Source organism: Bifidobacterium hominis, assembly GCF_040095915.1.
In the GTDB taxonomy this organism is placed as follows: Bacteria; Actinomycetota; Actinomycetes; order Actinomycetales; family Bifidobacteriaceae; genus Bifidobacterium; species Bifidobacterium hominis.
In genome coordinates this window covers 1-57,671 of sequence record NZ_JBBMFR010000003.1, presented here as the reverse complement: position 1 = coordinate 57,671, position 57,671 = coordinate 1, and the positions used below count along the sequence as shown (strand labels likewise).

At 55.9% G+C, this 57,671-nt stretch carries 43 protein-coding genes and 4 tRNA genes (1 of these 47 running past the window's edge); 19 read left to right on the top strand and 28 right to left on the bottom strand.

The features are described from left to right. Window positions 1–59, bottom strand: partial view of a DUF3073 domain-containing protein gene (locus WMO36_RS03100; RefSeq protein WP_195938193.1) — the 5' end (the start) only. Its footprint begins 322 nt before the window's first position; only the first 59 of its 381 coding nucleotides appear in the window; it begins with the start codon at window positions 57–59; its stop codon lies beyond the left edge, outside the window. 127 nt (window positions 60–186) lie between these two features. On the opposite strand from WMO36_RS03100, the gene trpS reads away from it, so the two are divergent. Further along, window positions 187–1,287, top strand: a complete 1,101-nt coding sequence (gene trpS, locus WMO36_RS03095) for a tryptophan--tRNA ligase (protein WP_065446534.1) — start codon at window positions 187–189, stop codon at window positions 1,285–1,287. 121 nt (window positions 1,288–1,408) lie between these two features. On the opposite strand, the gene WMO36_RS03090 is transcribed toward trpS, so the two are convergent. Together WMO36_RS03090 and WMO36_RS03085 are read right to left on the bottom strand one after the other, a co-directional pair. Beyond that, on the bottom strand, window positions 1,409–3,037 hold the full coding sequence (locus WMO36_RS03090) for a sodium/proline symporter (protein ID WP_349076739.1): 1,629 nt from the start codon (window positions 3,035–3,037) through the stop codon (window positions 1,409–1,411). 178 nt (window positions 3,038–3,215) lie between these two features. Next, on the bottom strand, window positions 3,216–4,955 hold the full coding sequence (locus WMO36_RS03085) for a threonine/serine exporter family protein (protein WP_259295485.1): 1,740 nt from the start codon (window positions 4,953–4,955) through the stop codon (window positions 3,216–3,218). Window positions 4,956–5,316: 361 nt separating this feature from the next. Here WMO36_RS03085 and WMO36_RS03080 point away from each other — a divergent pair, with 361 nt between their 5' ends. Next, window positions 5,317–8,073, top strand: coding sequence for a phosphoenolpyruvate carboxylase (locus WMO36_RS03080; protein ID WP_349076737.1), 2,757 nt, complete (start codon window positions 5,317–5,319; stop codon window positions 8,071–8,073). 352 nt (window positions 8,074–8,425) lie between these two features. Further along, window positions 8,426–9,121 carry a carbonic anhydrase gene (locus WMO36_RS03075; protein ID WP_349076736.1) on the top strand — a complete coding sequence of 232 codons (696 nt, stop codon included), beginning with the start codon at window positions 8,426–8,428 and terminating at the stop codon, window positions 9,119–9,121. 13 nt (window positions 9,122–9,134) lie between these two features. Here WMO36_RS03075 and WMO36_RS03070 read toward each other — a convergent pair whose 3' ends face one another. Further along, a complete protein-coding gene (locus tag WMO36_RS03070; protein WP_099595718.1) occupies window positions 9,135–10,469 on the bottom strand; it encodes an ATP-binding protein in 1,335 nt (444 codons plus the stop codon). Window positions 10,470–10,842: 373 nt separating this feature from the next. Between WMO36_RS03070 and WMO36_RS03065 the strand changes: the two genes are divergently transcribed. After that, window positions 10,843–12,174 (top strand): hemolysin family protein, encoded by a 1,332-nt coding sequence (locus tag WMO36_RS03065; protein ID WP_099595719.1) that lies wholly within the window; start codon window positions 10,843–10,845, stop codon window positions 12,172–12,174. 181 nt (window positions 12,175–12,355) lie between these two features. Here the strand turns inward: WMO36_RS03065 and WMO36_RS03060 are convergent, their stop codons facing one another. Then, window positions 12,356–13,339: an L-lactate dehydrogenase gene (locus tag WMO36_RS03060; protein ID WP_099595720.1), complete on the bottom strand. Its 984-nt coding sequence runs from the start codon at window positions 13,337–13,339 to the stop codon at window positions 12,356–12,358. 319 nt (window positions 13,340–13,658) lie between these two features. Next, window positions 13,659–14,435, bottom strand: coding sequence for a YgjP family zinc-dependent metalloprotease (locus WMO36_RS03055; RefSeq protein WP_435374485.1), 777 nt, complete (start codon window positions 14,433–14,435; stop codon window positions 13,659–13,661). A 102-nt stretch (window positions 14,436–14,537) separates the two neighbouring features. Between WMO36_RS03055 and WMO36_RS03050 the strand changes: the two genes are divergently transcribed. From WMO36_RS03050 to WMO36_RS03040, 3 genes are all read left to right on the top strand, one after another. Then, window positions 14,538–14,611: transfer RNA gene (locus WMO36_RS03050), tRNA-Ile, on the top strand. Window positions 14,612–14,650: 39 nt separating this feature from the next. Further along, a tRNA-Ala gene (locus WMO36_RS03045) sits at window positions 14,651–14,723 on the top strand. A gap of 1 nt (window position 14,724) precedes the next feature. Then, window positions 14,725–14,797, top strand: a tRNA-Ala gene (locus tag WMO36_RS03040). Between the two features lie 328 nt (window positions 14,798–15,125). On the opposite strand, the gene WMO36_RS03035 is transcribed toward WMO36_RS03040, so the two are convergent. Next, the gene (locus WMO36_RS03035; protein ID WP_349076733.1) at window positions 15,126–15,629 is read right to left on the bottom strand and encodes an MscL family protein; all 504 of its coding nucleotides are present in this window, start codon (window positions 15,627–15,629) and stop codon (window positions 15,126–15,128) included. A gap of 240 nt (window positions 15,630–15,869) precedes the next feature. On the opposite strand from WMO36_RS03035, the gene gdhA reads away from it, so the two are divergent. Next, window positions 15,870–17,216: an NADP-specific glutamate dehydrogenase gene (gene gdhA, locus WMO36_RS03030; protein WP_349076731.1), complete on the top strand. Its 1,347-nt coding sequence runs from the start codon at window positions 15,870–15,872 to the stop codon at window positions 17,214–17,216. Between the two features lie 522 nt (window positions 17,217–17,738). On the opposite strand, the gene WMO36_RS03025 is transcribed toward gdhA, so the two are convergent. The 7 genes from WMO36_RS03025 to dnaA form a co-directional block, all read right to left on the bottom strand. Continuing rightward, entirely contained in the window at window positions 17,739–18,278 is a 540-nt protein-coding gene (locus WMO36_RS03025) for a DUF3566 domain-containing protein (RefSeq protein ID WP_099571589.1), read from the bottom strand. A gap of 75 nt (window positions 18,279–18,353) precedes the next feature. Next, window positions 18,354–21,059 carry a DNA gyrase subunit A gene (gyrA, locus tag WMO36_RS03020; protein WP_099595725.1) on the bottom strand — a complete coding sequence of 902 codons (2,706 nt, stop codon included), beginning with the start codon at window positions 21,057–21,059 and terminating at the stop codon, window positions 18,354–18,356. A gap of 53 nt (window positions 21,060–21,112) precedes the next feature. Further along, window positions 21,113–23,227: a DNA topoisomerase (ATP-hydrolyzing) subunit B gene (gene gyrB, locus WMO36_RS03015; RefSeq protein ID WP_410050771.1), complete on the bottom strand. Its 2,115-nt coding sequence runs from the start codon at window positions 23,225–23,227 to the stop codon at window positions 21,113–21,115. Between the two features lie 282 nt (window positions 23,228–23,509). Beyond that, window positions 23,510–23,995 (bottom strand): DciA family protein, encoded by a 486-nt coding sequence (locus WMO36_RS03010; protein ID WP_099571586.1) that lies wholly within the window; start codon window positions 23,993–23,995, stop codon window positions 23,510–23,512. Beyond that, window positions 23,995–25,197 carry a DNA replication/repair protein RecF gene (gene recF, locus WMO36_RS03005; RefSeq protein WP_099571585.1) on the bottom strand — a complete coding sequence of 401 codons (1,203 nt, stop codon included), beginning with the start codon at window positions 25,195–25,197 and terminating at the stop codon, window positions 23,995–23,997. The genes WMO36_RS03010 and recF overlap by 1 nt, the downstream gene beginning before the upstream one ends. A gap of 164 nt (window positions 25,198–25,361) precedes the next feature. Next, window positions 25,362–26,486, bottom strand: coding sequence for a DNA polymerase III subunit beta (gene dnaN / locus WMO36_RS03000; protein ID WP_144090113.1), 1,125 nt, complete (start codon window positions 26,484–26,486; stop codon window positions 25,362–25,364). 556 nt (window positions 26,487–27,042) lie between these two features. Then, window positions 27,043–28,518 carry a chromosomal replication initiator protein DnaA gene (gene dnaA / locus WMO36_RS02995; protein ID WP_099571583.1) on the bottom strand — a complete coding sequence of 492 codons (1,476 nt, stop codon included), beginning with the start codon at window positions 28,516–28,518 and terminating at the stop codon, window positions 27,043–27,045. 318 nt (window positions 28,519–28,836) lie between these two features. Here dnaA and rpmH point away from each other — a divergent pair, with 318 nt between their 5' ends. The 8 genes from rpmH (at window position 28,837) to WMO36_RS02955 (ending at window position 34,994) form a co-directional block, all read left to right on the top strand. After that, complete coding sequence (gene rpmH / locus WMO36_RS02990) at window positions 28,837–28,971, top strand: 50S ribosomal protein L34 (protein ID WP_003807168.1); 135 nt, start codon at window positions 28,837–28,839, stop codon at window positions 28,969–28,971. 17 nt (window positions 28,972–28,988) lie between these two features. Next, complete coding sequence (gene rnpA, locus WMO36_RS02985) at window positions 28,989–29,351, top strand: ribonuclease P protein component (RefSeq protein WP_099595729.1); 363 nt, start codon at window positions 28,989–28,991, stop codon at window positions 29,349–29,351. Window positions 29,352–29,377: 26 nt separating this feature from the next. Beyond that, the gene (gene yidD / locus WMO36_RS02980; RefSeq protein WP_004222749.1) at window positions 29,378–29,683 is read left to right on the top strand and encodes a membrane protein insertion efficiency factor YidD; all 306 of its coding nucleotides are present in this window, start codon (window positions 29,378–29,380) and stop codon (window positions 29,681–29,683) included. After that, window positions 29,683–30,717 carry a membrane protein insertase YidC gene (yidC, locus tag WMO36_RS02975; protein ID WP_302695021.1) on the top strand — a complete coding sequence of 345 codons (1,035 nt, stop codon included), beginning with the start codon at window positions 29,683–29,685 and terminating at the stop codon, window positions 30,715–30,717. The genes yidD and yidC overlap by 1 nt, the downstream gene beginning before the upstream one ends. Before the next feature lie 143 nt (window positions 30,718–30,860). Beyond that, window positions 30,861–31,388: a Jag family protein gene (locus WMO36_RS02970; RefSeq protein WP_099571581.1), complete on the top strand. Its 528-nt coding sequence runs from the start codon at window positions 30,861–30,863 to the stop codon at window positions 31,386–31,388. A gap of 221 nt (window positions 31,389–31,609) precedes the next feature. After that, window positions 31,610–32,413 (top strand): 16S rRNA (guanine(527)-N(7))-methyltransferase RsmG, encoded by an 804-nt coding sequence (locus WMO36_RS02965; protein WP_349076727.1) that lies wholly within the window; start codon window positions 31,610–31,612, stop codon window positions 32,411–32,413. A gap of 278 nt (window positions 32,414–32,691) precedes the next feature. Continuing rightward, window positions 32,692–33,636: a ParA family protein gene (locus WMO36_RS02960; RefSeq protein ID WP_099571671.1), complete on the top strand. Its 945-nt coding sequence runs from the start codon at window positions 32,692–32,694 to the stop codon at window positions 33,634–33,636. 2 nt (window positions 33,637–33,638) lie between these two features. Then, window positions 33,639–34,994 carry a ParB/RepB/Spo0J family partition protein gene (locus tag WMO36_RS02955; RefSeq protein WP_349076724.1) on the top strand — a complete coding sequence of 452 codons (1,356 nt, stop codon included), beginning with the start codon at window positions 33,639–33,641 and terminating at the stop codon, window positions 34,992–34,994. Window positions 34,995–35,227: 233 nt separating this feature from the next. Here the strand turns inward: WMO36_RS02955 and trxB are convergent, their stop codons facing one another. Together trxB and WMO36_RS02945 are read right to left on the bottom strand one after the other, a co-directional pair. Beyond that, a complete protein-coding gene (gene trxB / locus WMO36_RS02950; RefSeq protein WP_099571670.1) occupies window positions 35,228–36,163 on the bottom strand; it encodes a thioredoxin-disulfide reductase in 936 nt (311 codons plus the stop codon). Window positions 36,164–36,454: 291 nt separating this feature from the next. Beyond that, complete coding sequence (locus WMO36_RS02945) at window positions 36,455–36,577, bottom strand: hypothetical protein (RefSeq protein ID WP_260805169.1); 123 nt, start codon at window positions 36,575–36,577, stop codon at window positions 36,455–36,457. 552 nt (window positions 36,578–37,129) lie between these two features. Between WMO36_RS02945 and WMO36_RS02940 the strand changes: the two genes are divergently transcribed. Continuing rightward, entirely contained in the window at window positions 37,130–37,765 is a 636-nt protein-coding gene (locus WMO36_RS02940; protein ID WP_099571577.1) for a 5' nucleotidase, NT5C type, read from the top strand. 205 nt (window positions 37,766–37,970) lie between these two features. On the opposite strand, the gene WMO36_RS02935 is transcribed toward WMO36_RS02940, so the two are convergent. From WMO36_RS02935 to WMO36_RS02920, 4 genes are read right to left on the bottom strand one after another with little or no spacing between them, the layout of a single operon-like run. Then, entirely contained in the window at window positions 37,971–40,010 is a 2,040-nt protein-coding gene (locus WMO36_RS02935) for a hypothetical protein (protein WP_180753728.1), read from the bottom strand. Between the two features lie 41 nt (window positions 40,011–40,051). Then, complete coding sequence (gene murJ, locus WMO36_RS02930; protein ID WP_349076720.1) at window positions 40,052–41,767, bottom strand: murein biosynthesis integral membrane protein MurJ; 1,716 nt, start codon at window positions 41,765–41,767, stop codon at window positions 40,052–40,054. Further along, the gene (locus tag WMO36_RS02925; protein ID WP_349076718.1) at window positions 41,764–43,926 is read right to left on the bottom strand and encodes a DUF6049 family protein; all 2,163 of its coding nucleotides are present in this window, start codon (window positions 43,924–43,926) and stop codon (window positions 41,764–41,766) included. Before WMO36_RS02925 ends, murJ begins: the two co-directional genes overlap by 4 nt. Then, window positions 43,890–44,552: an NUDIX hydrolase gene (locus WMO36_RS02920; protein ID WP_180753446.1), complete on the bottom strand. Its 663-nt coding sequence runs from the start codon at window positions 44,550–44,552 to the stop codon at window positions 43,890–43,892. The genes WMO36_RS02925 and WMO36_RS02920 overlap by 37 nt, the downstream gene beginning before the upstream one ends. 73 nt (window positions 44,553–44,625) lie before the next feature. On the opposite strand from WMO36_RS02920, the gene WMO36_RS02915 reads away from it, so the two are divergent. Continuing rightward, on the top strand, window positions 44,626–46,047 hold the full coding sequence (locus WMO36_RS02915) for a CCA tRNA nucleotidyltransferase (protein WP_099571665.1): 1,422 nt from the start codon (window positions 44,626–44,628) through the stop codon (window positions 46,045–46,047). 133 nt (window positions 46,048–46,180) lie between these two features. Here WMO36_RS02915 and WMO36_RS02910 read toward each other — a convergent pair whose 3' ends face one another. The 7 genes from WMO36_RS02910 to WMO36_RS02880 all read right to left on the bottom strand — a co-directional run bounded on the left by WMO36_RS02910 (window position 46,181) and on the right by WMO36_RS02880 (window position 53,869). Beyond that, window positions 46,181–46,804, bottom strand: coding sequence for a LytR C-terminal domain-containing protein (locus tag WMO36_RS02910; protein WP_099571574.1), 624 nt, complete (start codon window positions 46,802–46,804; stop codon window positions 46,181–46,183). 44 nt (window positions 46,805–46,848) lie between these two features. Beyond that, entirely contained in the window at window positions 46,849–47,757 is a 909-nt protein-coding gene (locus WMO36_RS02905) for a 4-(cytidine 5'-diphospho)-2-C-methyl-D-erythritol kinase (RefSeq protein WP_302695015.1), read from the bottom strand. After that, window positions 47,754–48,683: a 16S rRNA (adenine(1518)-N(6)/adenine(1519)-N(6))-dimethyltransferase RsmA gene (gene rsmA, locus WMO36_RS02900; RefSeq protein ID WP_099571572.1), complete on the bottom strand. Its 930-nt coding sequence runs from the start codon at window positions 48,681–48,683 to the stop codon at window positions 47,754–47,756. The genes WMO36_RS02905 and rsmA overlap by 4 nt, the downstream gene beginning before the upstream one ends. 74 nt (window positions 48,684–48,757) lie before the next feature. Then, complete coding sequence (locus WMO36_RS02895; protein WP_302146849.1) at window positions 48,758–50,263, bottom strand: aggregation-promoting factor C-terminal-like domain-containing protein; 1,506 nt, start codon at window positions 50,261–50,263, stop codon at window positions 48,758–48,760. A 275-nt stretch (window positions 50,264–50,538) separates the two neighbouring features. Continuing rightward, window positions 50,539–50,612, bottom strand: a tRNA-Thr gene (locus WMO36_RS02890). A gap of 156 nt (window positions 50,613–50,768) precedes the next feature. Beyond that, window positions 50,769–51,752 (bottom strand): DsbA family protein, encoded by a 984-nt coding sequence (locus WMO36_RS02885; protein ID WP_099571570.1) that lies wholly within the window; start codon window positions 51,750–51,752, stop codon window positions 50,769–50,771. A 167-nt stretch (window positions 51,753–51,919) separates the two neighbouring features. Beyond that, entirely contained in the window at window positions 51,920–53,869 is a 1,950-nt protein-coding gene (locus tag WMO36_RS02880) for a serine/threonine-protein kinase (RefSeq protein WP_349076714.1), read from the bottom strand. A gap of 450 nt (window positions 53,870–54,319) precedes the next feature. Between WMO36_RS02880 and WMO36_RS02875 the strand changes: the two genes are divergently transcribed. Beyond that, on the top strand, window positions 54,320–57,256 hold the full coding sequence (locus WMO36_RS02875; RefSeq protein WP_302146852.1) for a glycoside hydrolase family 3 N-terminal domain-containing protein: 2,937 nt from the start codon (window positions 54,320–54,322) through the stop codon (window positions 57,254–57,256). 26 nt (window positions 57,257–57,282) lie between these two features. Here WMO36_RS02875 and WMO36_RS02870 read toward each other — a convergent pair. Continuing rightward, window positions 57,283–57,671 (bottom strand): hypothetical protein (locus WMO36_RS02870; protein WP_349076711.1); only part of this gene is annotated, 389 nt, incomplete at its 5' end.

Genomic DNA, 57,671 nt, shown 5'->3' with positions numbered 1-57,671 from the left:
AGGTACTTGAGCTTTCGGGCTATTTTCTGCTGTTTGGCTTTCTGACGTCCGCGGCCCATCTGACCCCCTGAGGATTACTGTGCTATCAATTCATCAAACAAGAGAGTACCACTTGTTATGCCATATTTCGTTGTCGGCTCAGACTTTTACGATAAAATCGCTGATTTTCTTAAGAAAAGGACACGTATGACGGACGAAACCCAGGAGCAGCAGATCACCGCTGTCGGCAATGAAATGAGCGCGAGCTTCCTCGCAGCGAAGAAGCGTTCCGACGCAACGCTCGCCGCAATCGAACAGAATCCGGGCAAGTTCACCATGCTTACCGGCGACCGTCCGACCGGACGTCTGCATCTCGGCCATTATTTTGGTTCGATTCGCGAGCGCGTCGCCATGCAGAATCGTGGCGTGAATTCGAATATCATCATCGCCGATTATCAGGTGATCACCGATCGTGACACGACCGAGCATATCGAAGACAATGTGCTCAATTTGGTGCTTGATTACATGGCTGCCGGCATCGATCCGGAAAAGACCATGATTTTTACGCATTCCGCCGTTCCTGCGGAGAACCAGCTGATGCTGCCGTTCCTGTCGTTGGTGACTGAGGCCGAGCTGCATCGCAATCCTACGGTGAAGTCGGAAATGGAAGCTTCCGGCCATGCGCTGACCGGCCTGCTGCTGACTTATCCGGTGCATCAGGCATGCGACATTCTGTTCTGCAAGGCCAATGTGGTGCCGATCGGCAAGGATAACCTGCCGCATGTCGAGATCACGCGCACCATCGCGCGTCGTTTCAACGAACGTTACGCCAAGAAGCATCCGGTGTTCCCCGAGCCGGCTGCGATTCTGTCTGAAGCGCCGGAGATTCCAGGCTTGGATGGCCGCAAGATGAGCAAGTCGTACGGCAATTCCATCATGTTGGGTGCCACCGCGCAGGAGACCGCCAAGCTCATCAAGAAGAGTCCGACCGATTCCGAGCGTCGCATCACGTTCGATCCGATCGCACGTCCGCAGGTTTCCGCACTGCTGACGACCGCCGGTTTGGTCACCGGTCGTGACCCGAAGGAGATCGCCGAGGAGATCGGCGATTCCGGTGCGGGCGCGCTGAAGGCGTATGTGATCGAATCGGTGAACAGCTTCCTCGAGCCGCATCGCGCCCGTCGCGAGGAACTCGCCAAGGATATGGATTACGTGCGCGACGTGCTCGCCGAAGGCAACAAGAAAGCCAACGCCATCGCCAACGAAACCTTGGAGCAAGTCCGCGACGCCATGGGCATGCGCTACTAAAGCTCCAGAAACGCCATAATCACGCTTTAAACAGCGTTTCAGCATCGGCAAAGGCCGGAATTGCGTATTGTGCAATCCGGCCTTCCTGTACTTGAATCAGCTCATTGTCGATCGCATGCGATCAGATTTGCGCGCGCTTTTCGCCGGAAGCGATTTCCGCTGCAACCAAATCGTCATCCACCTTGCGATCATCGGGATCATCAAGATAATGATCGAACTCGTGCAACACTTCAGCATCGGGAGCCGGAGTCAACAACGACACCACCACAATGAACAACAGTGAGATGATGAACGCCGGAAGCAGCTCGTAAATAGCGAAGACACCACCAAGCGGCTTGATGAAATTATGCCAAATCAGCACGGTCGCAGTACCGGAAAGCATGCCTGCAATCGCACCGAATTTATTGGTACGACGCCAATACAGCGAACACAGCATCAGCGGACCGAATGAAGCGCCCAAACCAGCCCACGCATACGAAACAACTTGGAAAATCGACGAATTCTGATCGAATGCAACCACAATGCCGAAAACGAACATAACCAGCAGTGTGATGCGGGCAACCATCATCACCTGACGATCAGTAGCCTTGCGGTAGAGCAATCCGCGGAAAATATTCTCACCAACCGCGGAAGCACCGATAATCAGATACGATGAAGACGAACTCATGGACGCGGCGAAAATGCCCGATACCACGATGCCGCACATGAAGCTTGGCAGCAGCGCCTGCGAAACCACAATGAAAATGTTCTCCGCAGCGGACTGCGTGACGAACTGCGTCGGCATCATCGCACGGCCAACCAAACCGATGCACACGCCGCACGCCAGCGACACCACACACCATGTAGTGGCGATGATGCGAGACTTCTTGATCTCTTCGGAACTGCGGATCGACAGGAATCGCACGAGCACCTGCGGCATGCCGAAATAGCCAAGACCCCACGCAAGCATGGAAATCATGGTGATCACGCCGTATTCGGTAGGCGCGCCGAACATGGCCTGGCCAGCCTTGACAATCTGCTCGCCGGCATCGTTCAGAATCGGCGTGGCCATTTGCGTGCCGTCAAGGAAGCCTGGAATGCCTTTGAGGAAGGCGACGGTGTTGTCGACGCCGCCGACGGATGCGACGGAACCGATGAACACCACTGCCAGCGCGAAGAACATGAGCAAACCTTGGATGAAGTCGGTCACGACCACGGAAAGATAGCCTCCGATCACGGTGTAGGCGAACACGATGGCAGCGCCGATCACCATGGTCAGGTGGTAGTCCCAGCCGAACAGGGTCGAGAAAAGTTTGCCGACCGTCACGAAGCAGCTACCGACATACACACAGAAAAATACGAGGATGATCAGCGCCGCGATGGTGGAGACGATATTGCGTTTGTCATGGAATCGTTTGGAGAAGAAGTCCGGAATGGTGATCGCGTCACCTGCCACCACGGAGTAGCGGCGCAAACGGCGTGCGACGAGCTTCCAGTTGAGGTAGGTGCCGAGAGCCAGGCCGAGGGCCGTCCACAGCGGGTCGGCGGCACCGGTGAAGTAGGCGACGCCCGGCAGTCCCATGAGCAGCCAGCCGCTCATATCGGAGGCTTCGGCGCTCAATGCCGTCAGCCATGGACCAACGCCTCGACCACCCGCGAAATACTGACGAGTGGAGGAATTGGACCGCTTGGAGTAGATGAAGCCGATGGTGAGCATGGCCACAAAATAGATGACCATCGCCAGCAGCACCCAAAAATCTTTGGTAACCATGAATTCTCTCTTCTTAGATTGCTAGCCGAATTTCTTTCGAATCTCTTTCTTCAAATCTCTGTCGAAACGAATTTCTTTCGAATCTCTTCTGAAAAAAATATGCGATTGTCCCAATGTACCGGTCGAACATTGCGACAATCGCATTTATCTCATTTACGCGCCCAAATGCCGAAACGGATCAAATATCGTATCTCCAAGACTTATCAGTGATAACGCGAGCCATGGCTAGGCCGATCGGCAGACAGATAATCACCATGAACGCGCGGAAAGCCCAGTCGAGGGCGTTCAAGGTGTCGAATTGGCCGAGGTGGAACATGGCTTGATACATGTACAAACCGGGAACCATGATCACGATGGACGGCACGGTCAGGCAGATGCGCGGGTAGCCGAGATGCGGGGCGAGCCAGCTGCGATGAACCGCAGAACGCCATGCGGAGGCAAGCAGGCCTGCGAGCAGTGCGCCGATGAATGCGCCGGCTTCGGCGGGAACGCCCATGTCAACGATTTCCAAACGCAAGGTGTCAGTAATGGCGCCAATGGTGGCGGCGACAAGGCACATGCGCTGCGGCGAGTTGAACATGGTGGAGAAGCCCCAGACGCCGATGAATGCGAACACGAAACGCAACAGGCAATTGACAACCGGATTGAGTCCCAACGGCTCGAATCCTTCCGGATTCAAATGCACGATCGAAGCGACCATCCAGCCTGCGAGCGTCGCCATCAAAATAATGCACAACACGTACGCAACGCGCTGAATACCTGACGGAAAATCAATTTTCGCCATATCAAGTCCACCCGTAATCAGCGGGAATCCAGGAATCACAAACAGCATGGCACCGATGTAAGCCGTATCATGCTGCAATGCGACGGGCTCGAAAATACCAATCAATCGCAGGGTGCCCGTGCAGGCGAGTGCCGCGACGGCCACGCATACGAACGTCACGAAGAACTGGTTGAGATGGTGGGCGAACAGGCGGCGGCGCAGCCAGTGACCAAGTCCCGCGCCAATGAACGCGCCGATCATGTCGAAGGGACCGCCACCAAGCAGGAACACGAAGGATGCGCAGGCGCAGGCCGAGGCGAATCCCGCGAACACCGGCGAATACAGGGGTTTGCGTCGTTCGATCATGTCGAGTCGTTCGTGGGCTTGGCGAACGGTGATGCCTTGCGATTGGTCCGCTTCTTTTCCGACGTGGTCGAAATGTTCGGCGTATTGACCTTTTGGCGGCTTGTGATTGCGATTTTTGCGCGCTTTTTTCGTGGTCGATTCGCTTGACGTAACGTTGGCCGTACCGGCAGTTTCACGCTTGGTTTCACGTTCGGCTTCACGTTCACCGCGATTATGCTGCTCGCTTGCCGCTTCGATATCACGCAAGTGCAACGGCTGCGCGGTGGTATCGGTCACTTCGGCGCGTTCCGTCACCATTTCAAGCGCGTCGAGCACGGGATCGTCAGATCCCTCCTGATTCTGTTCGGCTTTCTGACGTTCGCGAAGACGCTTCGACAGGTCAGCCGACACCTGCGACGCATCACGCTTGTCGAGATGCTGCATAAGCCCTTCGGACACGTCGGATTGGCTGTGGTACATCGATCCTTTGCCGAGGTTCACGTTGAACCAGTCAGCGAAGTGTTCGAGCAGCCAAATGCGTTCCGTGTTGACGCCGGTGGTTGGCAGGTCGACGACTTCGGTGATACGGTCTTTGCCGTCGGTGCAGGAGGCTTCGATGTCGGTGAGGTTCACGTCGGCGCGCACGTGCACGCCCAGCGGATAGGCGATGCGGTGCATCATTTCGCGTACGCGGAAGCTTCCGGTGCCCGCGCCGAGATCGAGCATGCCGACGCGTACGATCACGCTGGCTTTTGCTGCGATTCCCGCTTCAGCGACCGGCTTGTCCCAATCCCGTTCGATATCTTCCATATCGAGCGGAATGGAGTGTGTATGGAATTTGCTGACGGCCGAAGCGCTTTTTTCCGCGCTATCGAAATTCGTCTCATGTTCATGTTCGTATTGTGCGCTCACAAGTTCAGGTCTAACGTGTGGGCTGGTCGGAGGATTTTCGAAATTTCCATCGATTTCACTTTGTGGACACCGTCGGACCACGATGCGGACATTTCCGGTGTTTCCGTAACCAAACTGTCGATTTGCCGAGCATACAATGGGCGTGCATTACCGACCGAACTTAGGGCTGTGGGCTCGCAACAGACGGCCAAAACAATCGCGGAGGTGCCGCGAAGGACCGACAGACCGGGCAACCCGATGGTTTGGAGAAGGAGGTCTGATGACAATAGAAAACGAACAGATCACGCCTGCCGACGCAGCTATCGTCTCGTCCGGCACCGGCACCAAAGGCCCCGAGGAGCGCGATCTTCCCGCTTCCCTCAAAGAGGAAATGGATCTGTGTTTGCAGATTCTTCGCGAGGTGCTCGGCGAATTCGACGAAAAGCTGCTGGCCAAGTTCGATGAAGTGCGCGAACACGCACTGAACGCTAGCGCCGAACGCTTCTCCGGTATTCTGACGGATACGAATCCGAATCAGGATGACCTGCAGAAGGTCGTCGACATCATCGATAAAACGGATGTGCATGAGGCACAACTGCTGGCCCGCGCCTTCACCACCTACTTCCATCTGGCCAACCTATGCGAGGAGAACTACCGTGTCTCCGTGCTGCACAGCCGTGAGGCCGCCGTAGATGACACCCAAGCCGTCGACCCAGTGAACGAAATGACCTGCGCCTACCACCAGCTCATTAACGAAATGGGTCCGGCCAAAGCCAAGGAACTGCTCGACCAGCTCGAGTTCCATCCGGTGTTCACCGCGCATCCGACTGAAGCCCGCCGCAAAGCCGTGGAAGGCAAAATCCGTCGCATCTCCCAGCTGCTCGCAACGCACAAGCTGCTTGGCGGTTCAGACAAGAAGGAAAACTCCCGTCGACTCTTCAACGAGATTGACGCGCTGTTCCGCACCTCTCCGATCGCACTGAAGAAGCCGACTCCGGTTGAGGAATCTGAAACCATTCTCGATATTTTCGACAATACGTTGTTCTATACCATTCCACAGGTGTACCGTCGTTTCGACGATTGGATCCTCGGAGATAAGGCTGGCCTCGTGCCGCCGGTATGCCCGGCGTTCTTCCACCCGGGAAGCTGGATCGGCTCCGACCGTGACGGCAACCCGAATGTCACCGCCAAGGTGAGCCGTCAGGTGGCCCGCAAGTTCAGCGACCACGTGCTGGGCGCGTTGCAAATCGAGACCCGCCGCGTTGGCAAGAACCTGACGATGGAAGCTGAGACCACTCCGCCGAGTGCCGAGCTCAAGAGCCTGTGGAACCATCAGAAGGAAATGAGCGAGCGCCTGACCGACAAGGCCGCACTGATCTCCACCAAGGAGCTGCACCGTGCCGTCATGCTGGTCATGGCCGATCGTCTGAAGGCCACCATCGACCGCGATGCTGATCTCATGTACCACTCCTGCGAGGATTACATCGCCGACCTGAAGGTCGTGCAGCGCTCCCTCGCCGAAGCCAACGCCAAACGTTCCGCCTACGGCCCGCTGCAGGACCTCATCTGGCAGGCAGAGACCTTTGGCTTCCATATGGTCGAGATGGAGTTCCGCCAGCACTCCGTCGTGCATTCCCGAGCGCTGGAGGATATCCGCGAACATGGTCTGCACGGTGAGCGTGGCGAACTGCAGCCGATGACCCACGAGGTGCTCGACACCTTCCGCGCCCTTGGTTCCATCCAGAAGCGCAACGGCATCAAGGCCGCCCGTCGTTACATCATCTCCTTCACCAAGAGCGCCCAAAACATCAGGGACGTGTACGAGCTGAACCGTCTGGCGTTCTCCCATCCCAAGGATGTTCCAACCATCGACGTGATCCCGCTGTTCGAACAGCTTGAGGATCTGCAGAACTCGGTAGACGTACTCGAGGAAATGATCAAGATTCCGGAGGTCCAGGCTCGTCTGAAGGCCACCTGCGGCAAGATGGAAGTCATGCTCGGCTACTCCGACTCCTCGAAGGACGCTGGCCCGACCTCCGCAACCCTGGCCCTACATTCCGCACAGGAACGCATCGCCAAGTGGGCGGAATCGCATGACATCGATCTGACCCTGTTCCATGGCCGCGGTGGTGCCGTCGGCCGCGGCGGCGGCCCAGCTAACCGTGCCGTACTCGCACAGCCGGTCGGCTCCGTAAAGTGCCGCTTCAAGCTCACTGAGCAGGGCGAGGTCATCTTCGCACGCTACGGCAACCCGGCACTGGCCATCCGCCACGTCGAGTCCGTTGCGGCTGCAACGCTGCTGCAGTCCGCTCCAAGCGTGGAGAAGCGCAATACGGACATGACCGCCAAGTACGCCGACATGGCCAACAAGCTCGACGAGGCCGCGCATAACCGCTTCCTCGACCTGCTGAACACCGACGGCTTCGCACCGTGGTTCTCCACCGTCACGCCGCTGACCGAAATCGGCCTGCTGCCGATCGGCTCCCGTCCGGCCAAACGTGGCCTTGGAGCCAAGTCCCTCGACGATCTGCGTACCATTCCGTGGATCTTCTCCTGGGCGCAGGCACGCATCAATCTGGCCGCATGGTACGGCCTGGGCACCGCGTGCGAACAGTTCGGCGATTTGAACACCTTGCGTCAAGCGTATGAGGAATGGCCTCTGTTCTCCACGTTCATCGACAACATCGAAATGTCGCTGGCCAAGACTGACGAGCGCATCGCCAAGATGTACCTTGCCCTCGGAGACCGTGAGGACCTCAACAAGAAGGTCCTCGACGAGATGGAGCTCACCCGCAAGTGGGTGCTCGAGATCGTAGGCGACAAGTGGCCTCTGCAGCACCGCCACGTGCTCGGCCAGGCCATCCGCATCCGCTCGCCGTACGTGGATGCGCTGTCCGCCACCCAGGTGCTCGCCCTCGGCTCGCTACGCAAGCGCGTGGACAAGGAAGAGCTCACGCACGGACAGAAGGAGAACTACACCTACCTGATCCTGTGCACCGTGTCGGGTGTCGCAGCAGGCCTGCAGAACACCGGCTGATTTTCGGCTGACCGCCTGACAAAAGCGAGCGGGGAGGTTCCGTGCCAATAAACGGCGCGGGCCTCCCCGCTCGCGTTCCCGGATTCAACTTGTAAGCGCAACGCCTTCTTAAATTAGAAACTGAACACTTCCAAACCTAGACAAGGCGTTGCACGTCTATTTAGAATCCGGGGCAGTCGCTCGGTTGGATGAGTCCGGCACGATACCGTCAGAGCCAAGGAATAGCTGCGTGATTATCCCCAAGAAAACGTCCTCAGCCCCTGCCTTAGATGGCGATTCAATCGAAACAACTTCAGAAACACCGTTTATGATGAACCATAGCCTGTGATGAAATGACAAAGAGGTGGAATCAATGACGGACGAAACATTTGTGAACCAGAACGACGTGGAGGGCACGGCGAACGGCGTGTGGAGCCGCATGTTGGCGGGCAACCGTAGATTCACGGAAGGCAAGCTGGAACATCCGAACCGCAGTGCGGAAGCACGCAAGGCGGTTATCGACACGCATGAGCCGGATGCGGCGGTATTGAGCTGCTCTGATGCACGTGTCAGCCCCGATATTATTTTCGACGCAGGCATCGGCGATCTGTTCACCGCGCGCACGGCAGGGCAGGTCATAGACGATGCCGTGATCGCCTCTTTGGAATACGCGGTGGATGTGCTCGGCGTGCGCCTTTTGGTGGTGCTCGGCCATCAGAATTGCGGCGCGATCAAGCAGGCATGCAAGGAATACGAGGCGTTGTTGCACGAGTTGACCGCCGACGCGGAGGATTCGCTGATGGCCGCTGACAGCGTTGCCGACCTTGACGAACGTATTCTGAACGCGAAATCGCTGATGCTGCGCACCGTCGGTTTTTCGATTTGGCAGGCGCACGAGTCGGAGCTGGAATCGACGGAGGATTTCGAGCGCGTGCACATCGCACGCACCATCGAGCAACTGGTGGAGCAGTCCGAGGTGATTCAGCGCGCGCTGGCGGAGGATCGGCTGATGATCACCGGAGCACGCTACCAGCTCGACACCGGAAAAGTCGAAGTATTGAGCTTCTGATTTTCTATACGATTCATGACAGACGTCGATCTGCCGTTGTACGTGCAAGCACAGCCACCGCATACAACGGTAGATCCTGTATGTCACCATCCTTGCGTGGAGGCAACGGCGAGAACCGCACAGCATGCTCAAAGCCGAATCGTTTGATGGCGGCCTTCAGACTTTTCGCGTGAAGATTGATGCCGGCCTTCACTTCAATCGGTATAACATACCGATCGTTCTGCGCAAGAAAATCAAGTTCGTTCGTCGAATTGGCATTCGTCCAATAGCGGGGCTCAAATCCATACGAAACAAGTTCCTGACATACCAATTGCTCGGCAAAAGCGCCTTTCGCTGAACCAAATACCGAATCGCCATCCAAAATACTCTCCGGACTCGCGCCATTCATGGTACGCAACAAACCGACATCGGACGTATAAAGCTTGAACGCATCGACATCATCGAATGATTTGAGCGGATATTCCGGAGCGGTGACCCGCGCGACCTTCAATGCGATCGATGAATCAAGCAACCGCTGAATCGCTAATTCAAAATCTTTGCCACGTCCACCGGAACGCACCGCACCATAAAGAAACTTCTTATTCTCACGCGCAAGCTGGGAGGGAATTGAATCCCAAACCTGTGCAAGGCGCAAGGAAAATCCCCTCGGCATCGCATCGGCATACTTCGAAAAATCACCGCGATAGCCCTGCAGGATGTCTTCCTGCACCTGCATTATCCGATTGAAATCAGCACCAGGATATGTATCGGCGAAAATCTCGACGGCTTCCGGCATGCCACCTACCACCATGTAGTATTTCAGCCATTCCATGAGCTGCTCGTGGAATACCGACATCATGTCCAGATCCGCGTTTTCGATGATTTCCGTAAGATTATGGCAGCCAACGGCGTCCAGAAATTCCAGAAAATTCATCGGATATAGACGGTAGCGATCCACCTTCCCCACGGGATAGGAAGTGCCTGGATGCACGGTGATGCCCAACGATGATCCGGTTGCGATCAGCGCGTATTCGCAAGCTTCCTCTGCGAAATATTTCAACGCCTCGACGGCTCTGGGAATCGCCTGCACCTCATCAAGCACAATCAAAGTCTTCCCGGGTTCAATGCGCGTTCGCGAAGCCAAAGCGATACCTGCAATCAACCGTTCAGGACGCAGAGAACCGGAAAAAAGTTGATCCATAGCCTCATTGTTCTCCAGTGAGACATACGCCATCGATTCAAACTGAGTGCGTCCGAGCTCTTTAACCAACCAGCTCTTACCGGTCTGTCGGGCACCGTCCAGAATCAAAGGCTTGCGATGCGCATCGTTCTTCCATGCGATAAGCCGTTTCATCATCCAACGTTTCATAGATGCACCTCGCTCGATCAACTTTCCCAATACACCATTTGCTGTCGGAATGGCGAATTGACAGGAATAGTCGTTTTAAACAAAAATACCATTTTCTAGGGGATAATCACCAGCTTAAGCTACATTTTCTAGGGGAAATTAAAAGTTTACACATACATAATCTCCATATCAACATCATATCGACGTCATGTTGCCCCACTGGACTAGGAGCAACCGAATACCGACAAGGACCGGCTGATGATCACCGGAGCACGCTACCAGCTCGACACCGGAAAAGTCGGAGTATTGAGCTTCTGACGTTTTTCCGGAAAAGACAGCTTCCAAGTCCGTTGCGTCGCGCTGTTTTGACATGCCGTTGCTTTAGATTGGAACCATGTCACTCGGTTTGAATATCCTCCTGATCTTCATCTTCCTGCTGCTCGGTTCCGTGTTCGCCGGCACCGAACTGGCGTTGGTCAGTCTGCGCGGATCGCAGATCGACCAAATGGAACAGGAGGATGCCCGCGGCAAGCGCGTCGCACAAATCGCACGCGATCCGAACACGTTTCTGTCGACCGTGCAGATCGGCGTGACGTTGAGCGGTTTTCTTTCCGCATCGTTCGGCGAATCGTCGATTTCGCCATACATTGTGCCGATCGTCGAAAGTTGGGGCGTGCCGACGAGCGTGGCCGCTCCCCTAACAACCATTGTGCTGACGTTGATCATTTCATACTGTTCGATTGTGATTTCGGAGTTGGTGCCGAAGCGTATCGCCATGCAGCGCAACGAGCAGATCGCGCGTGCCGTGGTGCCCGCGATTCACGTGTTTGCGAAGGTGTGCAAGCCGATTATTTGGCTGATCGGCAAGAATACGAACATTATTGTGCGCATGCTTGGTTTTGATCCGAACGAGACCGACAGCGAAGTGTCCGACGAGGAGCTGCGCGTACTCGTCAACACCAATACGAACTTGAGCAAAGACGAACGCACGATCCTCGACGACGTGTTCGACGCGTCCGAAACGATTGTGGCGGAAGTGATGCGCCCGCGCGCCGACGTGGTGTTTCTGGATGGTGCCATGCCAATCGAGGAGGCGGCCGCGTACGTACGCGGAATGCCATACTCTCGTTATCCGGTGACCGGCAAGGATTTCGACGATGTGCTCGGCTTTGTGCACGTGCGCGATCTGCTTGACATCCGCGACCCCAAAGCACGGACGGTTGCCGACGTGACGCGCGAGGGCATTTCGCTGCCGGGCACGTCGAAGCTGCTGCCAAGCCTTGAATTGCTACGAAAGCGCGGCATTCATCTGGCGGTGGTCATCGACGAATATGGCGGTACCGACGGCATCGTCACGTTGGAGGATATGACGGAGGAGCTGGTCGGCGATATTCGCGACGAATACGATCTGCCGGAGGAGAAAGGCGGCGAACGCACGGAACGTACTGCGTTCGTCAATGGCGTCGCCACTATCGAAGGTGGTATGACGATTGAGGATTTCGCTGATTTGACCGGTATCGAGCTTGAGGACGGCCCGTACGAGACGGTTGCCGGCTATTTTCTGGCGCACACTGGCAAGATGGGCGAAGTCGGCGATGTGCTGTCTTCCGACGACGGTTACGACATGACTGTCACGCAAGTGGACGGCCGTCGTATCGAAATGCTGGAAATTCGCAAGCATACGGTTGATGACGATACTGCGAAATCCGCAAAGACTGCAAAATAATCTGAAATTAATCGAAATAAATTGAGATAAATCGAAATAAAAACAGGCTTGCGATTATGTGAATGCTGATTTTTCATATGTTCAATATCAACATCAGTAATCGCAAGTCTGTCTATTACGTTTGTCACGTTATTAAATCTGTCGATTTACTACAGATTCAGCCGCAGATTTAATCACAGATTCAGCTACGCAGTGTGGAATGACATTCGTCGTCCCACCATGCAAGTTGCGCGATATTGGCGCGGATATGCTCGCAGGACGCGTGGAATTTGGCCTGTTCGCTTTCGGTGAGTGTGGGATTGAGTACTTCTTCGACGCCGTTCGCGCCGATGATGCACGGCAGGCTGGCATAATTGCCGCTTTCGCCTTGTTCGCCGGTAAGCAGCGTGGAGCAGGCGGTCGCATAGTGTTCGTCGCAGAGCACGGCTTGCGTAAGGCGTGCCGCGGTGGCTGCAATGGCGTATTCCGTGCACTCTTTGCCGGCATACACGCGGTATCCGCCTCGGCAGGCGTCCTGCTCAGTTTCCTCCTCGTCAAGAGTGAATCGTTGCGGATTGTCTTGCGCGAGTTGAGTGAGCGGCTTGCCTGCGATGTTCACGTTCGACCAGTAGGCGAACTGCGAATTGCCATGCTCCCCCAGCATGTATGCGCAGATTGATTTCTGGTCCACGTTGACGCGTTTCGCAATGGCGTTGCGCAGTCGTGCGGAATCCAACGCGGTTCCGGTGCCGATGATTTTGCGCGGATCATAGCCGGTGATGTGCCAGATTGCGGTTGCGACCACATCGCACGGATTTGAGATGGTGATGATCACACCGTGGAAGCCTGCGTTGAACAGTCGGGAGATCCAGGTGCGTGCAATGTCGGTGGTGACGAACAGTTCGCCGTCACGATTTTTGGCACTGGTTTTCACGTCGCCGGCAGCGTTGATTACCACGTCGCAGTCGGCTAGCTGCTCGTATTGCGTGCCGTAGTTGCCGATCACGCAATTATGCGGGTAGAAACTCAACGCATCGCTTAAATCCTGACATTCGCTGACTACCTTTTGATCGTTGATGTCGCACAGTTTCAGTTCTTCGGCCAGTCCTGCGGAAAGCACGGCATTTGCAACATGCGCACCCACGTGTCCGATTCCGATAATGCCGACTTTTCTCAATACAGCCATGGCCGGTCCCTTCCTCACTTGTTCGATCTTTCTGCATGACTGTTCGCATGCAAACGTTTCAGCTGACATGATTGTAGGCTTGCAAATCGCGGATGTTCAGCATTTTGAACATCTTATGGACACAAAAAGCTATACGAATCACCTATACGTCGTTATCAAACATTCGCAAGCCGTGGCAAGTCATGGCAATCTGCGCAATGTGACGGCAACGGCGCGATATCGCAAGTATTTCAACATCACAGGCAACGCAACAACATCGCCCTACGCAAGCTCATCGCAGCATGGCAGCGTGACGGCAAACGCAACAGCATCGCAAGCGTCACAACACAACATGACGGTTCAGCTCCCGCCGCAATTGCCTCCATTGCGGCAAATATGCGCTCATACGCCGCTGAAAGCCCTCTCCGTGCCCGTTTTCCCACAGGTGCGTCATTTCATGCACAAGCACGTATTCCAGGAATCTGGGGTCCATAAGACCGAGTTGCAGGTTGAGTCGGATGCGGCCGGTTTTCGGCGTGCACGATCCCCACCTCGACGTCATGATGCGCAGTGTGACATGCGTTGGCTCGCGACCGATAATCGGCGACCATTTCGCAAGCAGAGCCGGCAGTTGCGCATTGATGGCCTGTACGGCCCGTTCCTTCGCCGCGTCGCTCCACACGAAAGCGCGCGGATTATTCAAGCTATTGGGATCGCCTGGATTGTTTCGATCGCCCACGTCGCCCGAATTTTCCAGGCCATTCAGATTTTCCGGACCATTCGAACCATTCACACCGTCCAAACCATTGAAATCGCTTTGACGGATCTGTTCATCCTTGGCTTGCAGCATGGTGCGTCGCGCACGTTCGATCCACGGTTTGCGTTCCGTCACGAATCGTGCGATTGCCGCTTGTGACATGCAAGAAGGTGCGGAGATGACGATTTGCGCGTTCGGCGGTTTGATGCGCAAATACATGTTTTTGATGAACTTGCGCATGATGATCACCGTCATTCCAGCGATTTGCGTGGTTTCTTCGGATAGCGTGCGATTACGATTGCGCGCTCCCCTACTGGCTCTCCCACTGTTGTTACGCTGGCTACGATGATTGTTCGGCATGTCTGCATTATGTCACGACACGCCGAAGACGCACCGGATTTTGACTTTCGCTGATTATCACGTATTATTTCAATTCGTTGTGCTTAACAGTGCAGCAGAAACGGGCCCGTAGCTCAGGTGGTTAGAGCGCATCCCTGATAAGGATGAGGTCGGAGGTTCAAGTCCTCCCGGGCCCACAGTGATTAAGAGCGGCGCGGCCGCTTTTTTTCAACTATGGGGCTATAGCGCAGCTGGTAGCGCATCTGCTTTGCAAGCAGAGGGTCGCCGGTTCGAACCCGGCTAGCTCCACGGGGCTATGGCGCAGCTGGTAGCGCATCTCCATGGCATGGAGAGGGTCAGGGGTTCGAATCCCCTTAGCTCCACAGGCAGGGTTTCCGGTGATTTCCGGAAACCCTTTTTTCATACCCAAATCCAAAATCCAAAATCCAAACCCGCATCCCAATTCCTCCAGTCACTGGAGAAAACTAGACGCAACCAGACATCCCACAGTCCAGATTCCCCCAGTCACTGGAACAAATGACCCGTTGAGGCACCTTCCAGAGTCCGTATTATTCCAGCGCATGGAAGAATTACCCCGCTGAAAGACCATTGCAAAAAGCCGTCTCAGACGGGACTTGCGTCACCGCTTGAAACGGCCTCGGATTATTGATTATTACGATTGCTGACGATACTTACGATTGCTGACGATGACTACCGCACTACGTCCGCGCCGGCAACCGTGCCAGAATCGTTCGGCACGTTCTGTGCATCCTGTGCATTCTGCTTGGCAAGTTCGTCGCGGATTTGCTGCAACAGCAGGATCGTTTGCTCTTCGGTGGAGATTTCCGGCTCTTTGGCGGCTTCCTCCTCGGCTTTGCTCCGTTCTTCCGAAAGCTTGGTTTTGGCGAGCAACGCCTCGGTCACATCACGGAATTTGTTGATCGGCACGAGAATGCAGAAATACACGGCCGCCGCGATAATCAGGAAATTCAATATCGCGCCAAGTACCGCGCCAAACGAAACCGTCGCATTATTGAATGTAATTGCCAGCAGACCACCCATATTCGGTTTGCCGAAAATCATGGCGATGAACGGATTAATCACGTTGTTGACGATCGAATTAACCACCGTGGTGACGGCACCGCCCATGACGACACCGACCGCCATGTCGATCATGTTGCCGCGTGCAATGAATTTCTTGAATCCTTCAATCATGATGATTCTCCCAGTATGTGAGATTACGAGATGCTGTTACGGACGTACTCTCTCCCACGTTTTCCGCATTTCCATCCTATAGTCAACACAAGGCATGGCAATCCGTAAAAAGAGGCAAGTCCGGAACCAACGCTCGCCAAAAGCGTCTCCAAATCCTGAACAAGGTCTTGTGCTGCCCATATTCGTGCACATAGAATGAGGCCGTCTATTGATAACCTAACTATCCCGAAGGGGAAGAATATGCTCACTGATGAGTACGTCAAGCGCGTGTACGCGCAGGTGGAAAAGCGCGACGGCGACCAGCCGGAATTCCTGCAGGCCGTTCGCGAGGTTTTCGAAAGCCTCGAACCGGTGGTCGCGAAGCATCCGGAATATGAGAAGGCGGGCGTGCTCGAACGCATCGTCGAGCCGGAACGTGTGGTGAAGTTCCGCGTCGCATGGACCGACGATGAGGGTAAGGTGCAGGTCAACCGCGGTTACCGCATCCAGTTCAACTCCGCAATCGGCCCGTACAAGGGCGGCCTGCGCTTCCACCCGAGCGTGAACGAGGGCGTCATCAAGTTCCTCGGCTTCGAGCAGATTCTGAAGAACTCCCTGACCAGCCTGCCGATGGGCGGCGGCAAGGGCGGCTCCGACTTCGACCCGAAGGGCAAGTCCGACGCCGAAGTCATGCGTTTCTGTCAGGCCTTCATGACGGAACTGTGCCGTCATATCGGCCAGTTCACCGACGTTCCGGCCGGCGACATCAACGTGGGCGGCCGCGAGATCGGCTACCTGTTCGGCCAGTACAAGCGCATTCGTGACGAGTATTCCGGCGTGCTCACCGGCAAGGGCCTCGAATTTGGCGGTTCTCTGGCTCGCACTGAGGCCACCGGTTACGGCCTGTGCTACTACACCGCCGAGGCAATGCGCGTGCTGCGCAGTGACTCCTTCGAAGGCAAGACCGTGGTCATTTCCGGCTCCGGCAACGTGGCCATCTTCGCCACCGAGAAGGCTCAGGCCCTCGGCGCGAAGGTTGTGACCGCCTCCGATTCCAACGGCTACATCTACGATCCGAACGGCATTCAGCTTGACGTGGTCAAGGACATCAAGCTGGGCCATCGCGGCCGCATCAAGGAATATGCAGAGCGTGTGCCGGGCTCCGAGTACCACGAGGGCTGCAAGGGCGTGTGGACCGTTCCGTGCGACATCGCCCTGCCGTGCGCCACCCAGAACGAGATCGACGAGGAGTCCGCCAAGGCCCTTATCGCCAACGGCTGCACCGTGGTGTGCGAAGGCGCCAACATGCCGTCCACTCCGGAGGCAATCGCCGTCTACCAGTCCAACAACGTGCTCTACGGCCCCGCTAAGGCCGCGAACGCGGGCGGCGTGGCAGTTTCCGGCCTTGAGATGAGCCAGAACTCCTACCGCCTTTCCTGGACCTTCGAAGAGGTTGACGGCAAGCTCAAGTCCATCATGGAGAACATTGTTGCCAACTCCCTGGAAGCCGCCAAGGAATACGGCCACGAGGGTGATCTGATGCTCGGCGCCAACGCGGCCGGCTTCGTCAAGGTCGCCAACGCGATGGTCGCCCAGGGCGTGCTGTGATCTAGTCGATTTAGCCAATACGGCTGATTATCGGGAAGAAATTGAGGGTCTGTCTGGTTTATTCCAGGCAGACCCTCTTTTAGTATTTCAACACGTATTTCAGCGCACCCAATCTAGTTTCAATCATATCTGAAACAACCACTCAAAAAACATGATAGTTTTAGCTATCACCGCAACTTCCTCTCATACAGCTCCGCTATCTCGCTTATATATGGCAGATTTGAGAGTTCGTACGGTGATATTTCGCCTATATATGGCAGCCTTGGTAGGCAAAACGACCCAAAACATACCCCCGAACTGGCTTTTTCGCAAGTTGATCTGCCATATATAAGCGAGATGTCACCGGTCAGAGGACGAAATCTGCCATAGATAGGGCAGATATGGGCAGGGGAGAGACGCAAGAGAGACTGTTTTGGCAAATACGAAGGCGGTCTGTGCCGTGATTGGAATCACGATACAGACCGCCTTGTTGCGCTTGAACTCACTATCGCCGCTCGCTGCTGTTAACAGCCCGCAGAGCTATTAATCGTCGCCAAGCGTGACGTGGATGCCGCCGACGAGGGTGCTCACCACGTTGTACAGCAGCGTGAGAATCACCACGAGCACGGTGATCAGCACCACTTCCACAATGGAGAAGATGGTGACGGCACTCAGAACGGTGCTCAGCGAGAACACGTTCGTCAAATCAAATCCGCCGGCATCCAAGCCCGTGGAGGACACGATCTGCGTAACCTGGTCGAACACGCCAACCACGTTCAGCATGCCCCACAGAATAGCTGCCGCAACGATCTGAATAATTCCTCCCGCGATGGAAAGCATGAACGCCACCTTAGCGGCCGACCATGCGTCGATACGCGTCAGAGACAGGCTCATACGGCGTGCGCGCGGAGTACCGCCACGACGCTTCTCACGAACCTTCACGCCGCCGGAAGCGGGGGAGGAGACACCCTCATGTGCCTGAACCTGATCCTCACCAATCAGCGGCTGGCTGGAAGCGGAACGTGCCACGCGCGGTGCATGCCCATCCTCCGGCATTTGCTGTCCTTCGTTGTTCTCGCTCATCGTTGCTCCTTGCAAGATTGTGCCCAGTTCTTAGCTGAGGCTACCAGTTTTCACAGACGATTGTCCGTGCTTCGATCAGGCCTCTACATTCTCGCCATCGCCGGATTCGGCGTTGGTTTCAGCAGGGGCTTCAACTGCAGATTCAGACGATTGTGCAGTACCCTCGTTCACAGTTGCGTCCACGGTTGCATTTTTAGCGTTTTCCGCGGATTCATCATCGTCCTTTTCCTCGTTACGCGCGATGGAGATGATCTCGTCGTTCTTGTCAGGCTTGGCGAACGTCACGCCCTGGGTGGTACGTCCAGTGCGCTTGACCTCGTCGACGTTGGAACGGATGACCTTGCCGGACTTCATGATGGCCATGATCTGGTCATCTTCCTCAACGATCACCGCGCCCACGAGGGAACCACGGCCTTCGGCGAGCTGCACGGCCTTGACACCAAAGCCATTACGGCCCTGCAGGCGGTATTCGCTGATGGCGGTACGCTTGGCGAAGCCTTCGTTGGTGACCACGAACAGATCCTTGTCGGAATCGCCCCAGACCACGTCCATGGCCAGCAGTTCGTCGCCTTCGCGGAACTTCATACCCTGCACGCCGGCAGTCTGGCGTCCCATCGGGCGTAGTTGCTCGTCGTTGGCCTGGAACTTCAGGCTCATGCCCAGCTTCGACACGAGAATGATGTCATCCTCAGCATTGCACAGTGCGGCACCGATCAGCTCGTCGGCGTTCTCGCCGTTTTCGTCGGCCATGAGACGCACTGCGATCAGGCCGCCCTGACGCGGAGAATCGTATTCGGCGAGCGCGGTCTTCTTGACCTTGCCGGAACGAGTGGCGAGCACCAAGTACTTGGCCACTTCGTAGTTCGGAATCGACAGCACGGTCTGGATCGTCTCGTCAGGGCCGAACTGCAGCAGGTTGGCCACATGCTGTCCCTTGGAATCGCGCGATCCCTCCGGCAGCTCGTAAGCCTTCAAACGGTACACGCGTCCCTTGTTGGTGAAGAACAGCAGCCAGTTGTGAGTGCTTGTCAGGAAGAAGTGGTCGACCACGTCGTCCTCACGCAGCTTGGCTCCCTTGATGCCCTTGCCACCACGGTGCTGCGCACGGTATTCGTCGGCCTTGGTGCGCTTGATGAAACCGGAGTGGGTGACGGTCACGACCACGTTTTCTTCCGCAATCAGATCTTCGACGTTCATTTCACCGGAGTACGGCAGGATCTTGGTCCGACGTTCGTCGCCATACTTGGACACGATTTCGTCAAGCTCGTCGCCCACGATTTTGCGTTGACGCTCCGGCTTGGCAAGAATGTCGTTGTAGTCGGCGATACGACGCATCAGCTCGTTGTGTTCGTCAAGAATCTTCTGGCGTTCCAATGCAGCCAGTCGGCGCAGCTGCATGGCCAGAATGGCGTCGGCCTGCACTTCGTCCACGTCCAGCAGGTCCATAAGGCCCGTACGTGCGACTTCCGCGGATTCGGACGCACGAATAAGCGCGATGACCTCGTCGATCATATCGAGGGCCTTCAGATAGCCCTGCAGAATATGGTCGCGCTCTTCTGCCTCACGCTTGAGGTAGGCGGTACGGCGTGCGATGACTTCCAGCTGGTGGCCCACCCAATGGCGGATGAACGCGTCCAGAGACAGCGTGCGTGGCACGCCATCGACCAATGCCAGCATGTTGGCGCCGAAGGTCTGTTGCAGCTGGGAATGCTTGTACAGGTTGTTGAGCACAACCTTCGGCACGGCATCGCGCTTGAGCACGAGCACGAGACGCTGTCCGGTACGGCCGGAGGTTTCGTCACGCATGTCTGCGATGCCTTGGATCTTGCCGTCACGCACCGCTTCGCGGATGGAAACGACCAGTCGGTCCGGGTTCACCTGATACGGCAGTTCGGTGATCACGAGGCACATACGGCCCTTGATCTCTTCGGTGTTCACCACCGCGCGCATGGTGATCAAACCACGGCCGGTACGGTAGGCCTGTTCGATGCCCTTGTGTCCGAGAATCGTTGCGCCAGTAGGGAAGTCCGGCCCTTTGATGATGCGGATCAGGTTTTCGAGCAGCTCTTCGCGGCTTGCGTCCGGGTGGTCAAGCGCCCAATGCACACCTTCGGCCACTTCGCGCATGTTGTGCGGAGGAATGTTGGTGGCCATACCCACGGCAATGCCAGACGAACCATTGCACAACAGGTTCGGGAATCGTGCCGGAAGCACGGTCGGCTCCTGTGTCTTGCCATCGTAGTTCGGCAGGAAATCGACGGTGTCTTTGTCGATGTCGCGCACCATTTCCATGGCGAGCGGAGCCATACGGCATTCGGTGTAACGCATTGCTGCGGCTGGATCGTCGCCGGGGGAGCCGAAGTTGCCTTGGCCGTCGACCAGCGTGTAACGCATCGACCACGACTGTGCCATACGCACCAACGTGTCGTAGATCGCGGAATCGCCGTGCGGATGGTACTTACCCATGACCTCGCCGACCACGCGGGCGCACTTGGAGTAACCGCGGTCGGGACGGTAGCCGCCGTCGTACATCGCGTAGATCACACGGCGATGCACAGGCTTCATGCCGTCGCGCACGTCCGGGAGCGCACGGTCCACGATCACGGACATGGCGTATGCCAGGTAGGAATCGCGCATTTCCTGCTGCAGATCCTTCTTCTGGATACGTTCGCCCACCATCAGGCCGTAATCGGTGTTGTCGGCCTCCTGCGGGCTCAACGGCTCCATGGAGCCGTCAGGCACGAACTGGCCGTCTTCGTTGCTGTTGTTTTCGTCTGCCAACTTCTAAGTCCTTCTAAATCCTTATGAAACCTTGCCTGAAGTCCTTGAAATTCCTACGCGTCGATCCAGCTGACGTTGCGTGCGTTGCGCTGGATGAATAGGCGGCGAGGTTCGACTTCGTCGCCCATGAGCATGGAGAAGGTTTCGTCGGCTGCGGCCGCGTCTTCGATCTGCACCTGCTTCAGAATGCGGTGGTCAGGATCCATGGTGGTTTCCCACAGTTCCTGGTAGCTCATTTCACCCAGACCCTTGTAACGCTGGATGCCTTCGCCCTTCGGCAGCTGACGGCCGGCGGCCTTGCCTTCGGCGAGCACGCGGTCTCGTTCGGCGTCGGTATACACGAAGTCGTGCGCACCCTTGGTCCACTTGAGTCGGTACAGCGGCGGCATGGCCACATACACGTAACCGGCGGTGATCATCGGGCGCATGTAACGGAAGAACAGCGTCAGATTCAGGGTTGCGATATGCGCGCCGTCCACATCGGCATCGGCCATGATGATGACCTTGTGGTAGCGGACTTTGTTCAGGTCGAAATCCTCGCCGTAACCGCCGCCGACCGCAGTGATCAGCGATTCGATGGTTTCGGACTTCATCATGCGGTCAAGGCTTGCACGCTCAGTGTTGAGGATTTTGCCTCGCAGCGGCAGAATGGCCTGCGTGATCGGGTTGCGTCCCTGAATTGCGGAGCCGCCTGCGGAGTCACCCTCCACGATGAACAGTTCGCACTCTTCAGGATTGTTGGACTGGCAATCCTTCAGTTTGTCTGGCATGCCCGCGGATTCGAAGATTGACTTACGGCGGGTATTCTCACGTGCCTTCTTGGCTGCAAGACGCGCACGGGAGGCTTCAATGGCCTTCTGGATGATGTTCTTGGCTTCGCTGGGATGCGCATCGAACCAGTCGCCGAGCTTGTCGGTCATCACGCGCTGTACGAAGGTTTTCGCTTCGGAATTGCCGAGCTTGGTCTTGGTCTGGCCTTCGAACTGCGGGGTGGTGAGCTTCACCGACACCACTGCGGTCAGGCCTTCGCGCACGTCGTCGCCGGAAAGGTTCTCGTCCTTGTCTTTGAGGATGTTCTTTTCACGTGCGTAACGATTGACGAGCGAAGTCAGAGCCGCACGGAAGCCTTCTTCGTGGGTGCCGCCTTCGGTGGTTGAGATGGTGTTGGCGAAGGTGTGCACCGCTTCGGAGTATGCGGTGGTCCACTGCATGGCGATTTCCGCGGAAATGCCGATTTTCAGATCTTCCGCTTCGAAATCGATGACATCCGGTTCGACCGGGGTTGCCTTGCGGGACTTCACCAAGTAATCGACGTAATCCTTGATGCCGTCGTTGTACTGGTAGGTGACTGTCTGATGCTTCTCGGCATTGTCGTTACCGTCGCCTGCGACTTCGTCTCCTGCCTGGTCCGGCTCGCGCAGATCGGTTAGGGACAGCTTCAGGCCCTTGTTCAGGAATGCCATCTGCTGGAAACGGTTACGCAGAATCTCGAAATCGTAGGTGGTGGTTTCGAAGATGGCGCCGTCGGCCCAGAAGGTCACGGAAGTGCCGGTGGATTCGTCTTCGCCCATCGGTTCGCCTTTGAGCAGACGCGAGGTCGGCTTCTGGTTGATGTAGGTCTGGGTCCAGTGGAAACCCTGGCGGCGCACTTCGATGTCGACGCGGGTCGACAACGCGTTCACCACGGAAATACCCACACCGTGCAGACCGCCGGAGACCGCGTAGCCGCCGCCACCGAACTTGCCGCCTGCGTGCAGCTTGGTCATCACGGTTTCCACACCGGAAACACCTTCGCCCGGCACTTCGTCGACCGGAATGCCTCGTCCGTCATCGACCACGCGCACGCCGCCGTCCGGCAGAATCGTCACTTCGATATGCGAGGCATAGCCCGCCAGCGCCTCGTCGACGGAGTTGTCGACGATTTCATACACCAGGTGATGCAGGCCACGGGGGCCGGTGGAGCCGATGTACATGCCCGGGCGGATTCGCACCGCCTCAAGGCCTTCCAGCACTCTCAGATCAGACGCGTCGTAATGCTCCGGAGCCAAGGTGTCGTCGAGCTGCGCATCTTCGAGCTGATCGTTTTGGATCTGATCTTCCTGCGTGTTTTCAGCTGATTCGTTCAGCGAATCCGCATCAAGGTCTGCCACAGAGATTCCTTCCTGCATTTTTCCCGCCAATGAGGGTCATTCACGCAGGTGATACCACCTAGAACGCAAATAAAGGCCCCTTCTAGGCGTTTACATACACTGCTTGATATTCTACTCATGCAGGGGGACAGCGCGCCAGAGGCATTTATCCTTGAAATTCAGCCGTTTACCCCTGTTTTTCGCGTTCGGAAAAGTATTTTCCAGCCCTCGCAAAGGTCATCTCCGGGGACATATTCGACGAACGGCCGATCGCAAACCAACTATCACACCGATATCACACCAATATCGCGTGATATTTCGCTAATATCGGGTCCTTCTGGCCATTCGCCCTCGGCTGAATCCCTGTTGCTGGGGGCCGGTGACGCGCACTTCGTTGATGGTCAGGCCCTCGAGTCTCCTGCGAATGGTGTCGGTCAGCAGCGGAATCATGTACGTCATGGTGGTGGTCCATGCGGGGCTGTCGCATCGGATCGTCAGAATGCCGTCGCGCAGGTCGACGGGGTAGGAGTGGCGTGCGTTTTCGTCACCGACCACCTGGTCCCAATGATTCTGCATCTGCGCGATTTTCAAATGCGGCGTCCACGAACCTTGCGTTGCGATCACGTTGAAGATATTGCCGACCGTCTGCGGGTCGCGTCCGGGTTTGCCGAAATTCTCCCATGCCTGCCGCGCACGTTCCTCACGTTCCTTGTAACGTCCGGCGCGTTTGCTGATGCGTTCGAACACTTCGGCGGGCAACTTGCGTTGGTCGAGATGCAATGTTTCGCAGATTGGAGGATTAGGCATCAGCGGTCAGTCTCCCTTCTTGCCGCAAGCTGCGCCATCATCGCCGCCAAATCGGCATCGCCGCCATCTTGCGATTGCCGACGCAACGCGGACACGTCAATTACATGCGCGTGCACGACGTCCGTTTGCGGAATGTCGCTTGCCGCAGCGACGGTGATCAGCACTTGATCCTGCCTCATCGCGAAATCGAGGATCTGTCCACGACGGGATTCGTCAAGCTGTGCGAACACATCATCGAGAATCACGATCGGCTTGCTTTCGAATTGTGCGGAAACCGCTTCATATAGCGCCATTTTCAACGCCAAAGCCATGGTCCACATCTCGCCGTTGGACGCGAATTCACGGGCGGGCATGTCGTTGAGCAGCAAGGTCAGGTCATCGCGATGCGGGCCAATCAGATTCTGCCCGCGTGCCACTTCGCCCGGGTAGATGCGCTGGAAATGACGGCTGATTTCCGCGCCCGGATCGTCGAACAGCATCACTTCGTCGAAGGATGGCTCGTATGCGAGCGCCGCCCGCTCGCCGTCGCCTGCCAAAGACGCGTAGATTCGCGCGAAAGGCTCCCCTAAGCGTGCGATTACATCGTTGCGTTCCTGTGTCAGTCTCATGCCGAGATCGATGAATTGTCCTGTCCAGATTTCCAACCCGCTTAAGACCGTCTGCTGGCTGTATTGCAAATCGGTATTCGTGCCGTCGCCGAGTTGTTTGAGCAGTGCCGTGCGTTGTTTCGCCACGTGCGTGAATTGTTGCAGCAGCTGCGCGTAGTGGGGGAGCAGCAGGGAAGCGGCCTGGTTGATGAAGTTACGTCGGGTTGCTGGGTCGCCTGCTACCAAACGCTGATCTTCGGGGGTAAAGGAGACGGAGGGCGTGCGCCCGATGAGATCGCGCATGTATTGCGATTTTCCGCCATCGATTCGCGCCCGATTCGCACCTCGCGCCACGATGGTCGCTTCATAGGTGTGTTGCGTTTCGTCGTCTTCCACATTGGCTCGGATGGTGGCCGAAGCGCACCCTTTTTCGATTAGCGGCAATGATGATGACGTGCGATGGCTTGATCCCGTGGAAAGCACTTCGACGGCTTCCACAATATTGGTTTTGCCGAGTCCGTTGGCTCCTTGCAGAATGTTGATTCCCGGTTCGAAGTCGAGCACGCAATGTTCCCAAGAACGGTAGTGGTCGAGCGCTAGGCGGGAAATATACATTCACAATCCTTGAGAATAAAGCAAATTTCTTACGTGGACAGTCGCAATTATTTACGAATATGATTGTTCATGAATATTCATGCAAACGGGCTGAACCGGCAGTAATAGCCATGTTCAGCCCTGTTTTTGCGATGCACCCACGTTTTGTGCGGAGCGGTTTATGTTCAGCTGTTGAAACGCATGGGCACAAGCAGGTAACGGTAGTCCATGGATTCCTCGGAATCCGACTCCTGCTGGCCGTTGAATTCCACAGGCTTGACAGCGGTGGTCATCTTCATGCGCACGAACGGTTCCGCGATGGCGCTCAGGCCTTCGATCAGGTAGGTCGGGTTGAAGGCCACGGTGATGTCTTCTCCATCCATGTCGATGTCGAGGATTTCCTTGGCTTGGGCTTCGTCCGCGGTTCCTGCGGTCAACGTGAGTTCCTGGCTGGTGAAGGCCATGCGGATCGGTGCGTTGCGCTCGGCGACGAGAGAGACGCGCTTGATGGCACTAATGAGATCCTGCTTGTTGATGACCGCATGAATCGGGTATTCGTCGGCATACAGGCGGTCGACCGCGGGGAATTCGCCGTCGATCAGCTGCGAGGTAGACACGCGTCCGGCGTTCTCGAAGCCCAGCAGCGACGGATTCTCCGTGTCGAAGTCCACAACGATGTTCTGGTGCTCATCCAGAGAGCGTGCCACGTCGCGCAGCAGTGCGCCGCGAACGAGTGCGGTGGCGTTTGTGTCCGGGTTTTCCGGCGTCCACGTAAAGCTCGAACGAGACAGACGGAAACGGTCGGTGGAGCTCATGATCACCTTGTCGCCTTGGAACTGCACGCGGATGCCGGTGAGTACGGGGCGATTCTCCTCGCGGGAAACGGCAACGGACGCCTGGGTGACGGCCTGGGTAAAGGTTTGCGCGTCCACTTGGCCCAGTTTGGCCGGAATTACCGGAAGATCCGGATATTCGGCATCTGGCATGAGCTGCATGGTGAAAGTGGACTTGCCGGAGGTGATGGTCATGGTCGATCCATCGGTGGAAAGATAGGTTTTCGCAGCAGGAAGAGACTTGGTAATATCCGCCAGCAGCTTGCCGAGCACCAAAACGGATCCGGCTTCATCGATGCCTGCTTCAATGTGGTGGCGGGCGGAAATGGCGTAATTGAAGGCGGAAAGCTGGAGAGTGCCGTCGATGGCCTCCAAACGGACGCCTGCCAAAATGGGGGATGCAGGACGAGCGTCGATCACGCGGGTGGTCCAGGCTACTGCGTCGGCCAGCGCTTGGGAATTGACTTCAACTTTCATGGCTAATTTCCTCGTTTCATTCGGTCCATAAGTCATTTTAGCGAGCTGTCAGAGTTTTGACGAAGCGTGGGGAATTCCCCACTTATGGTGACGATGATGATTTTCTTATAACAATCTATATTCGTCATAATAAGGCCTGTGGATAATGTGGGTAAGTGCACAGACCCCACATTTTGCAAGGGCTCAATGCACCTCACTCCCTGTGGATAACTTTTGAATGGAGTGTGGACAAATCAATGGGTTATCCACAGGGTCGGAGATTCGGAAAAGTTATCCACAAAAGCCTGTGTATAGTCCACAACTCATCCACCGCCAATTTTTGCGTTTCCAACGGCTTTTCCACCGAGAAATCCCTAATTTGTGTATAACTATGTGGATAACTTCAATAAAAATCTTCCACAGCCCGGCGTGTCAGCCCGGTCGGTAAAGTAACTGGTAAAGGTTTTACTAATATTCATACTTAGAGCCTGAAATGCGCCTAAAAAGGCGGAAAAGGCCAAAATCGTTTTTGAGGCGTCCAAAAACACACGTAAACGCGCGAGGTCGCGGAAAAACGCTATTTCTCGCCGGAACGCTGCTTGAGCTGCAGCGTCAACTCCGTCACATAGTTGTAGATTTCCTGCTTTTCCTGCATTTCATCGCTGATACGGGTGTAGGCGTGCATCACCGTGGTGTGGTCCTTGCCTCCAAACACCTGGCCGATGTCGTTCAGACTCATGCTGGTGAGCTCACGCACCAAATACATGGCGATCTGGCGGGCCAGCGCGATTTTCTTCGTGCGAGAACGGCCGACGATGTCATCGAACGTGATGTAGAAGTATTTCGCCACCTGGGTGATGATGTCGGTGGGCTTGATTTCCACATCGGTCGCGAAGAAGTCCTGCAGAGTATGCTCCGCCAGCGCGCGAGTCACCGGCTGTCCGCTCAGGGAAGCCATGGCAGTCACGCGGTTCAGTGCGCCTTCCAGCTCGCGGATGTTCTCGGTGAAACGTTCCGCAATAAGGTTGAGCACGTCGTCCTGAACGTTGGACCCATGGGCGATCATGCGCAGAATGGCGATTCGCGTCTCCAGATCCGGCGGCTTGACGTCAACGGTCAGGCCGGATTCGAAGCGGGAGATCAGGCGTTCGTTGAAGCCCTGCAGATCCTTCGGAGGCACATCGGATGCGATCACAATGCGCTTGTTCGCCTGGTGCAGGGTATTGAACGTATGGAAGAACTGTTCAAGTGTCGCGTCCTTGCCGCTGAGGAATTGAATATCGTCGATCAGCAGCACGTCGACTTCACGGTAGCGACGGTTGAATTCCTTGATTTGGCCGGAATTCTGGTTGGTGTCGCCCAATGCTTCGATGAATTCGTTGGTGAATTCCTCGCTGGTCACGTAACGGACCTTCAGTGAGGGATCCTTGACCAGCGCGTAGTTGCCGATGGCATTCAGCAAGTGGGTTTTGCCCAGGCCGGAGCCGCCATAGATACACAGCGGGTTGAAATCATGGCCGGAACCTTCCGCGACGGCCAATGCGACGGTGCGCGCGAAACGGTTGGAATCGCCAGGAACGAAGGTGTCGAAGGTGGCGTTTTTGTTCAGGTGGGTCTTAGGATCCAGCAAAGGCCTGTTCTGGCCTCGTTGGAAGGTGTTGGGGCGTTCCGGAGGCATGACGACCGGAATGGGAAGCTGGCCCTGCGTGGTTTCCTCAACATGAGGCGCGGGGGTAAAATGGGGGTATTCCTCTACGGCCGGCTGGGCGGGTTCCTTCTTTTCTACGATCTTGAATGCGGGGAAAATGTCCTGTTCGGCGGCCTCGCGCAACGCCTTCAGCAAGGGTTGGCTCAATTCGTTCTGCAACGTCTGCTGCGCGGCCGCGCTGGGCACGCACAACACGATGGTGGGACCCCACATGCCTTCCGGAAAAACATTTTCCAGCCAGCTTTTGTCACGTACGGAAAGCGCGGGATTCTGGTGCAGCAACGCCAGCGCGTCGGACCATACTCCGCGAGCCTGATCGAGAGGATCGGTTGTCGTATCGGCCACGGATTCCCCTTTCTCGACAGACTTCTACCAGTAGTGCAACTGTTTATTTGTACTCTCTTTTCCCCGAGTTATCCACCGGTAAGCGTGTTGAAATAATTGAATTGTGAATAACAGTGATGTAGTTTGTGGATAACTTTTGTGGGGAGTTTGGCGATATACCAACGTTTTTTGTGGATTGTTTTGTGGGGAGAGTCCCCATGAAAATGTGAAGGAATTAGCGGAGGCAGTTACTCTGTTCAGGGGTCAGAGTAATTTGGTAGAGCTTGACTCATGAGGAGCCGTGCCTTGGCATGGCTAAAAACACCGGGAGCATTAATTATGAAGAGGACATTCCAGCCGAACAACCGCCGTCGCCACATGAAGCACGGTTTCCGTCAGCGCATGCGCACCCGCGCAGGCCGCGCTCTGATTAACCGTCGCCGCGCCAAGGGCCGCAAGTCCCTCGCTGCCTGATTTAACGGCATAGAGCGGTGGAACGGCTGAAAAGCCATCGCGATTTTGTCGCGGTGCTCAAACGCCGTCGTAGGGTATCGCGAGAAGACATCGTCGTGCATTATTTGATGCACGACGATGCCATTATTGACGATTCTGCGACGAAGCGGGGCCGACGTGTCGGTTTGGCCGTTTCCAAGGCTGTCGGCAACGCAGTAACGCGTAATGCCGTTAAACGTCGTTTCCGCGTGCTTGCACGAAAGTACGAATCTGCCTTACCTGAATCCTGCGATATCGTGTTGCGTGCAAAGCCAAGTGCTGCACATGCTGATTTTCTATCGTTGGAACAGCAGATCGTAGCATGTTTTGAAGCGGTGAATCGTAAGGCCGTGCGTCAGTAATGAACGCCGGTTGTGACGGAAATTGGATGATTCGCGCCATTCGCTGGTACCAACGTCATATTTCCGCGAATACCGCACCCTGCTGCAGATATTATCCAAGTTGTTCCAATTATGCGATTCAGGCGATTGAACGATTTGGCCGCCTTAAGGGTGGCCTTCTTGCGTTATTGCGCCTTCTTCGCTGCAATCAGTGGAACCGTGGGGGAATTGACGACGTTCCGCAGCTTTATTCCTTGTTTTACAGATGTTCGTGGTCGAAGGCACACGAGGAACCTCGGCTCACGCCTCTGAACGTAGAAAAACCTATAGGCGATAAGGAGACTGGCCTGTAATGAATCAAAATCAATTCCTCCTCGACAGCGGTTTCTGGGGCTGGCTGTATAAGCTCCTGTATCCCGTCGAGTGGCTCATGACGCAGATCATGGCCGTATTCCATAAGTTCCTGGTGATGCTGGGCATGAACGAGATCGGTTTCTCGTGGGTCATGTCCATCGTATTCCTAGTACTTGTGGTCCAGGCATGCGTTTTTCCGCTGTTCTACAAGTCCATGAAGGGTATGCGCAAGATGCAGGCCCAGATGGCCGTCCTGCAGCCAAAGATGCAGCGTATCCAAAACAAATACAAGGGCAAGAACGATCCCGCCAGCAAGGAAGCCATGCAGCGCGAGATGATGAAGCTCTACCAGGACAATGATGCGAACCCGATGGGTGGCTGCACTTCCATGCTCCCTATGTTCGTGCAGGGTCCCGTATTCATGTGCATGTTCTATACGCTGTCAGCCATTCCGTACATCGCACGCGGCAAATTCAGGGACGGACAGGGTCTTGGCGCTTTCGACATCGCCACAGCCAAGCAGTTCACGTCCACCACAGTGTTTGGTGTGAACGTGGCTGATAACTTCACGACCGCCGCTGTGCATGGCAAAGTAGTTATCGCCATCTTCGTTGCATTGATGTGCTTCTGCCTGTGGTTCATGCAGTACAACAGCATGAAGCGTAACATGGCTCAGTCTGCGGCAAACAAGCAGACCGAAATGATGCAGAAGATGATGTTGTGGATGTTCCCGATCATGTACATTGTCTCCGGTATTGCCATGCCGTTCGCTGTGCTGGTGTACTGGCTCACCAACAACATCTGCAATCTGTTGCGTTCCATCTGGCAGATCCACGTCTTCCCGACTCCGGGATCTCCGGCCGCCGAAGCGAAGGAAAAGCGTGATCATGTTCATGAGAACGCCCGCCGAGCCAAGGCCGGTCTGCCATCCCTCGAGGAAGAGGCGCTGCAGAAGGCCAAGGAAGCCGCCGAAGCGAAGGAAAAGAACGGCTACCAGCGTCATCAGCCGAGCCGTAAAAAGAAAAAGAAGTGAGTAAGAGTGTGTCCCGTGTTTCACGTGAAACGCGGGACACACCACTTTTATCAGCGTTTATCGTCGACGTGGTAAACAGTAATTAGACTTTACATAGCAAGACTTTTAGTAATAGAAACCCCGCTCAAAGGAGTACAACCACCATGGCGCAAGATGAGGAAAAGACCATCGATCAGCTCAATGAGGAAGCTGATATCGCTGCCGATTATCTTGAAGGACTGCTCGATATCGTTGATTACGAAGGTGATATCGAAATGGGCGTGCGCAACAATCGTCCTACCGTGCAAATCGTCGCCGATGATGATACGGATATCAAGCATCTCATCGGACGCAACGGCGAGGTTGTCGACGCATTGCAGCAGCTGACGCGACTTGCCGTGCAGCAGAAGACCGGCGAACGTTCCCATCTCATTGTGGACGTCGACGGCTATCTAAAGCGCAAGCGTCAGCGTCTGCATGACATCGCGCTGGACGCCATCGACGAGGTGCACGAGACCGGAGAGCCGGTCGACCTGAAGCCGATGAATTCCTTCGAGCGTAAGATCGTGCATGACGTGGTGCGTGAGGAAGGCATGAAGTCCCGTTCCCACGGCGAGGAGCCACATCGTTACGTTACGGTGTATCTCAAGGCTTCCGCCGCCGAGGAAACCGAAGACGAGGATGAGGCCTGAGTTCGGCTCGTTTCACGTGAAACATGGCGTCACTATTTGGTGGCGCTTTTTTATTGCGATTGGTGAATGACTGCATGCGAGTCGTGCGCTGGATACGTGACGCCTATGTGCGCATGGACTTGCTTACGGTCTGCGTAGGCCGTGCGATATTGCCGGCATTGGTCGGGGAGTAATGGCTGGAATACCAGCAATGAGGAAGAGCAGGATATAGGATGGTGCCCATGAGTGATGTGACAGACGAACTTGATGATTCGCCGATTCTTGAGGAAGTGCTGGGGGATGCGTTGGACAAGCTGCGTGTCTTTCATGCGAAACTTGCCGAAGAAGGCGAACCCCGTGGCTTGATCGGGCCACGAGACGTTGGGATTATTTGGGAACGCCATATTCTGAATTCGGCTGCCATTGTGCCTTTCGTGAGGGAATCCACGGCCAATAAGCAGTTCAAAACGGTTGCCGATATTGGCAGCGGTGGCGGTTTCCCCGGTATCGTTGCGGCCGCATGCCTGCCGGATCACCAGTTCACGCTTGTAGAGCCTATGGAACGGCGTATCGAATGGCTGAACGAGTGCGTGGCGGACATGGAGCTGGAGAATGTTACGGTGGTTCGTGCCAGGGCCAATGAGATGATCGAGGCCATTGTGGGTACGTCTGGCACTCAAGGCGGCAACCATGGCAATGGAAACGCCAGAAACGGCAGAAACAGCAAAGGCGGCAGGAACGGCAGGGGAGCGGTTGCCCGCGGTCCTGTACTGGATTTGGACGGCAAGCCCATTCAGGCAAGGCATCCGTTCGCCGTGGTGACCTGTCGTGCCGTTGCGCCGATGACCAAACTATCCGGGTGGACGTTGCCGTTGCTTGAACGCGGTGGATGTCTGGTCGCATTGAAGGGAAGATCCGCTCAGGAGGAGATCGAAAAAGCCTCCAAGGAGATTGCCAAGTGCGGCGGCGTGCGTCCGCGAGTGGTGAATGCCGAGGTCGGTCCTGGGCTTGAATCAACCCATGTGCTCATGGTGGATAAAAAGTAAGTTATCCACAATTTAGGCGAGTTGTCCACATTATCCACAGCTGGGGAATCGTTGAAATAAACCGCAGAGAAAATGTTGGAATGGCAATAAAATATCTGTGGATAACTTTTTGTGAGTAGCGCAAGTTATCCACTGACTATCCACAGTTATCCACATTTGCGCACAATGGGTGAGATGGGCTGATTCTGTCCACCCAAATGATGAAACTTGAATGTTAAGCATATCGTAAGGAAGGCTGACGTATGACTGGACCTGAAGGACCAGATAACCTGACATCGATGGAATCGGCAACGGAAACCATCAAACGAATTTTCGGAGGATCGGATTCTCCTCTTGGTTCGCAGATCGCCGACGAATCGTCTCGCTATCGCGCCTTGCAGAAGGCCGTTTGCCCAAAGCCGGAGCAGACGCGACTGATTGCGGTCGCTAACCAGAAGGGCGGCGTTGGCAAAACCACGTCTGCGGTGAATCTTTCCGCTGCGTTGGCTCAGTTCGGTTCCAAAGTGCTGCTGATCGATATGGATCCACAGGGCAATGCGTCGACCGCGTTGGGTGCTCCGCATGCGTCGGGAGAGCCGTCGGTATACGACGTGATCGAAGGTAGGAAAACCATTGCCGAAGTCAAGCGTGCCTGCCCTGATTTCGATCTGCTTGATGTGGTACCGGCCTCCATTGATCTGAGTGGTGCCGAGCTGGAAGTCGCCGACATGGAAAATCGCAATGTGCTGCTGAAAACCGCGGTTGACGAGTTTCTTGAGAACAGCGAGGAACACTACGATTACGTGATTATCGATTGCCCTCCAAGCCTTGGACTGCTGGTAATTAATGCCATGTGCGCGGTGCATGAGATGCTGATTCCGATCCAGGCTGAATACTATGCGTTGGAGGGGCTTGGCCAGCTTATCAATACCATCGGGCTGGTGCAGGAACATTTCAATCCGTCACTGCTCGTTTCTACCATGCTGATTACCATGTTCGATAAGCGAACCCTGCTCAGCCGTGAAGTGCATGACGAGGTCAAAAGCCACTATCCGACCATCGTGTTGGACACCACGATTCCACGAACGGTGAAAATATCGGAAGCGCCAAGCTTTAATCAAAGCGTTATCGCCTACGACCCCAAGGGCATGGGTGCAATCTCCTACTGCGAGGCCGCGTTGGAACTCGCACGTCGCTCGCAGACGGTGTTGCAGGCTATCGATGCAAGAAGGAATGAGAACTGATTATGGCTACGAAATCACGTTTAGGCAGGGGTCTCGGCGCGCTGTTTCCGTCTCTTCCAGGAGAGTCGGCAAAGTCGGAAGCTGCCTCTGAGCCGGCTGCTCCTGCTGTAGGGGTGAAGGCTGATAACAAATCGTCCGCGAAAACTTCCGGAAATATGGCTGACAGTGCCGACGTGCCGTCGGTGGGAAAGAACGCAGGCGCTAAAAGCTCCATGGTGACAGCCAAGGCTTCCGTCGATGCCGTCCGCGACATGAAGAAAAACGTTTCACGTGAAATCAAGAAGGGAGGCGTTCATCGTGCCAGCATGCCTTCCATCACGCTGAACGAAGCGGCTCATCCAGCTGACATGTTCTTCGGTGCCACTAGTCCTGTCGCTCCTTCTGCCGATGTGAAGCAGGGGAGTGTTTCACGTGAAACTATAGCGGTAAAAAAGAACGAAGATGCAAAGAACAGCGAACCGGAACTGCTGCCGGTGCAGGGTGGATACTTGGTTGAATTGCGTCTGAGTGACGTCGGACCCAACCTGCATCAGCCGCGTACTATTTTCGACGAGGATGATCTTCGTGAACTTGCCGATTCCATCAAGGAAGTCGGCGTGCTGCAGCCCATTGTCGTACGGAAACGTCCTCTCGCGCAGATTGAGGCCGCGCGCAAGGAGAACGCCGCCAACAATGCCGAGCCGCACAATATGTTCGACGGTCGCATGGATAGCATGTATGAGCTCATCATGGGCGAGCGTCGTTGGCGTGCTTCACAGATCGCAGGTCTGAAAACGATTCCTGCGATCGTCAAAACCACGGCAGACGATGACATGTTGCGTGACGCTCTGCTGGAGAATCTGCATCGCGTTGCGTTGAATCCGCTGGAAGAAGCGGCTGCCTATCAGCAAATGATCGACGATTTCGGTCTGACACAGGCGCAATTGTCGAAATCTGTATCGAAATCACGCCCGCAGATCGCAAATACCTTGCGATTGTTGAATCTGCCTGCAACCGTGCAAAAGAAGGTCTCTTCCGGACTCTTATCGGCAGGTCACGCGCGTGCGCTGCTGGGATTGCCGGCCGAAGCTGATATGGAACAGCTTGCGACGCGCATTATCGCCGAAGGACTGTCTGTTCGCAGCACCGAGGAAATCGTGTCGATGAAGGCCGCCGAATCGGATCAGCCGAAGAAGGTGAAGACCAGCAAACTGAATCCGTGGGCGGGAACGCCAATGCAGGTCGGCCTTGAAAAGAGGTTCGACACGAAGGTGTCCATCAAGGGATCCAAGGAACATGGTCGCATCGAAATCGTGTTCAAATCCGAAGACGACATGAAGCGCATTGTCGACATGCTCATGCCTTCTGCTGAAGAATAGTATTTCTCGAGTTTCTCTGTCTGATCAGTGTGATGTTCGCAGAAGGGCGGCATATTCTATTCACGACACACTCAAGGCTGTTTGACCAAGCTTACAGTCGTGAACAGAATATGCCGCCCTTCCGTTCGTTTTTCCAGTTTTTGCAGGGCATGACCGTGTATCACGGTCACATAACGGTCATTCATACAGTCATGATTGTGAGATGACTGTATGAATGACCGTCATGGGGAGTGCTACTGCTCTAGGTAGGCTTGGGCGTCAAGGGCAGCCCGGCAGCCCATGCCGGCGGCACTGATCGCCTGACGGTAAATACTGTCAACGCAATCGCCTGCTGCAAAAATACCGGCAGTGCTGGTGCGTGTGCTGGCGCCATCCACCTGAATATATCCAGCCGCATCTCGCTGCACAATGCCGTCAATAAAAGTTGTGGCGGGGGAGTGGCCGATCGCTACGAAAATACCGTTTGCGGCAATCGTGCCAATCTCTCCGGTGATGACGTTGCGAATGTTCACGGATTGTGCTCCGTTGTCGTCTCCCAATATTTCCTCCACCACGGAATCTGTGATGATGGTGATTTTCGGATTCTGTTGAGCGCGTTCCACGAGAATCTGCGATGCGCGGAATTCGGAACGACGATGAATCAACGTCACCGACGATCCAAATCGGGAAAGAAAATCAGCTTCAGTGAATGCGCTATCGCCGCCGCCGACCACAATAATCGGCTTATCTCGGAAGAAGAAGCCGTCGCAAGTCGCACAATATGACACGCCCTTGCCGGAATATTCCGCCTCTCCGGGGATGCCGAGCTTGCGGTATTCCGATCCGGTTGCGATGATCAAAGCACGGGTTTCGAAAACGTCTCCCAGATCGACGCGCACGGTTTTCACGCCGGTGGCGTCATCGTTGCTCACGGAAACAACGTCATCCCAAATGATTTCTGCGCCGAACTTCTCCGCTTGGCGTTGCATATTGTCCATGAGTTCCGGTCCCATAACGCCATCGGGGAAGCCTGGGAAATTCTCCACTTCGGTGGTGTTGACGAGCTGCCCGCCTGGGGTCAGCGCGCCCGCGATGACCAGTGGTTTGAATCCAGCTCGGCCCAAATATATGGCTGCGGTATATCCGGCAGGGCCGGACCCGACAATAATCGCATCTCGCAAATCACTCATATTCCCACTGTAGCGAATCGTCAAAACGGACATCCACGCATCTCACGATTTCGCGCATTCCTTTTTCTTATGGCGTATTATCAAGTACCTTCCGAATCGGATCATCTACAGAGTTTCACGTGAAACACGAGTTGTTGTGTGTGGTTATGTGAGGGGCTGTGTGTGCAGTTGCTGGTGGTGGCTGGATTCTTGGCAGTGCTTGAGCGGAACATGAGAAAAGGGCTTGCGCTCCATGCGGAACGCAAGCCCTTTGGTTATTTAAGTGTGACGCCTGCTTGTGCAGGCCTTGGGTCACTTGTTGATGACCTTCTTGAACAGATCGGCGCTAGCCTTGGCGAGTGCGAACTGGCCGAAGCCTGGATCGATGGAAGCGAGGTTGGCGTTGACGATCTGGTTGAAAGTGTTGTTCTTCATGATGTTTCCTTTCGTTCGGCTTGGCGGCGTTCTTGTTTTCTTTTCTTTCCTCTGGCCGCTGCCGTAAGTCTTGTTTATTGTTTCAGCGCGGGTGGCGTTGCCGTTTCCCCGCGTGTGGGGTGCGGTTCCGGTTTTCTCTCCGGTCCCTGCCGCATCGTGTCTCTTTGTTCTGTTGTGCCTTCATTATAGGCAGGTGCAACCGTCAATGTCATGCAACGATCGTTGATTCTTTTGTATTTTCATCGGCTAATCTTGAAATAAACGTAATGATGCTGTGATGAAAGTTGATCGTCGATTGCCGGGCAGTATCGCCGTCGCAAAAAGAAGTGGTGTGATCTTTGAATTTTCTGTCTTTTTATGAAAGTCTCAAAATCGTTCTCCTGTAAGATTTTTGGCAATCTCGTCTTTTTCTATCCCTTTTCTATCTTCCTTACCTGCGGGAGTATTTGCGCTTGTTGCCGACGAATGTCACGGTACATTGATTGATAGCGAGCTGATTGGCGTGGCTATTCGACGGGCTGATCGGCATCAGGCATAAGAAAGGAACGTGATATGGCGACTATTCCTGAACAATACGAGAGTCAGCGCGTGGGCGTGCAGGGATATCGCGTGCTCAATCTCGATTTGGACGGCGTCTGCGCGGATTACAAAGGTGCGATCCGCGATTATCTGCATCGGCAGGGCATTGACGTGCCGGAACGTGCGTTGCGGGCCGCGCACTACAATCTCACCCGCGAGGATGGATGGCCGTTCGACACGCTTGACGATTACATCGAAACGCATAAAGCCGCGGAACGTGAGCATCTGTATGCGACGATGAAGCCGCTTCCGGGGGTAGCGCAGGCGCTGCAACGATTGGCGGGCGAGCACGTGTACATTCGCATCGTCACGCATCGGCTGTTCGTGTCCGGCCAGCATCAGATGGTCGTTTCCGACACCGCGCAATGGTTGGATAGCAATCACATTCCGTACATGAGCCTGTGCTTCACTGGGCTGAAAGACAGTATGCAGGCCACGATCCACATCGACGATTCGCCGGCGAACATCGAAACCCTGCGCGAAGCCGGGCAGCACGTGGTTGTGTTCGATCAGCCGTACAACAGCGCGTACGATGGTCCCCGAATCGACAGCTGGAGCGACGTCAACGTCGAAAAGCTCCTCACCCTCTTCGAACACTGGCCGGAGTAAGTGGTCTGCGCGGCGGATTGTCTGTACAACCCCGGTTGTATGTCTGCACAAGTCGATTTGACCACTAATTTGGGATATGTAGTTGATTGACATCAACGATTTCGGCAGACAATCGAGTGGCAGATACAAAGGAGGGCACGTGCATATTACACGTGCCCTCCATGCGCGTCTTTTCCGGAAAACGTTAGAAAGATGGTGACAACGATTAGAAGATCTGCAGGGAATCGATGTACAGCTGGCTGCCGGGCAGACTGTCAAGCGGCACCCACAGCATGATGTCCTGCGTTTTCACAGACTTGTCGAACTTCACTTCGGTAGTGCCGGAATCGTCGAATTTGAACTGTGCCACCTGCTCACCCTGGGACGGGCTGTTCGTCGCGTTCACGCGAATGTATCCCTGGCCGCCCGAAGAACGAATCTTGATGACCATGCGAGACACGTTCTGCGGTTGGCTCAGGTGCACGTAATATCCGTAGCCCTGCTGTCCGTCAGGGTTCGACAGGAACTGACGATTGTCGATTTCGTATGCAGTCGTGTTTTCCGGCTGCTTCGGATTCGGTACCTTCTTCGACTGCTTGTCAGCGGTCACGACCTTGTCTTCGGTTTTCTTGAGTTTCTTGGATGATGAATCGCCAGATGCCGGCGCATTGGCGGAAGTATCGGAAGAATCCGCGGAATTGGACGAATCGGTATTGTTGGACTTATCGGTATTGCCGGACTTATCAGAATTGGAAGAATCCGCGGAATTCGCATCCGTCTGATCGCCCTCGCCGAACGGCACCTTGTCAAGATTTATTTCCGGCCATGGTCCTTCGGAATCAGTCGTAACCGAATCTGAAGGCTTCATCAAACCCTGAATAGCGAAACCAAGCGCTACCGCAACAACAAGAACGGCAACGATAATCGCAACGACCTTCGTTTTCAGCTTGCCAAACAGTTTCGCGTCGGCAACGTCAGTACTCGCCGACGTGGGAGAAGGATTCTTCGGTGTGAAGCTCGGCGGAACTGCGGCTCGACCGGCGGCATACGCGGCGTCGATCGCCTCCTGCTCTGCCTTCAACGCGCGAGCGGACTCCTCGCCGGGCTGAATGACCTGACCGTCCGCGCCGATCACTGGAATGCGGCCGGTTTTTTCCAACTGGGAATCGTCTGACGACATGCCGTCGGACGGTACTGAAACCCTGATGGGGAAGGAGAAGGGGGAATCGCTGGTGTCGGTCACGCCATCGATGTCTTCTTCGCTCAGCAGCTCACGGCCGCTGCTCCACAACGATTTCACCGCTCCGCTGGTGGCTGCGACGCTTTTCGCCAAAGCCTCCTTGCCATCGGAAAAATCGTTATGCGGTTCGGGAGCCGTGAACGTCATTTCCGGAATGCTTCCAGTCACCGCCAGCGTATCCGGTAGCAGGAGCGTATCCTTCTCAAGGATCTGCAGCAACGGAACATTGGCGATCGAGCACTCCGAATCCATGGAAGGCAACGTGACATCCATACCCCCCAACGATGACAGCGGCTGGTACTCGCCAAGCAGCGCCTCCAATTCCGCGAGAGTCGCCATCGGAACGGTGGGGAAGCCGTCGGCCTCTTCAAGCTCAAGTCCGCGCTTGCAGATCACACGGAATTCCATCGGCGTGGTCGGCGCGAGCGCGTCCAGACGGAAATCAGTCGACAATGTGGACGGACGGCGGGTCAGCATCGCATACAGCAATGCCGCAATCTGCCGAATCGCAAGCTGTTCCCGATTTTCCAAAGCCTGCGCGCGAGAAGTGTCGGCAAGCATGACGCTCACCGGAGCGTCTGCAATCTGAATGCCGGAACGGGTCAGGCGCACCGTGTCGGTGCTGATGGAGAAATGCGTGAGATTGTCTTTTTGCAGCACATGCAACGATTCGATGACTTCGCCAATGATGGAACGCATGGCTGTATAGCTCAACGGCTGGTTGGCGTTCAGCGCAAGATATTCGCTGAGGGCCATGCCTTCGTCAAGCTGTGTCACCACCAGCGCGACCTTGCCGACATGCTGGAGTTGCAACACTTTTGTGAAGTGGGAGTCGTGCGAAATGGCCAGCATGGAAGCGGTTGCGTTGACTTCCTGCAATGCCTTGCTGCTGCTGACGATAAACAGCTGGCAATCCCGTGCGAGCACATGGTCGCTGGCCTTCCAGACCTGCAGTCCGGTTTCTTCGCGCAACGGCGAAACGAGCACGTAGCGATTGCTGATGGTATCTCCCAGCTGAGGTTTCATGGGTTCCTTCAACTTTTTGTAAACGTTTGTTCTGCCTATGGTCACTCGCCGTTTTCGGCGTCGCCTTGCTCCAGTCTATCGTTGGGGCTGGTCGGCTTGCGAAGTCCGGGAATACGTGAGGAAAGCAGTACGATCGCCTCGTCGAATTCCTCGGAACGCAGCAGCCGCAACATGCCCGCGTAAACGATGAAAGTCACTATGGTCAACAGCGCAGCGCACACCACTGCCTGAATCCAGTTCATATGACCGTCCACCGCTCCGATCTGGGCGCCGACGAGCTGGTAGACGCTGTCACGTGCCATCACGCCGATGAGCATGGCAGCTGCTGCCGCGCCAATCGATTTCAGATACGAGATGGCTATGCGCGGACCGTCGATATTGTTTTCGAAACGTTTGCGCAACATGACATACAGGATGGGAATCGGCAGTATGTAGCTTATGGCTCCTACCGTGCCGATCATTGTCGTCCATTCGGTAGGGGGAAGTAGCTTCGCGCCGATTATCACGCCTACCGCTTGAATGCCCATGGCGAACAGCATGAAAATGAACGGCGATTTGCCGTCTTCGAATGCATAGAACGTGCGCTGGATAATCAGATACGCGCTGGCAAACGGAAGTCCCACGCCAAGCGTGACCAACGGTCCCGCCATAAGAATCGCCTCTCTGACGCTCACAGACGGCAGCAACGCGAGAATGATCGGAACGGGCATCACTACGAGAGCGACCGAGAAATAACACATGATCACGCCCATATTGCGCATTGCCTGGCTTAAATCGGTGCGCGCTTCGGCGATATTATGGTCGGCGATCGCACGGGATATTTTCGGGAAAATCGCGGTTGCAAGCGAAACGGCAATCAGCGAATATGGCAGCATGTAAATCGTGTACGCGTTCTGGTATGAGGCATTGCCGGCCACATCGAGCGGATTGATGCCGAACTGCTGCTGCGCGAGCATCGGCGCGTTGGTGGACGTGCGCGTGATTACGATATTGGCGAGCTGGTCGATTACGACAATGCCGACGCTCCAAGCTGCGACCGGTCCCATCGAACGCAAGCCGATGCCGCGAAGCCCGAATTGCGGGCGGTATTTCAATCCGATTTTGGTCAGCGGAATGAACAGCACCAACGCTTGGAATGCCACGCCCAATGTCCATGTTCCGGCCGTCAAAGCGATTTTGTCGGCGGTCCAGAAATCAAGCGGATGCTCCGTGGCGCGGCCGAACAATGCGATGAATGTGCCGAAGCCGATGCAGCTGATGATGTTCGCACCCACCGAACTCCACGCATACGCGGTGAAATGGTCTTTGGCTGCGAGAATCTGACCGATCACCGTATACAGGCCGTAGAAGAAGATCTGGGGCATGCACCACAAAGTGAACGAGGTTGCCAACGCCATGGTTTCCGGGCCGCCGTTCACATACAGTCTGGTGAGCAGTGGCGTGCACAGCGCCATCAGAATCGTCACCGCCAACAACATGGTGATGGCGAGCGTGATGAGCCTGTTGAGCTTGGTTTCGGCGTCTTTCGCCTTCAACGTGCGCACGATCTGCGGCACGAGCACGGCGTTGAAAATACCGCCGGAAACCAGGGTGTAGATGACCTGCGGAATCATGGACCCGGCCTGGTAGGCGTTTGCCGCATAGCCGGTGGTGCCTAAAGCCCAGGCGAGCAGAATGGTACGGATTTGCCCGGTCACGCGCGAGGCCGCGGTGCCGGAGGCCATGATCAGTGAATTACGGCCAACGGAAGAACTCATTCGTCGGGATCCTTCTTACGGTGGAATTGGCGCCACAGTCCCAAAGCTCCAAGCAGCACGGCGATGCCGATGATGATGAAGCCGGTTTTGTCGCTGATTTGCAATGCGCTGGTGATGTGGGTGGTTTGTGTCGCTCCGAATGCGATGCCCTGCCTGTCCTGCAGGCTGAGTGTGGCGTCCGCGGTGCCGGAGGTGGCCACACGGATGATGAATGCCACTTGGGCTTCGCCGTTTGCGGGTACCTCCACGGTGTCGAAACGCGAAGTGACAATCTGCATGGAGTTGGTCAATGATGAGACTTTTACCGTGACCGGATAGGGGTGGCTGTTGCTGATGGTAACGGGCATTTGCGCGGTTTCGCTGACCACGTTGACGTTTTCCGTCGGTGTGATGGTCACTCCGTTGATGAGCAGGGACGCCAGTTGCCCGGCTCCTTCCACCATGGTGCTTCCGGCTGGATTTTCGCCGCCTAGCGCGTGCAGGGCCATGATGCCGTGCGCGTTGACGAGCTGTCTGCGCCACGCTTTGAGGCCTGCGGGGGACTGCTTGGCATCGTCGGCGACGTCGGTGAGGATGGACGCGTTGAATCGTTTGATGTCGCTTGTCGAGGCTGCCAGCGTGTTGAGCGTCTGCCTGAGATTGGCTTGTGTCGCATCATTGATTCCGTCGGATTGTGGTACGATCGCGGCCGCATCGTCATCGCTCAAGGCGGGGTCGGCGTTGCTTAATGTGTTCAGATCGGTGATGTTCAGCCACGGCGATTGTTCGACGTCCGTCATCAGCGCATCCACGACGGCTGGGTCGGAATTGTCGTTTAGGCAGACCAGCAGGTTGCGTTCCGCATACGGCTGTTCCATTTGGTAGAACGCGCTTTGCGCGACGAATCGTGCGAGACGCCCGGCCGTTGTTCCCTCGCCATCCGCTTCGGCGTCGGCACTGGTCGCCTTGCCCTGTGCAAGGTTGGAAAGCACGCTTTGCGCGGTCAGTACGGTGACGTCGCCCGCGTCGGTGGCCACTATGGCCTTGCCTGTTTCTGCGGTAGCCGCATCGTTCTCTTCGAAATCATGCGTGGCGATGACGGTGTCGTACCCCTGCTGCTTGGCTTTCGTGAGCGCCTCGATCGTCCAATTGCCGGTGCCCTGCCATGCATACGTGGTCATACTTGCGTTCGGGTCGCCCAACGCCGATTGATAGTTTTCCAAGGCCTGTTCGGCGTTCCATTGCGAGGTGCCGACGCTTGCCGAATCATAGGTTTTGCTGTCGTTCAGCGCGGAATAGGCGGTGATGTCGAATAGGGCCGGTTGCGTGATGCCGTCGACTTGCGTCGGCATCGGCATCGCCTTCAGATAGGTCGGATCGGCCACCACCTGCAGTTTGTCATGCTTGGTGAACGTCTGTTCCAGCGACTTGAGTCGTGCCTCGTCTTCTTTGCCGGGAACGGCGATTTTCGAAAGTTCTGCGGAAGTGACGCCACCTTTGTTGACGAGCTGTTCCAGCATGGTGTTGTCGGTGGTCCATCCTTGCGCTTCGAGCGGCTGCACGATGGTGATATTCATCGCGGGCGCGTCGGGGGTATTGATTCCAGCTCCGGTCCGTGTTGCGAAAGTGTGTGCTTTGTCTTGCTGGACTCCGCCGGCCTCATAGCTGAGAGTGATGGGCTTGGGACCCCAGGAGTTGATGGATGCCAGTGCCTCTTGGCTTGATTCCGCGTCGATGCGCACGTTCGCTGAAGCTCCCGGCTGAAGCGCGGGAACCTCGCTTTGGCCCACGATATTGGGCGTTGGGATCTGCCCGATGCCTTCCGACCATTCCTGGATATCGTTGCGCGACACGAACGTGTAGAAGGCGTTCATGGCGAGGGTCAGCGTGCCCGATGGGATTTCCTGATCTGTGGTGTTGGTCACCGTTGCGCTCAGATGATAGCCGGAAGTGTCTGTCAGCACGGCTGTGGAGGAGTCGATTGACAGCATGGCTCCCGATTGTGTTTCCTGTGTTTCTTCGGCTTTGGCATGTGGCGTAGGTGCGTATAACAACATCAACGCCATGGTCATGACCATGGCGAGGATTGCCGAAAGAGCACGTATGCCGTGCGGAACGTTCCGTTGTGCGGGTTGATTCACCTTCACGCCTGTCTGTTGAGTTTCCTTGCGTACAACCATGCTATCTTTCGTTCGTTCGGGTAGCTGAGAACGTCGTCCAAATCAGCAAAATCCACCCAAATCGCGTCTTCTGCCTCATGGTCCGGGTCGCCTTCCACCGTCAGCTCGCCGCCGATCTGGCGCAATGCGAAGTGATGCACCAGCTTGTGCACGCGCTGGCTGGTTCCCGTGAACCAGTAGTCGATGGTAGCGATGGAATCGACCACTTCACCCAAAATGCCGGTTTCCTCATGTACTTCGCGAACGGCGGTTTGCTGCGGTGTCTCGCCTTTTTCGATATGACCTTTCGGCAGGCACCATTCCAAATGCCCGCTGCGTGAATGACGTGCGATGATCGCCACACGGCCCTTGTCATCGAACACGAGACCGCCCGCCGAATATTCGCGTACCACCGGCAGTTCCTGCGCGTCGAGCGAGGCGAATGTGGTCGGACCGTCTGTGGCGCGCCGTTGCGGCATCATTGCTGGGGTGGGTGCGCTGGGCGTGATGATGGTCTCTTGCCGCAAGGAAACGGACTGCGATGTGTACAGCAGTTTGTCCGATTCCATCGGATTTTGGGTATGGTCGTCCGCAGCATGGGCAAGCATGCGTGCAAGGTCTGCGGGCGTAATCATGATTCCAACCATACTCAATTCTGTGTGCAGGTGGGGTAACGGTATGCTAGTAAGGCAGAAACTTGTGGTGTCGGAAAGGGATGGCGTGAACTTCGAAGTGTGGCCAGAGGCCATTGAATTAGGGCGTATGTTCGCCGCGGAAGGCTATGAATTGGCGTTGGTGGGAGGTCCCGTCCGGGACCTGCTGTTGCATCGTAAATCGCATGATTTGGATTTTTGCACGTCGGCGCGTCCTGAGCAGTTTGAACATATTTTGCGCCGTTTTGGGCGTGATGGCTTTTGGGATATGGGACGCAAATTCGGTACGCTGGGTGCGATGCGCCGTCGCGAGGATGGCACGGAAGTGCAGGTTGAGGTAACGACTTACCGTTCCGACACGTATGACCCCGACTCGCGCAAGCCGGAAGTTAATTATGGCGACACGCTGGAAGGCGATCTTTCCCGCCGTGATTTCACGGTGAACGCCATGGCATTGCGCGTGCCCGAACTGGAATTTGTCGATCCGTTCGGCGGTGCGAACGATTTGGCCAAGGGCGTGTTGCGCACGCCGGTCGATCCTCGCCAGTCGTTCGATGACGATCCGCTGCGCATGATGCGCGCCGTGCGTTTCGTGGCGCAACTGGGCTTCCGCATCGAACCGGAAACCGCCGAAGCGTTGACCGACATGGTCGATCGCATTGAAATCGTTTCCGCCGAGCGCGTACGTGACGAACTGGTCAAAATGCTGCTGTCCGATCGACCGCGTGCAGGTATCGAAGCGCTGGTCGATTCCGGTCTTGCGGATATCGTCTTCCCGGAAATTCCGGCATTGCAGCTCGAAATCGACGAACATCATCGTCATAAGGACGTGTTCGAGCACACCATGATCGTCATTGATCGTGCTGTCGCTCTCGAAACCGGCCCGGACGGTCCTGTGCCAGCTCCAGACCTGACGTTGCGTCTTGCCGCGCTCATGCACGATATCGGCAAGCCGAAGACGCGTCGTTTCGAATCGGGCGGCAAGGTGAGTTTCCATCATCATGATGCGGTCGGCGCGAAAATGACCCGCAAGCGCCTTAAGGCATTGCATTTCGATCATCATATGGTCGAGGACGTCAGCGAACTGGTCAACCTTCACTTGCGTTTCCATGGATACGTGGAGGAGCCGTGGACGGATTCCGCGGTCCGCCGTTACGTCAAAGACGCAGGCCCGCTGTACGAGCGTTTGAACCGCCTGACGCGTGCCGACGCGACCACGCAGAACAAGCGCAAGGCCATGGTGTTCTCGTCGGCGATGGACGAGATGGAACAGCGCGTGCGCGATCTGAAGGAGAAGGAGGATTTCGACGCGATCCGCCCTGATCTGAACGGTGACGAAATCATGCAGCTGCTCGGCATTGAACCGGGACCGCTGGTTGGCAAGGCGTACAAGCACATGCTGGAATATCGTCTCGATAACGGCCCGGTCGAGCGTGATGTTGCTGTTGCCGAGTTGAACCGTTGGTACGAGGAACAGCAGGCCGAATAATCCGCCTTCTGACCTCACGATTTGCAAACTGACCTCATGATCTTGATTTTCAGTAAAAAATCGAAATCATGAGGTCAGAAAATGAAAATCGCGAGGTCAATCCAAGAATCTGCAAATCAAAAAAATCTGCAAATCACACGGCGTCGTGTTCGGGGGCCTTCTGCACGTCGGCCATCTTGTCGACGGTAACGCATCCTTCGAAGCTTTCGATCTTCTTGCCGGCGGTCGGCACTTGCTTTTGATCCTGCAGATTGTCGAAGGTTGCGCCAACCACAACGTCGATCAGCATATCCTCGCGATCGTCCATCACCATTTTCGCGTCGGTGAAGTTGCTGTTCACCGTGTACGCCTGATTAACGGCGTTCTTGCCGAAGATGATCATCGTGCGCTCCACCTGGGAACTGGTGTAGTTGCCGGCGGCCTGGGTGTTGAACTCGCGATTCTGTAGCGCGCTGCTGACGGCTTGTGCGAAGCCGGAGAATTCAGTGCCGTTGAGCACGCGCACGGTGATGTTGCGGTTCTCCACGTATTTGCCGTTGCTTCCGTCCTGTTCCTGGGTGGCGCAAGGAGCCTGCTGGCCGTAATTCGGTTGTACTGCAGCCGACTTGACCCTGCCCAATCCTCCAACATGGAAGAAGAACAGCAGGGAAGTCACCAATGCGACCGTCAAAATGGCGCCAGTTATGGTGAACGCCACCTTTTGACGGCGGCGAATGTACTGTTTGCGCGCGGCGCGCTCATCGTTAGCCTGAGTCATGTACGAGTCCTTCTCCAAAAAATCTGTTGACTTCAACCTTACTGTTACGCGATGATATGCACAATCGGATGGGCCGGTGCCTTGGTGGCGATGATGCGGTCGACGCAACGGCTTTCCTGCCATGCCGACTGCACCGCGTGTGCGGCATCGTCGGTTGGTACGAATGCGATTACGGAAGGGCCGGATCCGGAGACGAACGCTTGCTTTGCGCCTGCTCGCAATGCTTCGTCAATCGCCTGTCCGCTACGTGGGTGCAGTGAGATCGCCGCTTGTTGCAGATGATTGTTGTCTCCCGGGTCGGCGCCGATTTGGTCGAACATGGCATACACTTCCGGCGTGCGCAGTTCCGCCTGATATGCGCCGACCAGCAGGCGGCCTGCAAAACCCTGTCTCGTCAGATTTCGCACGTCGTCGCTGTACTCGCTGAGCTGTTCGATCTGCTCGCCGAAGCCTGTGCCTCGCGCGTAGCCTCCGGTCAGACAGAACGGCATATCCGCGCCTAATGTGGCGGCAACCTGCTGCAACCGTTCGATGGGCCAATCAAGATTCCATAGCGTGTTCAACGCCAAAATCGTGGCAGCCGCATCCGCGGAACCACCCGCCATGCCTGCGCCGACGGGAATGCGTTTTTCGATGTTCAACGCCACATCCGGTTCATGGCCGCTCGCCTCGGCCAAAGCGAACAGGGCAAGTACTGCGTGGTTGCGTCGCATATCGTTGCCTGAGGAGGCCAGGTCGCCAAGATAGGCGCCTTCGAGGTTCAGTGAAAACCCGGATCCAGGTTTTTTGCGGCTGGCGGTGACGGTGTCGTACACGCTGACGGCGCAGTAAATGGTGTCCAGCTCGTGCCGGCCGCCCCATTCGCTGCGTGGCTTGCCTACGTGCAAGGTCAGATTCGTTTTCGCCGGGCAGTCCACACTGACCGTGTTGATTGCGTTGCCGTTGCCGCTCATGCTTCCGGCACCTCGCCCATGGCTCGTGCCAGTGCCACGAATTCGTCGATGGTAAGCGTCTCGCCGCGTCGCGTCGGATCGATGCCTGCCCGCTCAAACGCTTCGGAAGGTACGATTTTCTTCAACGCGGCATGCAGGGTTTTGCGTCGCTGCCCAAATGCGGCGTCGATGAGACGGAACACGGTTTCGCGGTCCACCACGGAACCGTCGGGATTGTTGGCGGAAGGCGTGTGCCCGCCCTCGTATCGTTTGAACAGCACCAGCGCGGAATCCACATTCGGCGCCGGCCAGAACACATTGCGCCCGATAATGCCCACACGTTCCGCGGTGCCGTACCATGCGAGCTTCACGCTTGGAGTGCCGTAGATCTTTGAACCGGGTTTTTCACTCAGTCGGTCCGCGACTTCCTTCTGCACCATCACCAGAAAAGTTCCGAGATTGTCAAAACGTTCCAGCAACGTCAGCAGAATCGGCGTGGCCACGTTGTATGGCAGATTTGCTACGAGTGTGAACGAATCGTCATTATTGAAATCAGGCAGATTTTCCGGCGTTACGGTCAAGGCGTCACGGTTGACTACACGGAAACGATCCACCGCGTCCGGCATGAATTCGGCGATGGTGCCAGGCAGTCGTTCCGCAACGGGCGGGTCGATCTCCACGGCGGTCATCGTTGCACCGGTTTCCAAAATCGCCAATGTCAGTGAACCCAATCCAGGTCCGACTTCCAGCACGTGATCGTCGGCGGTCACACCCGCCTCGCGCACGATACGACGAACCGTGCCCGGGTCGATTACGAAATTCTGCCCGAATTTTTTTGTCGGGCTGATACCGGCCTCGGCTGCGATACGGCGAATGTCAGCAGCCCCCAACAGGTGGCCTTGCACAGTTTCGTCGGTTTCGTTGGTTTCGTTCGCGTTTTCTGTCATTACCTCATTATCCGTTCAACTGGTATGAAAAAGTGTGTGTTGTTACGTTTGCGTATTGTTGCGATCGGCGTTGTTTAATACCATCCGACTTGCTCGGAATGCTCCCATGCCTTCGATGGGTTGCCGTATCGTTGCGCGATGTAGCTTAGACCCCAGTCGATCTGTACGGCCGCATCGTTACGCCAGTTTGCGCCGAATGCCGCCATTTTGCTGCCTGGAAGCGATTGCGGGATGCCGTAAGCTCCGGAAGATGCGTTTTCCGCATACCACAGCCAGCTTGATTCGCGCGTCCACAGTTTCACCAGATCGGTCCAGTTTTGCCCGGTCCAGCCATATTGCGCCGCGGCTCCGGCTGCGTAGGCCTGTGCCTGCGCGGGGGAAGGGTGGTAGAGGCGGCATCCTGCCGAAGGATCGGAAGGTTGCGGTGTCGGGGTGGGCGTCGGTGTCGGATCCGGTGTGGGGGCCGGGTCCGGAGTTGGCGTCGGATCCGGGTCCGTTTTTGATCCGGAATCGTCTTTCTTGCTGTCGTCTTTATTGTTGTCGCCCGAATTGTTCGTATTATCGGAATTATTGTTCGAATCGTTTTTCTTGTCGGAATTATCGGAATTGTTGTTCTTATCCGAATTATCGTTCTTTCCGGAATTATCCTTTTTCCCGGAATTGTCGGCATTGCCGGTATCTCCGGAATTGCCGGATCCGCCACCAGAACCAGAATCGTCGGAAGATGCTGCCGGTCCTACTGCGATGATCCGGTCAAGGGCGATTTTCGTGGTTGTTTCGTTGGTCAGCGTCTCGCTTTCCTTCTCGCCATCCACATACGTGACGTCGTACGTTTGCTGGATTTCGCCTTCCTCGCCTTCCTGCCTGACTACGACTTCGCCAGGCTGCAGACTGGGATCGATGATGGTTTGCGTGCCGAATGGCACCGCTTTCGTGCGTGTCTCCTCGCCGTGCGTCACGCGGCGGACGCGCAGGATCGTTTCGCCGTTGTCTTTTTCGACGCTGACGCGATCCTCCTTGTTCAGCGTGATGCCTTTGGAGTCAAGAATGGAGGCCGCCGGCAGTTTGCCATTTGGTGCTGCGGAGCTTTGCCCGTCTGCGATGACGGTGACCGGCCCGTTTTGGTTGATGATCAGTCCGCCGGTGAGTTTGTTGTACACGTTGTCGATATTGACGGTGACTTTTGCCGCGTCTGCTTCATTTTGTTCGAAAAAGCCGATTAGCTGATCCGCGCTGGTCGCCACTGTCCAGAAAGGTACTTCCTGCCCGTTGATGGTGATGGTGGTCTGGTAGGCGCTTCGTACAGTCACCACGTCATGGTTGTTCAGCATGCTGGTGGGGCTGGTGGATTCCACAAGATCATGCGTTTTGACTTTCACGCCACGCTCTTGCAGCAGACGGTCGACACTCATCGCGTATGTGGTTACTGTGGTGGTTTTGCCATCGATGGTCAGAGCTACGGTTTTGCGCGCGCCTACGCCGAATGCGAGCGTCGAGGCGAGCGTCAATGAGACCACGCATGCCGTCACACGAACACGCCGAAGCGTCACAAATCTCCGGGGGGTCCACCTTCTTGTCATACGTCCTCTTTCCAGCGACTGCCTACATCGCCGTCATTGTAACGGTCAGATCGGGACGAGTGGCATGGTTCCCGCTGGTTTTATCTATACCGCCACATTTTTGAGGAAAAGGAATAAAGAAAAAGGGGGCAGGAGAGAAGGGGATATCCTGCCCCCTGTCCGGACAAGGCAGGTTGGGGGAAGCCTTGTCCGGTTACCAGAAGCCATAAGTTGGGGGAAGACTTCTGGATCACTTACCCATGGTAAGAGGTTAAAGCCCGTCAAAACGGGTTTCGAGCCTCCTGTCGGGATCGAACCGACGACCTGCCGCTTACAAGGCGGCCGCTCTGGCCATCTGAGCTAAGGAGGCTTGTGCCGCTTTCTAGCATAATGCATAAAAACGGCAACGATTGAATAGCATAACCAGCGTGCCCGATGCCGTCAACTTGGAACTGCGCTTTGGCTGGCACGCTGGCGAGTAGGGGGCTATTATTTTTCGATTATGAGGATTGAGTAGGAGGGCCGATCACTTACCAGTGGTGTTGGAGATCGGATCCTTGTCGGAGCCGATGGAGGGCATCACGCCTTCCTTTCCAATATCGTCTGACTTGATTCCAATGGCCTCCAGCAGACCTTCCTTGATGGTCTCCTGCGCGGTGCTCAGCTGGTTCATATCCCAGAACTTGCCGTTGATGGTCACCGTTGGGGTGGTCATGCTGCCCTTGTAGTTTCCGGACGTGTTCCACAGTTCGGAACGCTTCGGCGTATAGGCATCGATGGCGTCGAGCCAATCCTGGTAGTCACGGCCGAACGCCTTGTCGGCAACCTCTTCGGAAACGCCGGAAGCGATCATCTGCTTCTTGATCTGATCATCGCTGACTGACTTGTAGTTAGAGCTTTCCTCAGGCTGGAAATCCTCGGCGTACATTTTTTCCATGAACGTGATCAGATGCGTTGGATTGCTGTCATGTTCGGCCAGGTAGATTGCGGCATTCGCGGCACGGCTTGAATATTCGTCAGTGGACCATTTGTCCATGAACGCCATGAAATGCAAGTCAAGATTGATCTGACCGGCGTCGACCATCTTCTGCAGATCCGCATCAAGCTGACGATGCAGATTGCCGCAACCGGGGCACAGGAAATCCATGTAGATCGCAACCGTCGGAGCGCCTTCGACAGACTTGCCGTAGCCATCCTTCGAAATCAGCAATCCGCCCTTGTTGTCGACGAGCTTTGGCGTGTTCTCGGCCTTCTGCAGCTTGTCGTATGCCTCTTCCACGGTTTGGGTGGAAGCTTGGGTTTCGGCATTCTTGTGCATGTTGTGATACACGGTGAACGCGCCGATCGCCACCAGGATCACCAGTACGGCCACCACGATGGCACCGATGATGGTCTGCTGCTTGCGTTCCTTTTCCATCTGTTCGGCGCGGGCCTTCATGGCCGCGGCCTCAGCGGCCCTACGCTCGGCGCGGCTGGCGCGCTTCTGCGCATCCTTACTGTTCTGGGCCATCCACATTCCTTTCGATGTTTCATCGTTTGCTGCGCACCATAGTAGTGTGGGCGCGTTATTGCTGAATGAAGTATTTCGTAAAAGCTTATGTTGCCATACTACGTGCGATTGTCTGACGTTTTTCTGAGGATTGCAAACGTTTGCCGATTCTTGGTTTTCGCTACATTTCATATGGATTCCGCAGGAGTGCTGGATTTCGGGCGACCACGTAGCGTTCCAGCTCCCAATCGCAACACCAGAGCTCCCGGAGTGAGGGCGGAGACCAGCCAACCGATGGCGCAGCAACCAGCCTGGACGACGCCGCTTTGCGAAACCGGTCCTTCAATCCAAGTCGGCAGTGGAATCGTGAATCCGAATATTGCGGTATCCACCATGGTGAACGGCAATTGCAATGCGACTGTGGCGATCGCCAATCCCAATGCGGCGATCGCAGCCATGATCAATGCGCGCGGCACCGCATAACCCAGCCCCTTGAGCACATGCCAAGGCAATGTGGCGGCGCGTGCGAACCAATCAGAGGCTTTGCGGCTGCCTCCACGGCGTCCCTCGCGTTCCAGCTGCGCTTCCATATTGAAGCCTATGGTGGTGAGCAGCCAAGCCAGCAGTGCGCCCGCAGCCCATGCCAGCCAAGGCGAGAACAAGCCGAATAGCGCTACGGGAATGGCCAAGAGCGCGCAGAGGAGCGTGCCTCGGCTCAACAGCTCGCCACGAAGTACATCGGCTGGATTCGGTGGCTGCGGCGCATTCGGGTTGAGCGGCGCAACGGGGGTGATTGCTGCAGTTGGAGTAATTGACGAGGCTGAGACGACCGGTGCGGCACCTGGCTGCGCAGCTTGCGCTGCCTGCGCATTCCGTGCGTTTTGCGCCATTTCAACCGATGCATTCGGTATTACGGCAGGCGGCCGCTGGTTGGCGATGCGTTGCAATGCAGGTTTGATGATCGGATCGATCTGCGTCTGCTCTTCGGCGGGATTCCAAGCATTCTGAACAGGCATCACCCGCGTGGATTGCGACGTGTCTCGTGGCAATACGCTGGTGGTTTCGCTATTGGCAGGAAGTACTCGTGTGCCGGTGGCGTCGATGGTTTGCGTGGCCTCAACGAATTGCGGCAAGGTGCGTGTGCCGATGGCGTCTTCGCCCGTTACGTGATCCAGCGCCCGCCAAAGCTCTCGTGGATTGTCAGGCGATTCAGCAAAAGGGGGCATCGCCTCCGGTGTGCCCGCAGCTGAACTGGCAGTATCTGCAGCATCCCAAGCTTGCGGATTCAACGCATCCAACGCAATCGCCTGCAACAATTCGTCGGGCGTGCAACGTTTCGTACGATCCGGATTCAACGCTGAACGGAACGCGGCCATGGTTCCCGCCGGGAGCCCGGCCAAATTCGCGCTTCCCGCAGCGGCACGCTCCAACACGGTCATCATCGGCTTCGTACCGAACACCGGCTCGCCGGTAGCGGCAAACGCCAGCACGCTCGCCACTGACCACCAGTCGCTCATCTCATCGGATTCCGCGCCATCAATGATCTCCGGTGCGATGAATCCCGGCGTGCCCATAACCAAACCCGTGCGCGTCACATGACTTTCGCCCTCGCCCATGGCAATACCGAAATCCACCAATACCGGTCCGGTATTCGACACCATCACATTCGTCGGTTTGATATCGCGGTGCACAATACCGGCCGCATGCACGGCCTTCACCGCCTCGATCAGCTTGCGCCCCAACCGCTCCAAATCGTCGCCCACATACCTGCCGTTGGCTCGCACATCCTCACGCAGATTCTTGCCCTCGATCAACTCGGTCACAATGAAGGCCAGAGCATCATCCAATTCCATATCCACAATGCCGCACACGCCCGGATGACGCACCTTCTGCAGCGCCATAGCCTCCCTGCGCAGACGCTCGCGTGCGGTCAGCTGATCGCGGGAACGTTCGCCGGATGCATCTTCCTCGGCAAGGGAATCGCGCAAGATCTTCATCGCATACTGGTGTCCGCCGTCGTCGCGCACACGCCATACCGATCCCATCGCCCCCGATCCAAGCCGTGAAATCAACGTGTATCCGCCAACGAGGCTGCCCGCCTCCAGATTCAATGCGCTTAAGTCGCTCATGGAACCCATGGTACTTGCCTTGCGTCAGTTGCCGTTGAAGCAGCTCGCCGCAGTGTGCCGAAATCATCATAAAAACCGCGATCGTGCATCCAACGTTCGATTAAGAACAGAGATTTACGCAATATAGCAACGATATTCAGTAAGATAAGCAAGGATTTACAACAATCTGCGGAGAAATGCATATTGTTGCATACGCAATCATGCAACAGGACTATATGTGCGCGAACGGTGGTTTTGCATGCGCAAGTGGCATGCAGATTATGCGCGCGAAACGACAGGCTAGGAAAAATCAGGCCGCTTTTTCCGTGGATTTTGGTGAAATTGAAACATCGACATGAAGAAGTGTCTTCACTTCTGAAAATCATGCGGTGCGGGGCAGCGTTACGTGATTTTTGGTTTCGATGAGGAAATCGGGGCCTGTATGTCGTTTGGTTATGAGAATCAAGGAGGAGGCAGACCATGCTGCAGATCAACATGGCTGACGTCATGAACGTTATTGGTTCGTTGACGCCGTACCTGATTGCGATTGGCGTAATATTTGTGCTCGCGCTGATCATCACTTTTGCCGTCAATAAGAAGACGGTGAAGGAAGTGGCGACCCGTAAGATCATCCACTCCGAGTCTTGGCTTGTGGCGCTGGTCGGTATTGTCGTCGCGGTTTCCATGATGCTGTCCGGTCCATTGTCGACGCTGCTCAACAATGCGACCGCCACCAAGTACATGCTGTCTGATGCTACTGTTTCCAAGGCTAACGATCTGGCCAAGGAAGTGCAGTCGGAAGCTATCACCATGCTGAAGAACGATGATTCCAACCTGCCGTTGAGCAACAAGAAGGTCAACGTGTTCGGTTGGGGTTCCACCAACCCGGTTTATGGCGGCACCGGCTCCGGTTCCATGTCTGACCAGTACGACACCGTTTCCCTGCTCGACGGCATGAAGGAAGCTGGTCTTGAAACCAACGCCGACCTGACCAAGCTGTACACCGACTACCGTGCTGACCGCCCGGTTGTTGCTATGTGGTCCCAGGATTGGACCCTACCTGAGGTTCCGGCCGACCAGTATTCCGATTCTTTGATCTCTGATGCCAAGAGCTTCTCTGATGAGGCTGTTGTGGTGCTCACCCGCGTTGGTGGCGAAGGCGCTGACCTCCCGACCAACATGAAGGCCGAAACTATCACCTACAAGAACAACTCCAAGGACTACGACGACTTCCAGGATGGCGAGCACTTCCTGCAGCTGAGCAAGACCGAGCGCGACATGCTTGATCTGGTCACCAAGAACTTCAGCAAGGTCACGCTCGTCTATAACGGTGCAAATGCTTTCCAGTTCGACTTCCTGAGCAACTATCCACAGATCAAGTCCGTGCTGTGGTGCCCGCCTGCAGGCCAGACCGGCTTCTCCGCACTCGGTGACGTGCTCGCTGGCGAAACCAACCCGTCCGGCAAGACTTCCGACACGTTCGTCAAGAATCTGACCAAGACTCCAGTGTTCAACAACACTGATGGCGCAGCTGCTGCCAGCTCGTCTTCCGTTGGTGCCGATGGCGCATTCGTCTACGATAACGTCGACGATCTGGCCGCCAAGTACACCGGCTTCACCGGTCAGGAAACCACTGTGCTCCCGTCCTTCGTCAACTATGTCGAAGGTATTTACGTGGGCTACAAGTTCTACGAGACTGCTGCCGATGAAGGTCTGATCAATTACGATGACACGGTCATCTATCCGTTCGGTTACGGCCTGAGCTACACCAGCTTCGAGCAGAAGATGGGCGACGTCTCCTACAAGGACGGCAAGGTCACGTTCGACGTGACCGTCACCAACACTGGCGACACCGCCGGCAAGGACGTTGTTGAGGTCTACTACAATCCGCCGTACACCGATGGCGGCATCGAGAAGGCTTCCAAGAACCTTGTCGCTTTCGAGAAGACCAAGAAGCTTGAGCCGGGCGCCTCTGAGACTGTGAAGATCGAGTTCGATGATGACGACATGGCTTCTTACGATTACCAGAACGCCAAGGCATACGTGCTTGAAAAGGGCGATTACACCATCTCCATCCAGTCTGATTCCCATCATGTGATCGATTCTGAGAAGATCAATGTTGCTGACACCATCACCTACGATTCCGAGTCGAACACCCACAACGATGATCAGACCGTGGCTACCAACCAGTTCGACTATGCCGCTGGTGATGTGACTTATCTGTCCCGTGCCAACCACTTCGCGAACTACGCTGAAGCCACCGCAGCTCCGACCAACTTCTCCATGAGCGACGAAGTCAAAGCTGCTTTCACCAACAACGGCAACTACGATCCGACCAAGTACGACGATGATTCCGACGAAATGCCGACCACCGGTGCCAAGAATGGCCTCCGTCTGGCCGACATGTACGGCAAGGATTACGACGACGCTGATTGGGAAAAGCTGCTCGACCAGTTGACCTTCGACGATATGGACAACCTCATCGCCAATGGTGGCTACGGCACTCCGGCCGTCTCCTCCGTCGGCAAGATCCAGCTCATCGACGCTGACGGCCCGGCCTCGCTGAACAACAACTTCACCGGCATTGGCTCCATCGGCTTCCCGGCTTCCACTGCATTCGCTTGCACTTGGAACAAAGATCTGGCCAAGCAATTCGGCGAGATGATTGGCGATATGGCTCACGACATGCACGTTGCTGGTTGGTACGCTCCGGCTATGAACATTCACCGTGGCGCATTCTCCGGCCGTACTTTCGAGTACTTCTCCGAGGATTCCCTGCTCTCCGGAGTTATGGCATCCAACGAGATCGCAGGCGCCAAGGAGAAGGGCGTGTACTCCTTCATGAAGCACTTCGCACTGAACGATCAGGAAACCAACCGTACCAACATGGTGTGCACGTGGGCGAACGAGCAGGCCATCCGCGAAACCTACCTGAAGCCGTTCGAGATGAGCGTGAAGGAAGGCGGCGCACAGGCTGTGATGAGCTCCTTCAACTACATCGGTTACACCTATGCCGGCGCTTCTAACAACCTGCTGAACACCGTGCTCCGTGACGAGTGGGGCTTCAAGGGCTTCGTCCTGACCGATTATTTCGGCGGCTACGGCTACCAGAATGCCGATCAGGAGATTCGTAACGGTAACGATTCCATGCTGGCCACCACCAAGATCACCAACCACATCACCGACAAGTCCGCAACCTCCGTGAAGGCCATGCGTACCGCTGCTCACAACATTCTGTACACCGCCGCCAACAGCTGGCAGTATGCAGACGGTGAGCCGAAGGTCGCCACCCCGATCTGGAAGACCGCCATGTACGTGGCTTGGGGCGTGACCGCTGTTCTGGTGATTGCACTTGAGGCTCTGGCTATCAAGCGCTACATGAATCACAAGACGGCCAAGGCTGAAATCCCCGCCTGATTTCGTTTCCTTCTAGTGGATCAACATCAATAACTGAATAACAACTGAAGATAGCAGCTGAAATACAGCGAGGGCCGCCAGCTTTCCCCAGTCGGCGGCCCTCGCTGTATTTCAACGTGTATTTCATTGCGTATGTCACTTCCAGTGTGGCCAGGTCTATTTTTGCCTTCGTAAAGCGGTGTTGGATTCCTCATATGTTCCTTACGTGGTGCCGACACGCCCGGATGTTGGCTTGCGGTGGGGTGTTTTGAGGTTTTTCCGACGGTCTTTTGCCGCGCGATGGTGTTCCTTGCCCGCTTTTCCCGTGTTTTCGACACGCCGGTGGAGTCCAGTGTTTTCAATGGTTTTCGTGGTGTTCGTGGATGTCCGATTTGCGTTGCCGGCCGTTGTGCTGTAGGTTTATCTCTTGCTGCCG

Excerpts from the sequence above, each read along its gene's own strand:
- WMO36_RS02945 (WP_260805169.1), bottom strand. The coding sequence starts at position 36,577 with ATGAAGAACAACACTTTCAACCAGATCGTCAACGCCAACCTCGCTTCC.
- WMO36_RS03035 (WP_349076733.1), bottom strand. The coding sequence starts at position 15,629 with ATGATTGAAGGATTCAAGAAATTCATTGCACGCGGCAACATGATCGAC.
- trxB (WP_099571670.1), bottom strand. The coding sequence starts at position 36,163 with ATGAGTGATTTGCGAGATGCGATTATTGTCGGGTCCGGCCCTGCCGGA.
- gyrB (WP_410050771.1), bottom strand. The coding sequence starts at position 23,227 with ATGCAGGAAGGAATCTCTGTGGCAGACCTTGATGCGGATTCGCTGAAC.
- WMO36_RS03085 (WP_259295485.1), bottom strand. The coding sequence starts at position 4,955 with ATGGAAGATATCGAACGGGATTGGGACAAGCCGGTCGCTGAAGCGGGA.
- WMO36_RS02885 (WP_099571570.1), bottom strand. The coding sequence starts at position 51,752 with ATGGCCCAGAACAGTAAGGATGCGCAGAAGCGCGCCAGCCGCGCCGAG.
- rpmH (WP_003807168.1), top strand. The coding sequence starts at position 28,837 with ATGAAGAGGACATTCCAGCCGAACAACCGCCGTCGCCACATGAAGCAC.
- recF (WP_099571585.1), bottom strand. The coding sequence starts at position 25,197 with ATGTATATTTCCCGCCTAGCGCTCGACCACTACCGTTCTTGGGAACAT.
- WMO36_RS02970 (WP_099571581.1), top strand. The coding sequence starts at position 30,861 with ATGGCGCAAGATGAGGAAAAGACCATCGATCAGCTCAATGAGGAAGCT.
- yidC (WP_302695021.1), top strand. The coding sequence starts at position 29,683 with ATGAATCAAAATCAATTCCTCCTCGACAGCGGTTTCTGGGGCTGGCTG.
- WMO36_RS02875 (WP_302146852.1), top strand. The coding sequence starts at position 54,320 with ATGCTGCAGATCAACATGGCTGACGTCATGAACGTTATTGGTTCGTTG.
- WMO36_RS03055 (WP_435374485.1), bottom strand. The coding sequence starts at position 14,435 with ATGCCGAACAATCATCGTAGCCAGCGTAACAACAGTGGGAGAGCCAGT.
- WMO36_RS02935 (WP_180753728.1), bottom strand. The coding sequence starts at position 40,010 with ATGAAACCTCAGCTGGGAGATACCATCAGCAATCGCTACGTGCTCGTT.
- gdhA (WP_349076731.1), top strand. The coding sequence starts at position 15,870 with ATGCTCACTGATGAGTACGTCAAGCGCGTGTACGCGCAGGTGGAAAAG.
- murJ (WP_349076720.1), bottom strand. The coding sequence starts at position 41,767 with ATGAGTTCTTCCGTTGGCCGTAATTCACTGATCATGGCCTCCGGCACC.
- WMO36_RS03065 (WP_099595719.1), top strand. The coding sequence starts at position 10,843 with ATGTCACTCGGTTTGAATATCCTCCTGATCTTCATCTTCCTGCTGCTC.
- WMO36_RS03070 (WP_099595718.1), bottom strand. The coding sequence starts at position 10,469 with ATGAAACGTTGGATGATGAAACGGCTTATCGCATGGAAGAACGATGCG.
- WMO36_RS03010 (WP_099571586.1), bottom strand. The coding sequence starts at position 23,995 with ATGCCTAATCCTCCAATCTGCGAAACATTGCATCTCGACCAACGCAAG.
- WMO36_RS03060 (WP_099595720.1), bottom strand. The coding sequence starts at position 13,339 with ATGGCTGTATTGAGAAAAGTCGGCATTATCGGAATCGGACACGTGGGT.
- WMO36_RS03025 (WP_099571589.1), bottom strand. The coding sequence starts at position 18,278 with ATGAGCGAGAACAACGAAGGACAGCAAATGCCGGAGGATGGGCATGCA.
- rsmA (WP_099571572.1), bottom strand. The coding sequence starts at position 48,683 with ATGACAGAAAACGCGAACGAAACCAACGAAACCGACGAAACTGTGCAA.
- dnaN (WP_144090113.1), bottom strand. The coding sequence starts at position 26,486 with ATGAAAGTTGAAGTCAATTCCCAAGCGCTGGCCGACGCAGTAGCCTGG.
- WMO36_RS02905 (WP_302695015.1), bottom strand. The coding sequence starts at position 47,757 with ATGAGCGGCAACGGCAACGCAATCAACACGGTCAGTGTGGACTGCCCG.
- WMO36_RS03080 (WP_349076737.1), top strand. The coding sequence starts at position 5,317 with ATGACAATAGAAAACGAACAGATCACGCCTGCCGACGCAGCTATCGTC.
- WMO36_RS02910 (WP_099571574.1), bottom strand. The coding sequence starts at position 46,804 with ATGACTCAGGCTAACGATGAGCGCGCCGCGCGCAAACAGTACATTCGC.
- WMO36_RS03075 (WP_349076736.1), top strand. The coding sequence starts at position 8,426 with ATGACGGACGAAACATTTGTGAACCAGAACGACGTGGAGGGCACGGCG.
- WMO36_RS02955 (WP_349076724.1), top strand. The coding sequence starts at position 33,639 with ATGGCTACGAAATCACGTTTAGGCAGGGGTCTCGGCGCGCTGTTTCCG.
- yidD (WP_004222749.1), top strand. The coding sequence starts at position 29,378 with ATGATTCGCGCCATTCGCTGGTACCAACGTCATATTTCCGCGAATACC.
- WMO36_RS02895 (WP_302146849.1), bottom strand. The coding sequence starts at position 50,263 with ATGACAAGAAGGTGGACCCCCCGGAGATTTGTGACGCTTCGGCGTGTT.
- WMO36_RS02925 (WP_349076718.1), bottom strand. The coding sequence starts at position 43,926 with ATGGTTGTACGCAAGGAAACTCAACAGACAGGCGTGAAGGTGAATCAA.
- trpS (WP_065446534.1), top strand. The coding sequence starts at position 187 with ATGACGGACGAAACCCAGGAGCAGCAGATCACCGCTGTCGGCAATGAA.
- WMO36_RS03090 (WP_349076739.1), bottom strand. The coding sequence starts at position 3,037 with ATGGTTACCAAAGATTTTTGGGTGCTGCTGGCGATGGTCATCTATTTT.
- WMO36_RS02940 (WP_099571577.1), top strand. The coding sequence starts at position 37,130 with ATGGCGACTATTCCTGAACAATACGAGAGTCAGCGCGTGGGCGTGCAG.
- WMO36_RS02960 (WP_099571671.1), top strand. The coding sequence starts at position 32,692 with ATGGAATCGGCAACGGAAACCATCAAACGAATTTTCGGAGGATCGGAT.
- WMO36_RS02965 (WP_349076727.1), top strand. The coding sequence starts at position 31,610 with ATGAGTGATGTGACAGACGAACTTGATGATTCGCCGATTCTTGAGGAA.
- WMO36_RS02880 (WP_349076714.1), bottom strand. The coding sequence starts at position 53,869 with ATGGGTTCCATGAGCGACTTAAGCGCATTGAATCTGGAGGCGGGCAGC.
- WMO36_RS02920 (WP_180753446.1), bottom strand. The coding sequence starts at position 44,552 with ATGGTTGGAATCATGATTACGCCCGCAGACCTTGCACGCATGCTTGCC.